Origin of the sequence: Sulfidibacter corallicola (assembly GCF_017498545.1) — a bacterium.
In the GTDB taxonomy this organism is placed as follows: domain Bacteria; phylum Acidobacteriota; class Holophagae; order Acanthopleuribacterales; family Acanthopleuribacteraceae; genus Sulfidibacter; species Sulfidibacter corallicola.
Genome location: NZ_CP071793.1, coordinates 4747058 through 4804728 on the forward strand (window position 1 = coordinate 4747058; position 57671 = coordinate 4804728).

The following is a 57671-nucleotide window of genomic DNA, read 5'->3' on the forward strand; positions in this document are numbered from 1 at the left end:
GTTCGCCGCCGCTGAGCTGGGTCGGTCGGTGTGATGCGCGGTGTTCCATGCCCATCCGCGCAAGCAAGTCATGTGCCTTGGACTCAAGAGCTTGTTTATCGCGGCTGCGCAGCATGCCGGGCAACATGACGTTCTCCAGCGCGGTGAATTCCGGCAGCAATTGGTTGAATTGGAAGACGAAACCCATGTCAGATTGTCGTACTTCGACCCAATCCTCGTCATCCAAACCGATCAGCTCGCGTCCCTCCAAAAGGATGCTGCCGCCGTCGGCCCGATCCAGCCCGGCGATCAGGTTGAGCAGGGTCGTCTTGCCCGAGCCCGAGCGCCCCACGATCGCCAACAGCTCGGCGTGCTTCAGGGTCAGGTCGAAATCTTCCAATACGGTCAATTTCTGCTGGCCGGACGGAAAACGTTTGCACAGATTGCGGATTTCCAGAAAGGCTCCGGAAGAGGACGGCTCTGTCGTCACGCGAACTCCCTATTCGTAGGCAAGTGCTTCGACCGGATCCATGGCCGCGGCCTGGCGCGCGGGATAGATGGAGGTCAGGAACGAGATCACCAGCGAACCCACGGCCACCAGGACGACCTCGGCGGGATTGACTTTGAACGGCAGGTAGCTCAACACCTCGTAGACGTTGTTGTCGAGCGAGATCAGTCGGGTGCGGTCGGCCAAGATGGCCAGGCCCACCCCCAGTACCGTGCCCAGCACCGTGCCGTAGAACGAGAGCGTCATGCCCTGGCGCAAGAAGACGCGCAGGATCATGGCGCGCGGCGTGCCGAACGCCTTCATGATGCCGATGTCGCGGTGCTTCTCCATGACCAGCATGGTCAGGGCCGACACCATGTTGAGCGCCACGATCAAGATGAAGAGGCTGATCACCGAGGTGGTCGCCAGTTTCTCGAGCCCGAGCGCGCGCAACAGGCCCTGATTCAAATCGCGCAGGTCCATCACCGAAGCCGACGGCAGCAGCTCCGGATCGGCGAGCAGATCGGCCTTGCCGGCCTCCATCGCGTCGAGATCGTCGAAACTGACCAAAATCGTCTGGATCTCGGTGGTGTTGAGCAGCATCAACAGGTCGTCCAAAAGCAGGTAGGCGTCGGTCTCGTCGAACTGCGAGTTGCCGGTCTTGAAGCGGCCGACCACTTCCACCTTCATCTCTTTCAAGCGCAGGCCGCCGCGCTGCACGCCCAGGCCGGGGCTGCTCAGGCGCGGCACCATCAGGCGCAGCTCGTCGCCCACCCGGACCCCCAGATTCTCGGCCAGGTCCTTGCCCAGCACCACGCCCGGACGCTGGTTCTCGCCGCGCCCTTCGAGCAACGACAGGGAACCCGATTCCAACTTGCGCAGGCTCGGCGCCGCCCGGAGATGGCTTTCCGGCAAAATCCCGTAGAGCTTGCAATAGGTCAGGCGGCGCCGCTTCGAAACCAACACGCCCGGTTCCTGGCGCATCATGGAGACCGCGCGCACGCCCGGTACCTCGGCGATGACCTCGTTGAGTTCGCGCACTTCGTCGGGGCGCCAGCCGTAGTCCACCAGCGAGTTGGCCAGCACGTAGAGGTTGCCGGTGTCGCCGATCAGACTGGTCACGAAGGCCTGGCGCATCCCGTTGTGGATCGAGAGGGCGATGTTGAGCGCCGCCACCCCCAACGTGATGCCGATCAGGGTGATCAAGGAGATCACCCCGATGAAGGACTGCTTTCGCTTGGCTCGCAGGTAGCGGTTGGCGACGAAGGCATCGAACCGCATATCAATCCTGGTGCGGACGCATCAAGGGAAACAGGATGACGTCGCGGATGGAGGGCGCGTTGGTGAGCAGCATGACCAGGCGATCGATGCCCAGACCCTGACCGCCGGTGGGCGGCATGCCGTGCTCCATGGCCCAGAGGAAATCCTCGTCCAGGCGCTGGGCCTCGTCGTTGCCGGCCTCGATCTGGCGCATCTGGTCCATGAAGCGCTCGCGTTGATCGACGGGATCGTTGAGCTCGGTGTAGGCGTTGGCCACTTCCATGCCGCCGATGAACAGCTCGAACCGCTCCACGAAGCCCTCTTTGCCGGGGATCTTCTTGGTGAGCGGCGAAATCGAGATGGGGTATTCGGTGATGAAGGTCGGCTGAATCAGGTGCGCCTCGGCGACGGCCTCGAAGACCTCCGCGAGCAGGTCGCCGTATTCCATCTTCTCGCCGTCCTCGATGTGCAGCTTCTTGGCGACGTCCTGAAGCGAGGCCAGCTCGTCCAATTGGCTCGCCTCGTAATCGCCGAACTTGCAGATCGCTTCCTTCATGGTGTAGCTCGCGAACGGCTTGCCGAAATCGATCTCGTGTTCGCCGTAGGTCACGTTGGTGTGGCCCAATGCCTTCTCGACCACTCCGCGAATCATCGACTCCACCATTTCCTGCATCACCGCGAGGTTGGCGTAGGCCTCGTACCACTCCATCATCGTGAACTCGGGGTTGTGCTGGGTGGAGATGCCCTCGTTGCGGAAGTTGCGGTTGATCTCGAAGACGCGATCCATGCCGCCGATGATCAGCCGCTTCAGATGCAGCTCCGGCGCGATGCGCATGTAGAGTTCCATGTCCAGGGTGTTGTGGTGGGTCACGAACGGACGCGCCGTGGCACCGCCGGGGATGGGATGCATCATCGGCGTTTCCACTTCCAAATAGTCGCGCGCGCGCATGAACTCGCGAATTCCGGCGATGATCTGGCTGCGCTTGACGAAGCGGTCCTTGACTTCGGGATTGGTCAACAGGTCCAGGGAGCGATGGCGATAGCGCAACTCCTGGTCCTTGAGACCGGCGTGCTTGTCGGGCAGGGGACGGTAGGCCTTGGAGAGGTACTGATATTTCGAAACCTTGATGGTGAGCTCACCGGTCTTGGTGCGGAACAACTCACCACTGGCGCTGATGAAATCGCCGAGGTCCGTCTTTTTATATAGTTGGAACTCGGTTTCGCTGACCGAGTCCTTGCGCAGGTAGAACTGAAGGCGGCCGGTACCGTCCTGGATCGTGGCGAAGGCCGCCTTACCCATCGGCCGGTTGAGCATGACACGACCGGCAACACAGACCGCCACCGGTTCGGCTTCCAAGGTTTCCTTATCCTTCTCGCCGTGGGCCGCCAACACCGATTCAATCGTTTGCTCGCGTTGTACGACGCCCGGGAAGGGGTCGACCGCGAGTGTTTCGATCTCCTGACGGTGCTTGTGGCGCTGGGCCGTGTATTCGTTGTCGAATTCGTGTCGCTGTTCCATGGTTCAGCCTCCGCGAGACGTGTGATGCAAGATTAGCAGGCCGTTATAAACTCTAGCGACGCAGGCTGTCAAGCACAACCCGGACCTGAGCCCCAAAGTGGATTCACTGGCGCACCGGACCCGTCGGCAACCGTCCGGTCCGGCTTTTGTGGCATAATGGCTCGGCGCGGATCCGCTCCGCGACACGCGAAAACGGGGGTAACACGGGGGAACCATGAGTCGAGATCCCGATTTCTCCGAACTGATGGCCGCCATCGGTGTACGACCGATCGACGAGCGGGCGAAACCGGCCAAGGAAGAATCCACCGCCACGCCGTCCTACGAGACCTACGCGCCAGTGCAACGTTTACAAGAGGAACCCGACCTCACCGAAGAAGATTCCGCCCTTTTTCTGGATGCCATGGCCAATTTGGGAGACGCGGTACCGCGCAAGGACGAAGCGATCCCGGAGCCCGCCGGTCGGGATTTTCGGCGCATCAAACATCGCAAGGACCGCAAACCGGAGCCCGACGAGGTGCTGGACCTCCACGGCATGCGCCTGGACCCCGCGCTCGCCCGGCTCCAGGCGTTCGTGACCCAAGCTTTTACCCACAACCGGAAGAGCGTCATGGTCATCACCGGGAAGGGCCTGCACTCCAAAGGCGGCATCGGCATCCTGAAACGCGAAGTGGAGCAGTGGATCATTCAGGCCGGACGCCGCTTCGTACGCGCCTACGCGGAAGCACCACGGGCCTACGGCGGTCGCGGCGCCTTCATTCTGTACCTGCGCGAGGCGTGATCCGCCCGCGATGACGGGTTATGCAATGAATTTGATGCACTGAAAAGCAACACTTTCATTGCACGCTGAATGCGGCACTCAAATACTTTATTTTAAACATGCTTATCGTCATCATCCGTCGGCGATTCATATCTGCAACGCATTCCTAGCGTGCATTTCCCAGGTCTTGCCCATGGCTCCGATGGAGGATCGGGCCGTGCCGACAAGGCGACCCTCGGTTTCCGGCCGAGATGGGGACGACCCGGAAAAAACCCTGGGGCAGGCGGGGTGCACCGGCGCACAAAGCCTGGTAAGATTCGCAGTATTACGAAAAACCCCATCATGGAGTAAGGATTTGACTGAGGAAGAAACCAAGCGACCCCAACTCGAGGAATCCTGGCTCGAAGCGCTCGGCGACGAGTTTCAGAAACCCTACATGGCCCAACTCAAGGCATTTCTCGTCGAAGAGAAAAAACGCTATCGCGTTTATCCGCCCGGACCTTTGATGTTCAACGCGCTCAACACCACGCCTTTTCACGAAGTCAAGGTCGTGCTTTTGGGCCAGGACCCCTATCACGGACCCAACCAGGCCCACGGGCTCTGTTTTTCGGTCAATCGCGGCATCCCCGTGCCGCCCTCGCTGCGCAACATGTACGCCGAACTGGAGCAAAGCCTGGGCATTCCGCCCGCGGCGCACGGCGACCTGAGTCACTGGGCCAAGCAAGGGGTCCTGATGTTGAACACCACCTTGAGCGTGCGCGCCGGCCAAGCCAAATCGCACGCCGGACGCGGCTGGGAAACGTTCACCGACCGGATCATCGACGTGCTGAACGAGAATCGCGAAGGACTGGTCTTCGTATTGTGGGGCCGCCATGCCGGCAGCAAGGCCGGCCGTATCGATAGCGACAAACACCTCATCCTGGGCGCGCCGCACCCCTCACCGCTTTCCGCCCACTCCGGCTTTTTCGGGTGCGGCCACTTCGCCGCCATCAATCACCATCTGGAACGGCGCGGCGACACACCCATCGACTGGCAATTGCCGGCCTGATCGCGGCCCGGACCCGAGTTGGACGGCAACCAGGGTTTCAGGGGGAGGTCCCTTTGAAACCGTCGCTTCGGCGGCACGCCGCATCCACATTTCGGCTTCGATTCGTTCTCGATTGTCGCGCTCTTCTTTTCGTTGATTCGGCGTGGCGACGCTTCGGTTTTAGAACCGGATACGACGCCTCTTTCCTGGCACCGCGAGCCGCTCCGCTTGACCACAACTTAGCTTGGATAAATGCTATGCTATCTGCTTTAATGTCGCGCTAACCCCATTTTCGGAGCGGATCATTCCCACTCCGATCCCAGGCTAGCGGCTTAACGAAGGAGCAGATCGATGGCGAAAAACGAAAGCGCGGTCATCAGCGCGGGCGCAAGAATCACGACGGACCCTTTACCGGCATCCACCAAGACCTATGTGGCCGGTCGCATTCATTCGGATGTCCGCGTACCGATGCGCGAAATCGCTTTGACCAACGGTGAAACCTTCAAGGTCTACGATACTTCCGGGCCTTATACGGATCAGGCGGTCAAAATCGATCCCACCAAGGGGCTGGCTCCCCTGCGCACCCCCTGGATCGAAGCCCGTGGCGACAGCGAAACCTATCAGGGCCGCAATTTGCGTCCGGAAGACAACGGGTATACCAAAACCGCCAGGCACGTAGCCACCGAAGACGGCCTGGTCCGCCAACCACGCCGCGCCAAGCCCGGCCAGAACGTGACCCAGATGCACTACGCCCGCAAGGGCATCGTCACGCCGGAAATGGAATTCATCGCCATTCGCGAGAACATGAAGCGCCGCGAAGCCAAGGACCTGGCGAGCAAGGAACGCGAACATCGCCTGCGCGGCAACGCTTTCGGCGCTCAGATCGCCGACGAGATCACCCCCGAATTCGTGCGGCAGGAAATTGCCGCCGGGCGTGCCATCATTCCGGCCAACATCAACCATCCCGAAATCGAGCCCATGATCATCGGTCGCAATTTCCTGGTCAAGGTCAACGCCAACATCGGCAATTCGGCCGTCACCAGCTCGATCGAAGAAGAAGTGGAGAAAATGGTGTGGGCCACCCGCTGGGGTGCCGACACGGTGATGGACCTTTCCACCGGCAAGAACATCCACACCACCCGCGACTACATTTTGCGCAACTCGCCCGTCCCGATCGGGACGGTCCCCATCTACCAGGCCTTGGAAAAAGTGGGCGGGGTTCCCGAAGAACTGACCTGGGAACTGTATCGCGACACGCTGATCGAGCAGGCGGAGCAAGGGGTCGACTACTTCACGATCCACGCGGGCGTGCTGCTGCGCTACATTCCGCTGACCCAGCACCGCGTGACCGGCATCGTGTCGCGCGGCGGATCGATTCTCGCCAAATGGTGCATGTCGCACCACCGTGAAAATTTCCTCTACACCCATTTCGAAGAGATCTGCGAGATCATGAAGGCTTACGACGTCAGCTTTTCGCTGGGTGACGGCCTGCGCCCGGGCTCCCTGGCGGACGCCAACGACGGCGCCCAGTTCGGCGAGCTGGAAACCCTGGGCGAGCTGACCAAAATCGCCTGGAACCACGATGTCCAGGTCATGATCGAGGGTCCCGGCCACGTGCCGATGCACCTGATCAAGGTCAATATGGAAAAGGAACTGGAAGATTGCCACGAGGCACCCTTCTACACGCTCGGCCCCCTGACGACGGACATCGCACCGGGCTACGACCACATCACCTCCGGCATCGGCGCGGCCATGATCGGCTGGTTCGGCACGGCCATGCTGTGCTACGTGACCCCCAAGGAACACCTGGGACTGCCCAACCGCGACGACGTCAAGACCGGCATCGTGACGTACAAGATCGCGGCCCACGCCGCCGACGTCGCCAAGGGCCATCCCGGCGCACGGGCCTGGGACGACGAGCTGTCGAAAGCGCGATTCGAGTTCCGCTGGGAAGATCAGTTCAACCTGGCGCTCGATCCGGAAACGGCGCGGTCGTTCCACGACGAAACCCTGCCCAAGGAATCCTCCAAGGTGGCTCATTTCTGCTCCATGTGCGGGCCGAAATTCTGCTCCATGAAAATCACCCAGGATGTACGCGACTTCGCGAAATCACGTGAGGTCGATGTCGACCACGCCCTCGAGCAGGGCATGCAGGAAAAGGCCGACGAGTTCCGCGCCAAGGGCTCCGAGGTCTACGTCCCGGTCGACTGAATCGGGCGTATGAAGGAAACGGGAGTCCGCTTGAAACGAACGGTAGGCATTGCCGGCGCGGGATTGATGGGCCGTCTCCTGGCTTGGCGACTGGCGCGAGCCGGTCACCGCGTGACTCTGGTCGATCGCGATACCCTGTCCGGTCGAGACAGTTGTTCGTATGTCGGAGCCGGCATGGTGACGCCCTTTGCCGAGCAGGAAAAAGCCGAGCCGGTTGTGGCCCGCATGGGTTCGGCCTCGCTGGAACTCTGGGGCCACTGGTTGCCGCAACTGCCGAAACCTGTGTTTTTCCAGATGACGGGTAGCCTGGTCACGGCTCACCGCCAAGATCTCCACGACTTGGAGGCCTTTCGCGGGCGCGTTCAGCGAAAACTGGACGATCCGGCTCAGATGGAGTCATTGGACGCAGCCGCCCTGGCCGATCGCGAACCCACCCTCGCCCGGCGGTTCGGTCGCGCGCTCTTTTTCCCCAACGAGGGCCAGTTGGAACCGCGCGAACTGTTACCCGCCCTGGCCGAGGCCCTGCGTCACCTCGATGTCACCTGGCTGTCGGAAACCGAAGTCCATGGCGTCGAACCCGGCGTTCTGGACACCTCGCGCGGCATCCACCGCTTCGACACGGTCGTCGATTGTCGCGGCCTGGGTGCACGTGGGCGGATGCCGTCCCTGCGCGGCGTGCGCGGCGAGCTTCTGCGCCTGTACGCACCCGAGGTGGACCTGCACCGCCCCGTCAGGCTGATGCACCCTCGTTACCCGATCTACATCGCTCCCCGACCCGACCACCACTTCATCGTGGGGGCCACCCAAATCGAGAGCGAGGACATGGGCGCCCTGACCGTACGGTCCGCCTTGGAACTGCTGTCGGCGGTCTACAGCCTGGATCCCGCGTTCGGCGAAGCCAACGTGCTGGAGAGTGCCGTGCACTGCCGGCCCGCCCTGCCCGACAACGATCCGAAGGTGCTGCACCAGGAAGGCCTCGCGGAGATCAACGGCCTTTACCGCCACGGTTATCTGGTAGCCCCGATTTTGGCCGAAATCGCGGTAGACTTGATCGAAGACCGATCGCCTCGATTCGAAGAGGTGGTCCAAACGACGGCGACACCGGACCCTGCGTCCGACAGCGACGGATCCAGTGGCGAAACCGCGCCATCTAATAACGCCCAAGCCGCACCCATTGGAGGAGTTACCCATGATTGAGCTGACGGTCAACGGGACACCCAAACCATTGCCGGCGCCCTGCGTGCTGCGCAAGGCTCTGGACGAACTTGGATTCCAGGGGCGTCATTTCGCGGTGGCGATCAACGGTCGATTCGTACCGCGTCACCAATACGAGGCATTTCATATCGAAGGCGGCGAGGCATTGGAAGTGCTGTCGCCGATGCAGGGAGGCTGAACATGTGGCACGTGGGCGGCGCGGCACTGGACAGCCGCATGTTCATCGGCACCGCGCTCTATCCATCACCCGAGATCATGCGTCGGTCGATCGAGGCCTCGGGCGCCGGGGTCATCACCGTTTCACTTCGCCGCCAGGCGCCGGACAGCGACGGCGGTCGCGCCTTTTGGGACTACGTGCGCGACCTGGGCCTGCACATTCTGCCCAACACCGCGGGTTGCCATTCGGTCAAGGAAGCCGTGACGACCGCACAAATGGCGCGCGAGCTGTTCGACACGCGTTGGATCAAGCTGGAAGTGATCGGCGATACCTACAATCTCCAGCCGGACCCGATCGGTCTGGTGGAAGCCACGCGCGAATTGATCAGCCAGGACTTCGAGGTGTTTCCCTACACCACCGACGACCTGGTGTTGTGCACCAGGCTGGCCGAGGCCGGCTGCAGCACCGTCATGCCCTGGGCCTCGCCGATCGGCTCCGGTCAGGGCCTGTTGAACCCCTTCAACCTGGACATGATTCGCAAGCGCCTGCCCGACATCAACCTGATCATCGATGCGGGCATCGGACGCCCCAGTGATGCGGCCCGCGCCCTGGAAATGGGCTACGACGGGATCTTGATCAACAGCGCCGTGGCCCTGGCACAGGACCCGGTGGTCATGGCCCGCGCCTTTGCGCTCGCGGTCGAGTCGGGTCGCATGGCCTACGAGTCCGGCATCATGCCCAAACGCGATTTCGCCAATCCCAGTACGCCGACCGTGGGCACACCCTTCTGGCACGGAGAGCCTTCATGACCGAACCTTCCGAGGACGCCTCCTCGCACTCGGGCGCCTCGCTCCCATCCCTGCCCGTGTGCTGGACCATCGCCGGTTCCGACTCCGGCGGCGGGGCCGGCATTCAGGCCGACCTGAAAACCTTTTTCGCACTCGGCGTGCACGGCTGCAGTGTCATCACGGCACTCACCGCACAAAATACGCGCGGCGTGGCCGCGGTGGCCCTGACCGAGCCGTCGATGTTGGATTACCAATGGCAGGCGCTCGTCGAAGATCTTCCGGCGGCGGCGATCAAGCTGGGCATGTTGGGCGATGCCGCCGTCATTCGGGCGGTGGCCGAACGATTGAACCAGACGGACGCCTTCGTGGTACTGGATCCGGTCATGGTGGCGACCAGCGGCAGCTCGTTGATGGCGCCGGAGGCCCGTTCGGTCATGGTCGAAACCCTGTTCCCGCGAGCGGACCTGATCACCCCCAACCTGCCGGAAGCCGAAGCCCTGCTGGGTCGCCGGCTGCGAACCCCGGCCCAGGTGGAACACGCGGCCGTGCAACTGCGGGCGCTGGGGGCTCGCGCCGTCCTGATCAAGGGCGGACACGGCGACGCGCCGTTCAGCCAGGATCATTTCAGCGACGGAACCGCCTCGTTCTGGCTGACCGGGCCGAGGATCGAAACACCCCATACCCATGGTTCGGGATGTACGCTATCCGCAGCCATCGCCGCGGCCGTCGCATTGGGTTACGAACTCGCCGACGCCCTGGTGATCGGCAAAGCCTTCATCACCGCCGCCATCCGCGATGCGCGACCCCAGGGCTCGGGTCCAGGGCCCGTGCTGCAAGGCGCCTGGCCGGAACGAGAAGCGGATCTCCCCTGGATGACCAGCGATGCGGAAAGCGGGCGCAACCGCTTGCGATTCCCCGATTGTGGGCCGCGTCAACTGGGCTTCTATCCCATCGTCGACCGCGTCGCATGGATGAAACGGTTGTTGCCCCTCGGGGTGAGCACGATCCAGTTGCGCATCAAGGACCTGACGGGTGCCGCCCTGGAAAACGAAATCCACCGGGCGGTAGAGCTTTCCAAACACTACAATTGCCGCCTCTTCGTCAACGACTACTGGGAGTTGGCCCTGCGGTTCGACGCCTATGGTGTCCACCTCGGCCAAGAGGATCTACCGCACGCCGATTTGGCCCGCCTGTGCAAGGCCGGCCTCCGTCTGGGAGTCAGCACCCACTGCTATTACGAGGTGGCCCGGGCCCTCGCCGTTCATCCTTCCTACATGGCCATCGGGCCCGTATTCTCCACCCAGACCAAGGTCATGCGCTTCGCCCCCCAGGGCCTGGCCGCATTGGCACGCTGGCGCCGCAGCCTCGGTTTCCCGCTCGTGGCGATCGGGGGCATCAAACTGAACCACGTCGATCGGGTTTTGGCCGCCGGCGCCGACAGCATCGCGGTCATTACCGCCATCACCGAAGCCGAGGACCCCGAAGGCGCCGCTCGCCAATGGTTGCAATGCTTCGAATGATTCCGTTCACCAGGGAGACTGGACCCGATCCTTGCCCGGACCGAGAATCTCGCCGTCGGCATTGATCTCGATGCCGTTGCGTACCGGTTCCATGCGGTAGCCGCGCGAACAACTGTTGTCCACACAGATGTAATCGAGACCCATGTCGTACAGTTCGCGAATGCGCAGGTAGCGCAACTCCGGGTCGCCGTGATCCTGGAATCGCGTGTGTCCACACACGACGCGCCGCAAACCGCTGGCATCGATGAATTCGCGGTACAGTTGCGCGATGGCCTGATTGCCGCGAACGGAGGTGCGCAGGAACTCGAAATCCGCCCACAGGAAGCCGCCGAACTCCGTGAAGCCTCGTCGGCCGCCGCGCCATTGGCCGATGGCATCGATGATCTCGGTGCCGCACATCCCGGTGAAACTCAGGTCATTGAGTGCATTGTCCATGACTTGGCGCGCGAGACGGTTACAGCGCTGAACCGTTCGTTTCAAACCAAAGCGCCGTTCGTCCGCTTCTTTGAGGAACAGCCCGCGCGACAACGAATACAGCGCACCGAATCCCTGGCTGTCGACCATCGTTTGCGGCGAAATGCCGCCGTGGGCATAGAGGTTGTTGCCGTCCAGATGCAGGACCTTCATCCGGCGGAAAAAAGAACCGTAGTGCTTGCGCCAGACCAGCGAGATCACGCGCCAGTCGACCAATAGCACGTCCACGAAGGGTAGCGGCTTGCCGCCCCGTTCCACATCTCTGCGCCAAATATTGAAGTAGCGGAGTTTGGGATCGTAACCGCCGAAGGCGTTTTCGGTGAGTTCCTCCGAGAGGCGCGGTGCGATGTCCCACCAGTTCCAGGCAGTCTGGCCGCCCTCGTACAACGCCAACCGGTCGGTGAAGGCGTTGATCCCCTCCATCCAATTGATGTGCGGCTGCCAGGAGAACCCGAAGGCTTCCGCGGCGCGCTTCAGGTATGTCCACAGATCCTCGAGGGTTTCGCCGCGGTAATCGGCCAACAGCGACAAATCCCGTTGGTAGGAGAGCACCAGGGAACCATAGGGCAACGGCCATTCGAGCCGGCCCGTCCGGTAGAAATCGCGCTGAACCGTTTCGATTTCGTCGCGATGCAGGTCGAAAAAACTGTCGAGGCTCTGGGGCAGCCCCATCCGCCCGATGAAATCCATCACCTCTTCGAGCGCATGTTCGCTCTCGCTGTACAACTGGTAGGCGGCGTAGGGGTTCACGAAAAACTGAAGATTGTGGAGGTCGTGATTCCCCAACAGCACGATCAGGTCGATTCCGAATCGATGCCAGCGCACCTTTTTCAAAAACTGAACGGCGTGATAGCCGTGATGGTAGCGATCCACCAAATCGCCCAGAAACACCAGTTGGCAGCGCGGTTCCTGGCGAATCACCATCGTCTCCAGGTCCTCCAGGTGATCCTCGGTCAATCCCTCCTTCAACACCTGAATCACCCCGGCCACGTCACCGTCGTAATGCAACAACTTCTTTTCGCTCAAGCTCTGCAGCATGATGTCCAGATCACCGTGAATATCACCGATGACGATCGTCCGGTGATAGGCACTGCGATGTTCGGGAAGGGTGACGGTGGGTTGATCCATGGTTGACTCCCGGTCGGAAAGGAGAAGGTAGCGGTCTCGACATGACGGTTGGCCCTCTCGAATTCCACCGTGTCATCGGGTACTGGAAGTGATGCGGGCGTTCCCATCATGAATCAGACGACGGCGAGAATCAACGAGGTTTTTCAAGGAGCGACTACGAAGAGACCGCGGTTCGAGGTCTTGTTGACGTATCGGGAAAACAGGACCCAAGATGGCGGCAACACGAGCCGATCGCCGAGAAGGCCAAGCGAGACACACCAGGGCCCGAAACGGGAGAAAGTTGGGTATTTCGAGCTCATCGGGGTTTCGCAGTGGTTATCATTATTTTTTTCAAGAACACAAACGATCTTTCGCAAAGCCTATGTCGTTCGTTTTTTAAAAAATTAACTCCAAAGTGCAATAAATTTAAATCCAAAAAGAAGTCATACGTCAATTTTGAGACTTAAAAAAAACACAACAAAGCGCTATTATGTTCTTCACGATCTGTAACTGCAAGACAACCCGGATTCCATCGAGCATTCTTCGCACTTGGCCTTCAGCCATCGCCTGATGGTCATGTGATACATGGGTCGTCTTGATTTTGACCTAGACGCCACGCACCATTCTGCCACGATCCACCGTACCGTTCCCATTCATCCAGGCACCATCTCCATTCATCGTTCTTGTCCGCCAATCATCGTGGAGCACCCCGCTTCCATTCCGGCATCCTCACCCAAGGAGGGCGCGCCATGGCAGCAGGTCCGATCAAATTGCTTTTGATTGAACCGAGCCCCGAAGAGAGCAAGGCGTTTCATCGATTCGTGATGGACGAAATGCCTTCGGCTCTGGTCAGCGAGGTGCCCGGCTTCGAAGAGGTCGAAGCCGAGGTGATCGGTGGCAGCTTCGACGTGGTCGTCGTCCCCCTTGCCATGGTATCGGACCATCTGCCGCGCTTTGGCGGGCGCCCACCATGGGCCCACATCATTTTTTTGGCGGAGCCCGGAGCGGAGGCCTCGTTGTACCCGGTCGTTCGGGATCGGTTGGGCACGGGGCTGGTCAAGGACGGCGAGGGCCACTACCGGCAACAGGTCCTCAACCACCTGAAGGCCTGGGAGCCGGCCCAAACCCAATTCGGGGAGGGCCGCGACACGCGCATGCAGCTAGCGCTCGAGGCCGGTGACGCCGGCTATTTCGAGGTCGCGACGGACGGATCGCGCGGCTACCTGAGCCCCCGCTCGGCAAATCTCGCGGGTTTTCAACCGGACGATTTGCCACCTTTCGACCAGCTCTGGAGCTGGGCTCGAGAGCGGGTCCATCCCAAGGATCTGGAAGGCCTGCTCAAAGCCTGCCGAGCCTTTGTCGAAGGTACCGAGCACGACTTGGATGCCTCGTTCCGATTTCTGCACAAAAGCGGTGAATACCGCTGGCTGAACGTGGGCGCGCGGTCTTTTTTTCGCGATGGGCAAGGCCGTCCCCGCGGTGCCGCCGGCATGATTCAGGACATCCACCAGCGCAAGCAAACCGAAGAGATGGTGTTTCATCAGGCCAATTTCGATCCGTTGACCGACCTTCCCAACCGCATCCTGTTTCACGACCGCCTGATTCAGGCCATGAAAACGGTCGCGCGGTACGGCGGTCAATTGGCGATCCTGTTCATCGATCTCGATCGCTTCAAGTGGGTCAACGATTTCCTGGGTCACAGTTCCGGCGATCGCCTGCTCCAACTCACCGCGGCCCGCCTACAGGATTGCGTACGCAAGTCCGACACGGTGGCGCGACTCGGCGGCGACGAGTTCATCATCATCCTGACCGAGCTCAACGACTCGGGTGGTGCGGAAAGCGTCGCGCGCAAGATCCTCAAGCGGTTGGCCGAGCCCTTCGAGATCGAGGGCGAGGCGATCCGCATTTCGGGCAGCATCGGGATTTCCATGTACCCCGACGACGGCGAAGACGTGGACGAACTGCTGAAGCACGCGGACACGGCCATGTACGAGGCAAAGGAATCGGGCAAAAACGCCCTGCGGTTCTACACCAGCAACATGAACCGCTGCCTCATGGAACGCATCCGCCTGGAAAAGGAGATGAATCAGGCGTTGGAACGGGACGAGTTCGTGCTTCACTACCAGCCGGTGATCGATCCGGAAACCAATCGCATCGTCAGCGTGGAAGCCCTGCTGCGGTGGCGCCACCCCACGCGCGGCCTACTCGGGCCGCTTCAGTTCCTGCCCCTGGCCGAATCCAACGGGCTGATTTCGAAAATCGGGGTCTGGGTGTTGAAGACCGCCTGTGCCCAGGCCAAGCAGTGGCAGGACAGCGGCCTGCCACCGATCGTGCTGAGCATCAATCTCTCCAATCGCCAGTGCCTCGAGATGAAACTGAAAGACCACGTCCAGAGCGTGCTCAGTGAATCGGGTCTCTCGCCCAACCAGTTGGCTCTGGAAATCAACACCCGCTTCATGATGGACGGCGACCCTCGCTACGAGGTCCTGCGCGAGCTTTCGAGCATGGATGTCAACCTGATCCTCGACAATTTCGGCAGTGATCCGGCCTCGCTCACCTGGCTGACCCACCTGCCGATTCGCTCGCTCAAGCTGGACCGCACCTTCCTGCGCCGCCTTCCGGAACAGGCCCAGAACGCCCTTCTGGCCGAGGCCATCATCACCATGGCCCACAAACTCGACATCGAAGTGGTCGGTGAAGGGGTCGAGTCCTTGGAGCAGTTGGGTTTCCTCGCGAGTTGCGAATGCGACCTGGTACAGGGATACCTGTTCAGCCATCCGCTCCCCAACCACGAGTTCGAACGCTTTTTCCGCACCCAGACAGGTATCTCGGCCACGGCATAATCCGGAATCGAGGCCCCGCCGGGCATCGACGTAAGGAATCAGGAGCGCCGTAACGGCGGTACTGCGGCCAATCGCGGAAATGCGGTTCGAAACTCAAGCATTTCACCAACTTCGCGACATAAATAGATAACGAGACCTTGTCCCCCGTCCCCGCTTCGCGACGGACATGCCACGGGTCGAGGTACAGGTGGTCCTTCTTGAAGATCCTCATTGCCGACGACGACCGCATCACCCGCCAGGTGTTGGAACACAATTTGAGCCGTTGGGGATACGATGTCATCTCCGCGATGGACGGTGCCGAGGCCTGGGATGCCTTCGTCAAGCATTCCGATCTGAACCTGGTGGTCACCGACTGGATGATGCCGCGCATGAACGGCCTGGAATTGTGCCACCGCGTGCGCGGGGTCAAGCGCGACCAGCACATTCACATCATCATGCTCTCCGCGCGCGACGAGAAGAAGGACCTGCTCAAGGGCATGGAGGCGGGAGCCGATGCGTTTCTGACCAAACCTCTGAGTTTGATGGAGCTCCAGGCTCAGCTCCGAGTCGCCGAGCGCATCGCCAGGCTGGAACAGAACCTGTCGGAGCGCCTGTCCGACCTGACCACCGCCAACGAACGCATGAAGCGCGATCTCGAGGCCGCCGGTCGCATCCAACGCTCGTTGCTGCCCGAACGTGCACCCAACATCCGCGGCGTCCGTCCGGCCTGGGCCTTTCAATCCTGCGACGCCGTCGCCGGGGACATGCTCAACGTGTTCTACCTCGACGAACACCGCATGGGCATGTACATCCTCGACGTGTCGGGCCACGGGGTGCAGGCGGCCCTGCTGTCCGTGACCCTGAGTCGGGTGCTGACACCCTTCGGCCAATACGGCGGTATTCTCAAACGTCCGCTGAAGGTGCCGCCCTACTACGAGGTCCCCAGCGTGGTGGATGTCGCCCGGGAATTGAACCAGCGGTTCCCGGTCATGGAGCAGTCGGGCCAGTTCTTTACGTTCCTGTACGGCATTCTGGAAATCGCCACCGGTACCTTTCGCTTCGTGCGCGCCGGGCATCCCGGACCGATCCACATTTCCGGCCAGAATGTGGCACTATTCGAGGAGAAGGGCGGACCGCCCATCGGCATTTTCAAAGATGCGGTCTACCAGGAGGAATCCTTTGAGTTGGTGCCGGGAGATTACGTGCTCACCTACACCGACGGCGTGATCGAAGTGACGAACCCCGAAGGACGCATGTTCGGCCTGAACAAGTTGCGCCAGTTGTTGGAGTATTGCCCCTGTCGCGACGCCGAATCGGCCATCGACGAAATCCTGCGCCACCTGGGACGATTCGCCGACGGCACCACCCCCAACGACGACTTGAGCATGTTGGGTTTCACCCTGGGTCGCCGGAGCTGAGGCGACGACGCCGCGCTACCGCTTGGGACTGACGCTCTTGGCCGCGTTGATGATTTCATTCATGGCACGCGGTTGCTTTTGGTAACGGCACATCATCAATTGGTAGGCCTTGCCGCCTTCCACCTGCTTCTTGATGTTGATGATCTGAAGATCGATGAGCTGCTGGCTCCCGGAACCGATCGTCACCAGGCTCTGATAGAGCTTGGTGCCCAATTTGAATCCGACATCGCTGGTGTTGAGGATGGAGATGCCGCCCTCACCGATGTCCCAGATTGGTAATTCCACACCCTTCTCGCCCCGGTTGGTGGTGAGCAGCACCCTGATCTTCCCCTCGGGAAAAACGTGGTAGCGTTTGCGGGCAGCGGCCGATCCAGCCTTGAATTTGGCGGGAATCTTACAGTAAAAGATGGGCAGGCCCACTTGATCGGTGCCGGTCTTGATGACCGTCGTCTGAAAGGTGGCCATATTGGCGAGAATGCGCACTTCCAGTTCTTTTTTTCGGAGCTGGCCTGAAAATCCGGAAATGACGATCGAGTCCCGATACACCCGGCGCAATTGGGAGATGGTGAAATTTTCCTCACCGGCGTAGCGAACCTCCAACTCCGGCGCCGTTTTTACCAGGTGTTTGAGTTCCTTTTCGATCTTGGAACCGAAAAAAATTTCCAACATGTTGGCCTCCCTGGATGTCTGGTGGGCGGCGAGCGATGAAATCGAGGGATTCGGGGACCGCGCTGTGGAGCCCTTCGAAAAGGGAAGGAGCAAAGACCTGACTCGAGCGAGTGGCCACCGGGTTTCGGTGACGAGGAACGATCCATAAGGGCCTGAGCCTGCATCGCCGCCACCGCCGGGGTGATCGAACGCGACAATGGCGCCTCCGTCTCGTGCGACCGTTGCAAGGGGCAAAAGCCCGATCGCGCATCTCGAGTTGATATACCTATCGGATGAAACGCGGCAAAGGTGAGGCCATCGCGAGAGAAAACCTTTGTTGAGTGGGGGTTGATGATCGAATTTCGGCAATTCGCCCCAAATTCCGACCTTTTTCCGGGAGGGAACCACCGTGGCGACAGCGACTCGTGACAAGGGCACACTTGCGATCTTTTTCGATTCTCGGTAAATTGGAAGAAGCGCCTTTTTTGAGATGTACTTCCAATCAGGTATGCCAACTGCCGCGAGCGGCAGGCGCCCGGACAACCCAGAGGAGGTCACCATGAGCCTGGGAATCGACGGAACCAACACCACCGCCAATTTGCTTACCAACCTCAACACGGGTAACCAGAACCAGGATACCCAGGAAAGCAACCGGATCGACCAAAGCGACGATGGGTTGAATTCAGGCCAGGACGAGGTTGAAATCAGCAACGAGGCGCTCAACCTCAGCGATGAAGTGCTGACCAGTCCCCAGGTCGCCGGCGCCATTACCGCCGCAGAGTTCAACGGCTCGATTCTCAACACGATTTCTTCCGGCACCTCGAGTGACACGTCCTCCGACCTGACGTCGCTGATCGCGGCCGACGTCTTTGCCGAGTCCAACAATGCCGAGGCCCTGAACGCACTGAATACCGAGAGCGACGATACCGAGGCCGTCGCGGAAGATGACGCCGAAGGTCAGGCAGTCGCGGCCACCGACGAGGCCGAGGACACCGAAGCCGCCGAAACGGAATCGGAAGCGGCCGACAGCACCGATAACGAAGGCCCCAACGAGGAAGTCACGACTTCGATCGACACCCTGGCCTGACCTAACCTCTCAGTTTGGCGGCGCGTTCGGCGAGATCCTCGATGGCGGCCCGACCGCGCGCTCCCAACCCACGCGTGAACGCGTTGACGTAGAGCGCCACGTGGCGCTGCATGACATCCCGCTCGATTTCGGCCGCGTGCAGACGCATGAAACGCTCGACCTCCGCGTCGTGCGCGTGGGCGTAGTCGATGCTGGCGGTGAGTGCGGCATCGAAGGCGGCCGTTTCGGCGGGATCCAGATCGCGACGCGCCACGATGCCGCCCAGCGGAATGGGGTGACCTGTCTCGTGCTCCCACCATTCCCCCAGGTCCACGGCGCGGGAAAGGCCGTGGCGGTCGTAGGTGAAGCGCGACTCGTGGATGATCAGGCCGGCATCGACCTCACCGGCGGCACAGGCCGGCATGATGCGGTCGAACACCATTTCCACCGGCTGGTAGTCGCCGTCGAGATAGAGATCCAGCAGAAGCGCGGCCGTCGTGTGCCGGCCCGGAATGGCGATGCGCTTGCCGGCCAGGTCGGCTCGGCTCAGCTCGTGGCGAGCGACCACCAAGGGTCCGCAACCGAACCCCAACGCCGAACCGGCCTCCAACAAGCGGTAGCGGTCTTGGACAGCGGGATAGACGCCGAAGCTGATTTTGCAAAAATCCACGTGCCCCTCGAGGCAGAGGCGGTTCAGCTCCTCGATATCGGCAAAGGTCGTTTCCAACCGGCCCCGGTAAGCGGTTTTGCCGTGAAGCAGGCCGTAGAAGGCGAAGGTGTCGTTGGGGCAGGGAGAAATGGCGAGTTTGTGCATGAATCTCCTCGGGTGCCGAATCGGCGTGTGCCCCATTCTGCCAAAAAGAGCGAGGGCGTCAAGCCGTGATACCGAACCAACCTGCCGCTGCGCCGACCCTCGCAACATGCGGGAACTCCTCGGCGGAATCGCTTCGATTGGTTCATCCGGCGGATGAACCTACCTGGCACAGCCCACCCGATCCGCGCTAAACTATGCGGCTCATGAAGATACTCGCTCTCGGCCTTTTGGCCGCCGTCTTTTTGAATTTCTCCGTCGCTCCCTTCCAGTGGGGGGTCCTGGGCTTCGTGGCACTCATGCCCCTGCTTCACCTGCGGACCCTTTCCGCCCTTCGGCGATTCCTGATCGGGTGGTTCGCGGGATTCCTCACCCAGGCGTTCACTTATTATTGGGTGTTCTACACCATTCGCGATTTCGGCGGCCTGTCACCCTGGATCGCGGCCCTGGGCAGCACCGCCTTCTGGCTCTACCAGGGCCTGGACCTGGCGCTCTGGCTGTGGGCCTACCCACTTCTGGCCCAAAAACTCGGTTCGCGCGTCACCTCGAACTGGACCCCCGTCTGCCACGCCCTGACCGCCGCGGCCACCTGGTGGCTCTTGCAGAAGGGACTGTTTCCCTACGTGTTCCCCTGGAACTACGGCTCCATTTTCGCCTCGCTTCCGTGGCTGTTCGAATCGGTGGCCCTGTGGGGTGTTCACGGGCTCGGCTTCCTCGCCGTCTGGTTTCAGGCCGGGCTGATGGAGGGCATGCGCCGGCGCGAGGCGTCGGGCAGGTCCCGTTTCGCCCTGTCGGTGGCCGCACCGCTGGTCCTGATCCTGACTGGCCTGCCCTTTCATCGTCAGGTACCCACCGAAACCTGGCGCATCGCCGTGGTTCAACCCAACCTGATTCCCTGGGCCAAGCGCGGCCGGCTCACGCTGGAAGAGCGCGTCGGCGCCCATCTGCGGCCCACCTTGGGGCTCAAGGGCCGCGACGTGGACATGGTCGTCTGGCCCGAGACCGCGATGTCTTTCGTGCTTTCCGGCTTCGATCGCGAGCGACGCCAGCTCCAGTTCCTGTGTCGCGAGCTCGGCGCGCCCCTGGTGACCGGGACCGTCGGCAAGGCCGAAACGGGCGAGTACTACAACGAGATCTGGATGTTTACGCCCGACGGCGCCGAGCCCCAGGTCTACCGCAAGCAGAAGCTGGTTTGGTTCAGCGAGCAATTGCCCTGGGTATTTTCCTGGGCGAGGTGGTTCGATCCCAACATGGGCGGATTCGCACCGGGTCGCGAAACCAACGCCTTCCGGTGGCGCGATCGGCACTTCGTTCCCCTCGTGTGTTTCGAGGCCCTGTTGCCCGATTACGTCGATCGGTTCCGCGGTCACGCCATCCTGAACCTGACCAACGACGCCTGGTTCGGCCAAACCAAGGCCAGTGCGCTGCACCTGCAGATGATTCGCGGGCGTGCACCGGAGCACGGCATTCCCATGGTGCGCGCCACCAATTCCGGGATCAGTTGTTGGATCGACCGCCGCGGGGTCGTCCACGATCCGACCGGCCTGTACACCGCAGAAACCGCCATCTTCGAAGTCCCCGTTCCAACGACTCCGGGCACCTCGCGATTTTCCTGGGCCCAGGCCTTCCTGCTCGGGTTGACGGGGCTTTCGGTCGGCTTGACCCGCTGGGTCGGCCGTGCACGGGAACCATCGTGATCGACCGGTTCGCGCCACGGCGGCGGCCGCGACGATCCCCCCGAAGCGGTCGTCTTTCCTTCGTCGGATGGCTTGTGGTACATTGAAGCGTTGGTAACGATTCCTTTTTGGGTTTATGTCGATTCGGTTTCTCTTTTCCGACGACGTGAGGGCCGATTCACAACGGTCGCGCGCCCTGAAGCTATTCGCGCGCCCTTGGAGAGCAGGCCCGGCAGCGCCCGGACCGTGTCCGGTCATACTTGGATCGGCGACGTTTTTGATCGTCCGGGACTCACGGTCAATCTGTGTCAATTTTTTGTTCGGTGAGCGCCGGACAGGTTACACGAGGTTTTGGACTCGAGGTGAGTTTTTATGGATAACGCTTTAAAGGTGAAGATTCTGGATTTGATGATCGAGGCCCGCTGTATGGAAGAGCGCATGGTCAAGATGTCTAAATCCACCGATGGCTTCTTTTGGTTGGGGGGCATCGGCGAGGAAGCCTTCAACGTACCCTTGGGCTTGTTGGCCAAGAAGGGTCATGGATTGGACTACGACTTTTTCCATTTCCATTATCGCAACGGCCCGACCATGATCGCACTGGGCATGGACCCCGCCGACGAATTGCGCCAGATGCACAACCGCATCACCGATCCCTTCTCCGGCGGTCGGAATTTTTGCAACCATTACGTGCGCAAAGAGTGGAACGTCGTGCCGGTCACGTCCACCATCCAGACCCAATGCAGCGTCGCACCCGGAACCGCACGGGCCCAGAAACGCCACGGCGGCGACGGTGTCACCATCGTGACCTTCGGCGATGCCGGCACGGCCGAGGGCGATTTCCACGTGGGCCTCAACTGGGCGACCCTGCCCGGCTGGGAACTGCCCCTGCTGTTCATCTGCACCAACAACGCCTACGGCATCTCCACGCCTTACGACGAAGTTCACGGGCAGGAACACATCGCCAACATCGCCGCGGGTTACGGCATGAAAACCAAACTGGTGAACGGCAACGATGTGGAAGCATCCTACGCCGCGCTGGAAGAGGCCTACAACTACTGTCGCACGGAACGCAAGCCGTACTTCCTGGAAGCGTTCGTGTCACGTCTTCACGGACACTCTTCCAGTTCCGGCGCGAACCGGGTACCCGAGGGATCCGAAGAAGATCCCCTGTTCAAATGGCGCGACAAGTTGATCGAGCAAAAGATCATCGAAGCCGAGCATTTCGACAAGGTCTACAACGAACAGACCCAGCGCATGAAGGACCTGTTGGCCGAGATCCGCAAAGAGCCCGCGCCTACCGCGGCCGACGTATTCACGCACATTTACGCTGAAGCCTAAGGGAAGATTGGGGGATTTATGGCTACCATGGCACAGGCCATTCGTATGGCCCTGCACTACGGCGAGGAGCATCTGGGAGTGACCGACGTGTTCGGCGAGGACGTCGGGCCGCCGCTCGGCGGCGTCTTCACCGCCAGCCAGGGGTTGAAAACCGCCTGGAACTCGCCACTGGACGAGCGCGGCATCATCGGGACCGCGATCGGGCTGGCATTGGCCGGCGAACGTCCGGTCGCCGAAATTCAGTTCGGTGACTACATCTTCAACACCATCGACCTGCTGAAACTGGCCGGCAACTCGTGCTGGTCGTCGATGGGTCAATACAACCTGCCGATGGTGGTGATGACCATCGTCGGTGCGGGCATCCACGGTTCCATTTACCATTCGCACAGTTTCGAATCGATCGCGACCCACATCCCGGGCTGGAAAATCGTGTTGCCGTGCCGCCCGATCGACGCCTACGGGCTGATGATCTCGGCAATCAAGGAACCCAACCCGGTGCTGTTCCTCTATCCCAAGGCCCTGATCCGGGTCAAGGGCAAGGACCTGATTCCGGGCGAGCCGGAGAACGAGCGCGAGTTGAAAAAGATGATCGACGCGCCTCCGGGACCGACCCTCTACGACATCATCGAGACCCGCAAGCCCTGGAGACCCCAGTGGCCCGAGGGTTTGACCGATTACCAGGTTCCCATCGGCAAGGCCCGTATCCACCGCGAAGGCAAGGATCTTTCGATCATCACCTACGCCCGCCACGTCTTCATGGCGGAGCAGGCGGCGGCCGTGGTCGCCAAGGAAGACGGCCTCGACGTGGAAATCGTGGACATGCGGACCCTCTATCCCTGGGATCGCGAAACCGTGTTCAACTCGATTCGCAAGACGGGTCGATGCCTGGTTCTCAACGAGGACACGCCGGTGTGCAACTTCGGCGAGCACATTTTGCGCACGGTGACCGACGAATGTTTCTACGAGTTGGTGGCCAAGCCGCGTTTGCTGGCGGGAGCCGACGTTCCCGGTGTAGGCCTCCATCCGGCGTACGAAGAGGCATCGGTTCCGCAGGTGAACGACATCGTCGCGCAAATTCGCGGCATTTGCGGCGAGGCGCCCTGAGGCGTCGCCACGCGAACGAGGCCCGCTCGGGCCTCGTTTCGCCTCTATCGGAGCGATTCGCTCCATAGTTCCCGCATGCCGAGAGAGACGTCGTCGCAGTAGGTTGGCCGGCTCGGCCGACCTTTCGAAGTCACCAATGCGAGGAGTGCCCGCATCCCGAGAGGGTCGTCGTGCCAGGTAGGTCCATCGGCCCGATGGACATTTCGAAGCGACCCACCCGAGGAGTGCCCGCATGCCCAGAGCGTCGGCGCCGCAGTAAGTTGGCCGGCTCGGCCGACATTTCGAAGCGATCCAGGCAATTCTGGTGGACGATGCCAAAGAGCGGAGCGCACCCCATCGCATGATCGCGCCCAACGAAGTAGGTTCAAATGCAGTTCCTGCATTCTCGAAAGCGATGTAACGCCTTTAGGTAAGGAGACTGGCTAGGCAAGCTGATGGAATCACAGGTCTGGCGACACTTTCGAGATCCTGGCACTGCGATCAGGAAACCTGCGACGGGGATCTGCCAAACGAGCTGATGAGCTCCGCTCTTTCGATTTGGCGTAATCGGTGGCTTTTGTCGCTTCGATTGGTTCATCAGGCTGATGAACCTACAGGCCTGATTTCTCTCTTGATTTGCGGGCTCTTCGAGATTGTACCCTTCGGAGAAGGTCTGCTGAGCGGGCTTCTGGGCTCCGCTCTTTGGGAACTCCGCGGGCACCGCCCACTCGATGCGGTTCGCCCGCCGACTAATCGGTCTTCCGGACCATGCGCTCCTTCGGAAAGACGTAGTAGTGGAAATACACGAGCTGACCGTCTTCACCCAGTTCCTCGACGTGATCCCGGTCGGCCGCGAAGTGCGTCTCCACCTCGAACGCCTCGTCGCGAAAGTGGATCCGATACCCGCCTTTCTCCTTGTCGTAGGTCAGGTCCCAGACGTAGCCGCTCCGGGCGTTGAGAAGGGTGCTGCGCTCCTCTCCCAGAATCACGCTGCCGCTCCACACCAGGCTGCCATCCTTGTAGTAGCTGATGTGGAACAGGTTCAGCCAGGTGACGAGCACGTTCAGCGGACTGATGTGCTTGGTTTCCCCGTCGATGAACGCCCAGTCCGGCTTAACCTTGTAGGCGGGGCTGTTGAACGGCAGCAGCTTGAACAAGTGATCCTGCATTTCGGGCGCCCTGGCCCGGACGCTCTCGGGCAACTCGAACGTCACCAGGTCTTTACCGGTATTCGAGGACGATTTGGCGACGGGCGGACCCGAGGTCCCCACCGTGGTGCATCCGAGGTAGGCGATGAAGGTCAGGCACAACGCGGCCCTTCTGAACCAGTGGATCCCGGGGGCCCCGGTCCGGGTGTGTAACGAACGGAGTTCGAAGCGGATGAATAACGCTGAAAGATAAGAGCGGAAGGACATGGCATCTATCTCGTCGTGTGAGTCTGCGGGAGGTCGAGTCGACCCGGCGGCATACCGTCTCGAGCGGCGGACACCCGGCCTCGATGGAGGAAGGGCCCGCTGCGACTCGCGACCCCTGGCCGCATCGCGCGTTTCTGGGCACCGCGCTTTGGCTGGAAGAGTGGTATCATACCAGCCACGCGCCCAAAAAAGCGCGATGCGCCGCACGATTGGCGTGGTTTCCAGTGGATTTGGAGAAAAATGGGTACCCCTTTGAAACAGGTTCAGCGTGTGCACCGGGGCGCGGACCTGCCTCTGGCCGCCATGGTCGCCCGATTGACCGGCCAGTCCGCCGCGGATTCGAAATTGATCATCCGCATGGGCGGCGCCTACCTGGGCAAATATCGCTGCAAGCAAGCGGATCGCGCGGTGAAAAACGGCGAGCGGGTTTCGGTCTACTACCGCCTGCCCCTGGTCTACGACCCGGTTCCCTTCGACCCGATCTGGGTGCTTTTGGATCGCCGCGATTTCCTGCTGGCCAACAAGCCTCCCGGGCTCCCAACGCAGGGTCGCCGGGACGCCGATTACATGGCATTCTTCGAGGTCTTGAAAAAAGGTCTGGATGGTTACCTGGGCCTACATCATCGGTTGGATCAGGATACGTCCGGGCTGATGTTGTTCACCCGGCATCGCGACCGCAACAAGGATGTCGCCGATCTCTTCTCGGGTCGTGACGTGGTGAAAACCTACGTGGCGGTGGCTCAGGGCGACTGGCCCCACGGCGAGGATTCCCTGACGGTCGATGCGCCAATCGCCCCCTGGCGAACGAAAACCGGCACGCGTCAGCGAGTCCACGGCGACGGCAAACCGGCGAGCACGGTGTTTCGCCGCCTTTGGTCCAGCGGGGGCCTACACCTGATCGAGGCCATCCCCCACACCGGACGCACGCATCAAATTCGAGTGCACTTGGCCCACGTGGGCCTACCGCTGCTCGGGGACTCGCTCTACGGAGCGCCCACCGAAGACACACCGGCACCGCCGCCGAAACCGGCCTTCCTGCTCCACTGTGCCGGGCTGGCCTGGCCCAAGCAGGGCCGAATTCCCGGTGGCAACTACGGCGTCGCGCCGCCGGAGATCTGGTGGTCCCGCCTCCCTGCAGAAGCGCGCGAAGCCTTCCGGCAATGGTGGCGAGATCGCGGTGCCCCGGATTCGAACCATCCCGCCACGGGCCTCGTATCGCTGCCCGCCCGCGAAACCACACCCATCGGCTCCCGGGGCGAATCGTGCTGATTCTCGCGGCCACCCCGATCGGCAACCTGGGCGACGCCTCGCCGCGATTGGCGCAGGTGTTGGCCAAAGCCGACCACCTATTCGCGGAAGATACGCGTCAAACGGCCAAGTTACTGCGGCACCTGGACATCCATCGTGGCTCCTCGGCCTTTCACGAGCACTCCGGGGAACCCGTTCTCGCGATCATTCGCGGGCATCTCGCAGCCGGCGAGACGGTGGCCTACGTAAGTGATGCGGGCATGCCGGGCATCAGTGATCCGGGCTACGAGCTGGTGCGCTTGGCGTTGGAATTGGACGTGCCGATCGATGTCATTCCCGGTCCCTCGGCGGTCCTGAACGCCCTGGTCCTCTCCGGCATTTCACCCCACCAGTTCTGCTTTCTGGGTTTTTTCCCAACCAAGTTGGAAAAGCGCAAGGCCATGCTGGATCGATTGGCGATCCTCGAGATGACCGCGGTGTTCTTCGAAGCACCCAGTCGCATTCGGTTCACCTTGGAATTCCTGCGTGACAACCTGCCCGACACGCAGCTCGCGTTGTGTCGGGAGTTGACCAAACTGCACCAGCAGGTGCTGCGCGGCACGGCAGCCGACATCCTCGCGGCGATGGAAGTGATCAAGGGAGAAATGGTGCTGGTCGTGGCGCCGGTAGCCGCCGGCGAGCTGGGTTCGCGAAGCTTGGAGGAGGAGTATCGCGATCTGCTCGCACAAGGTAACTCCCCGGCCCAGAGTGTGCGCGCCCTGGCCAAAACCCACCGCATTTCGAAGCGCGAGCTCTACCAACGATTGGGCCTCAAGTAGGCGCCGCGATTCACCTCATTTCGAACCGGTAGCCGCCTTTTTCTTTCTTTTGCGCGGCGCGGCCTTGCGCGGCGCCTTCTGCTTCAAGGCCTTTTTCAGGCAGGTTTTCAGGCGCGTCACCGTCGGGAAGTCGCGAAACGAGAACCCGAACTGGGCGTAGTACGGGTTGGTCGCTATCGCTTCGGCGACCTCTTCGTCTTTTGCGAGCCGCGTGGCGACCCCCAGCACCAGGGTCGGTTCGGTTTCGCGGGCCAGCTCGCGCAGCCGATCGAGCAGGGGCGCCGCGTGCCATGGGTGGAACAATTCGAGCCAGAGGCACAGGCCCGACTCGTGTCGCAGTGCGAAATCGGGAAAGCTGTAACTACCACCCGGAAGCTGAACGAAGTCCGATCCCAATTCGATCTCCCAGCCGTCCAGCTTGTCGGCGGCGTGATCGCGAAACTGCTGCAGCTCCTCCGGCACGTAGCGGTGAAACTGAAAGGAGTAGGGTGCAATCCCCTGTTTCTGATCCACTTCCAAAGTCGCCTTGCGTTTGCCGCGAATGTCGACCTCGGCGGTCAGGCGCCAGGTGTCCTGGTGCAAAAGGGCGGGGAAGAACCGGGCTAATTGGAAGCCGTAGCGTTTGGTTTGATAGAACATGCTCAAAGGACCGTCGACCCTGAGAAGAAAACCGCTCTCTTCCTTGTGGATACGCACCATGAGCTGATGAAATTTGAGGTATTTGAAGAGCTGGCGCCAAGCCGCCGGATCGGCATCGGAAAGTTGGATCTCCACATGGGTGGTGTGCAGCAGCATCCATTGGATCAACGCCGCATTGTAGCGATGCAGCAGTAATTCGGGGGTGAGTTTGCGGAATTTGACGACCGGATTGAAGGCCGGCAAATCGTCGTACAACCGAGCGCCGAGATCGCGCGGATCCTCACCAAGGGTTTCCCGAACCACACCTTGAAACGCCTCGAAACTCTCGTAGGCACGAGCCCCGAGCAGATCGCTCACCGTTCGGAACACGGTAGCGCGAAAACGGGGGGTTTCCTCGTCGTCGGGCACCTCGAATTCGGTCCGATCCAGAAGCAGCTTCTCGAGCCCGCGCATGACCTGGGCGTCGGCCGGGCAACTGTCGATCAAGTCGGTACAGGCCTCGGCCAATTTTTGGCGGGCTTCGCCGAGGCTCTCCTCGAATACGGCGACGAGGGCGGCGGCCGCTTCGCGCAATGTCTCGTCCTTGGGATCAATCCACCGGGGCCGTATCTTGCCCTTGTAGATCCGGAACCGAATCAGGTCCTTGGTAAGCATGGTGACGTTTCCTGCGTTGATTGACGAAATATTCGCGGGTGTCCTTGGCGATCAGCTCGTACAACACGGCCGTTTTCCCCGGACGGGCCCGCAGGATCCGGCCGAGCCGCTGCACGTGCTCGCGCACACTGCCGCTGCCGGAGACGATGATGGCCACGTTGGCCTCGGGCACATCGACGCCTTCGTTGAGGACCTTGGAAGTGACCATCACGCGGTAACTCCCGTCGCGAAAGGCGTCGAGATAGGCGACCCGCTCCTTGGGCCGTGTTTGATGGGTGAGCACGGGCAACAGGAACAGGCGACCGAGCCGATAGGCCATCTCGTTGTCCTGGGTGAAGATAATGACGCGATCCTCGCGATGGCGCTGCAACAGCAGCCAGACCGCGCGATCCTTTTCGCGGGCGGCCTGGCTCAATCGCTTTTGTGTCAGGTAGGCGCGGAACGCGGCGCGACCCTCGGGCGATCGGCCCGCCTTCCAAATGAAATTCTGCCAGCCGCGCGGGCCACCCAGATCGATCTTGGCGTCGCGCAGAAAACCCACGTACACCGCATAGGCTTCCTCGTAGGCCTCGCGCTCCTCGGGGTCCATTTCCACTTCGATCGTCTCCACCTCGTAGGGCGCCAACGTGAATCCGGTCAAATCGTGAATGAAGGCGCGATAGACCTGCTTGCCGCACAATTCGTAGAGATCGCGCTCGCGGCCGTCGGTCCGCTCGGGGGTCGCCGTCAGGCCCAATCGGAAGGGAGCCAGGTTACCGATTGCCAGAAACTTGTATTGATCGCCGGGAAGTCGATGGCATTCGTCGAACACCACCAACCCGAATTGGTTGCCGATGCGATCCAAATGGATCAGGGCGCTGTCGTAGGTGGTCACGGTGAACGGCGCCAGCTCGCTGAAGCCGCCGCCGAAGCGCCCCACGGGCACATCCAGAAACTTGGAGAGCACGCCGTGCCACTGGTGCATGAGATCGATGGTGGGGACGTGAATCAGGGTGGGTCGAGCGGTACCGGCCATGGCCATCACGGCAAGAATGGTCTTGCCCGCGCCGGTAGGCAGAATCACCACGCCCTGGCGGCCGTTCTCCTGCCACGCCGCCAACGCCTCGGCCTGATAGGGGCGTGCCTGAAGCTCCTCGCGATAGCCCACCTCGAGTGGCTGGAAGGCGCGCGCCTCGTCGCGATAGGCGAGCCCCCGTTTGCGAATCGTCAACACGATGTCGCGGTAGAAACGGGCGGGTGCCCGATGACCGCGAACGCGCGCATCCCAACGAATGGCCGGCAGATGGGGCGCATCCGACTCCGGAACATCTCGCAGCACCAAGGTGCCCTTTTCGAATCTCAGCGTCAGGGTGGAGTCCGGCAACACGCGCTCCCGCAGGATATACAAGCGATCGACAAGGGGCTGATTATAGCACTGAGTCGCCGCTCAGGCCGATGGCCATGGTTTGGGTAACTCGGGGATCGTCAACTCCAACGTTTCGTTGTTGAACACCGTGCCGCTGAGGCTGTCGCTGATGATCGGGCCGTTGACGAAATCGTTGCCCACGCCGAGGTAGACGCGCACGTCGGGGCCGCCGCCGTTGTAGCTGAAGTTCCCCACCCGAATGGTCCGTTCGTCCACGATCACCGCGCGCCCGCTGATGCCGTCGAAGCAGGTGACCGGTATCTCCAGCATACGGACGAAACCGTCCACCGGCGAAATCGTGCTGCCGTCGCGGGTGTAGTTGGCGCCGTCGCCGACCATCAACACCCAGTTGTGGGGGTCTTCGATGGTGAGTTGGTCCCTGGACAGAGTCAGGCTCGTGCCCGAGGTGATCATTGAAAAACGCCACCATCGTAGGAAGTGGTTTCGGTGGTTGTTGTCCGTAGCGTGATTTTTGACAATTTTTATGACCTTCTTTTCCTAAAAACCTGGCTTATTTCAATAGCCGGTTGGATGGTGACGAACCATCGACCTCTGCGTGTGTCGTCCTTGCTTTCGAGCGAATCGGGCACCAGTTTCGCCGGACCGGGTCGCACATCGCTGCCAACCGCGAATTGGATGGCCTTCCTGGGTCCAACCTGCGCGATCCCTTCATCGAACAAGGATGGGTATGTGAAGTGATGTATTTTTGGTTCTTGTGATTTATTTTTTTGTCAATTGTATGTCTCTTTAATTCTGTGTGATGGCTTGTGGGTGGCTGATGTGGTGTAGTTTTTTAATTTCATGACCGGTTTTGGTGTATGAAGTTTGGGTTATTGCCCTAGGAGAAGTTCGGATACGGAGGTCCTTGTTGTGGTGTTCTGCATGTTGATGGTCCCGATCGGGTTGGCCCAGAAAGATCACGGTTTTTTTCCAAGTAACCAGACTCGGGAGAAATCGGGAAAAAGATTGGTTGCCGATCCAAAAGTCGAAGCGGTGTTTCATTCAGATGACCACAAGCTCTCGTTTTCCGATGAACACATCTACATTGCGGGAGGTACTTCCTCGGGCGGAATGCCTCAGGGGGAAACAACGCTCCACGGGTATGCGGCAGATGCCGATATCTATGTCGCGAAGTTTTCGCCCGATGGTTCTCGATTGTTGTGGTCCATTTGCTTCGGTGGCACCCTGTTCGAAACCGCTACCGGGTTGGAGCTTTTGCCGGATGGCGCGATCGCCTTGACCGGTCGCACCAACTCTTCGGAATTACCCACCACCGAAGACGCCTACGATCGATCTCTTAATGGCGACGATGATGCGTTTCTCTTGAAGCTGTCACCCTCCTGGCAAGCCATGGGATACGGTGTTCATTTGTTTTAGTGTTTCTTTGTGCCCTTGCAATAGTTGATTTTATATTGTACGACACTGTTTAACCTGTCGAAATCCAGAAATTTCCATAGTGTCATTTTCTGTCGACAGAATACTAACATAATTAAGGATTTCTAATGAAAAAAGCAATGATTGCTCTCCTTTTAGTATCAGGTTTCGGTGCCACTGCATTCTCCGGCCCTTGTCGCGATGTCTACGATTATTGCCGTTCTGCCGGCGGTTCCATTACTACTTGCTCAAAAGCAATGGCAAATTGCATGAGAGATAAGTACGACCTGGAAGCATAATTTATAACTGGAGTAATGTTCCACTTTTCCAGTCCATGCTTTCGGATTTTTATGGATCAATAATTTCAACTAAACTTTTCTCGTTTGTAACCCCGTAAAGAAAGGGTTTAGAACGACCCTTTCTCCGGTTCGGACGAGGCTAAAATCGGCCTGCATGAAACCGGCAGGCCGATTATTTAGAATTTGAACCGGCTGTCGATTTGTAAGGAATCATTGATGCTCCTGTTTTTACTTTTTACTTTCCTGCCCGCGTCTAACGGGATCTCGTTCGACGACCCCCAGTTAATTATCAAGCGTGAAGCGAATCTTTCCCAGAGTGGAAACGGTTTGGAGTCCCCCATTGACATTTCCTTGACGCCAAGTGGTTTTGCCTATGTTTTAGATGCAAGATTGCGATTGATACACAAATACAGTTTGGAAGGGAAAAAGATACTTTCGTTTGGCGGTAAGGGAGAGGGTCCGGGAGAGTTTTTGAAACCGTGCGCCCTCATATCGGTTGGCTCGGATATCTGGGTTTTGGACAGGGATCTGGCTCGAGTTACTATTTTTAAGAAAGATAAATACTATCGAAGCTTTAAAGTGATCGGCATTTTTAGTCCAGAGAGTATGGTCCTAAGAGGTGATTCGGTATTTATCTTTGGTACCTCTATTTTCAAAAAAGCCCAATATCATATTTACAATACGGCCGGCGAGTTGCTGAAGAGAAGGGCATGGCCGACAGATTTTACCCTAAAAAACGGACCTCAAAGTGGTATATGGAACAGCATTGAGGTTGAACCTTTAGTCGATAAGGGGTTCCTTGTGGGCTACACGTTCTACAATGCCGTCGGTATGATCGACGATTCCGGAAATGCCGTTAGAATGAAAAACATGGAAGACTATTATGACCGCTATGAAGGAAAAGGCGTCGAGAAAGGGTTTCCCGACGGTTTTTCGGCTAGCGCCTTTGCCCAAGGCCCCGACGGGACGGTTTTTGTAGCGACCTGCTCCCAAAAGGAACATACATGCGGTGAACTGTTCCAATTAACGCAAGACCTCGGCGGTATTGTTTCTAAAAATACTTTTGGTGGATCCGTGCGCAAGATTCGCTATTTTCCCCATTTTAATTTCCTGATCGTCATCGTGGGCGGCAGTAACGAGGTCCTTTTTTACATTTACCCAGAAAGTTAGCGGCGCCCGAAATGTGCCCCCGTTTGCTAAGGGACATCGTGAATTTCCCCGGTCATTTCACGAAACACGCTCTCACGACAGTCCGGTCGAGAAGCGATCTGCCGGAACTTTTTCGCGATGACCCATTTGGGCACCTGGCACACCCGAGCCATTCAAGAGAACCAAACGCCAATGGAATTCCTGGAGCGTCTGCTGGAAACGGAAGCCCAAGCGCGCGTCAACCAAAATGATCCACGTCTTCGTTTAGACTGGCGCCCTCGTCGAGCAGTGCCTGAAAGACTTGGCTGGTTTTCCACACTGGAAAATTGGCGGTCTCGCCTCTGGTCTCACAACCCGAAACGAGCAGACCTGAAGAGCCCACATGCGCGCAACATACGTAAACTATTCGGATTAAGTGACTTGTCTTACAAGCCCTACTCAGCCAATCGAAGCGCCTTAGCAAAGTTGGAAATCGATCATCGAGAGATCTGGAGGCTCGGCTTTTCCGCTTCGCTCTGTTGCCACTCAATTTTGGGCGGCCTGGATCACTTCGAAGAGTCGGCCCAGCGGGCATACCGCCCGTGACCAACCCGTAGCGCCGACCCTCAAAGCGTTCGGGAACTCCTCGCATTGTTCGCTTCGAATGGTTCATCCGGCGGATGAACCTACCGGGCACGCCATCTCTCTCGGCATTCGGGCACCCCAAAGCAGGCCTCTGGGCTTTGCCGCTACATGCCCCACATGACGATGTTTTTGCCGTGGTAGGACTCCGTCTTCGAAAAGTACCGGTCGTCCATGATCCGGCCCGGCACCGCATCGAACAGGATCAAATGCCCCTCGTCGGAGTTGCAAAGCTCCATGAAACCGGCCGTTTCCGCCAGACCTTCGCGAATGGCGTCGATCGGCGAGCCATTGAGGATCTTCATTTGCAACACGATCGTCTGGACCTGGTCGCGGGCTTGCCAGAACACGAACAACATGACCCGGCCCTTGTTGTGGCCGTAATCCCGTTCGATCCGTCCTTGGGACGTCACGATTCGCGAGACGAAGGCTTGCAGCAGCAACAGCGGTCCCGCCTGGCGGTAGGTCAATTCCCCCAGCAATCGATCGCCACGGACCCGAAACCGCTCCTGGCATTGCCGCAGCAGTTCTTCCATGCGCAGGGTCCCGTGGCTTTCGTTGACGAGCATTTTGGTGTCGCATTCGAAGGTGTAGAAATCACCCTCGGTCAACGCCCGCGGCACCCATTCCTGTAAAATGCGGTTGGCGATGCGGATCTCGGATCCCACCGTGACGAGTCCCAGGGCCTCGCAGAATCGAAGCGATTCGCCCGGCAGGCAGGCCGGGTACTGGGTGCCGCCCAACAGGGGTTCCACCACCTGGCGAACGGGCTCCAGATGGAGCAGCCTCGCCAAGCGCGCCATTTGCGGATCGCGACGCACCAACAGGCGTTCGCGGGCCTCCGCGACCTGTTCCCCGGTGATCAAGGGCATGGATGCGCCGGTACCCTCCACGTGTTCCGCGGCCTCGACGGCGAGGGAGTTCACCAGCCAGGGATGACCTTGCGTCAAATCCCAGATCAGGTCCACCGCTTCCTCGGTGAACTTGCGCCCCCCGGTCTTGGTATGCCCCGCCAGCAGCTTCTTGACCTGGGACAGGGAAAAGGGCGGTAACTGCAAACTGGCGCCCTGCACGGCGGCGCGTGCGGCCAGAACCGAATCCAACCGATCGGGCTCCAAGAGAGGCGGCTCGGCGAACACTCCCGAAAAGACCACCGCCAGGGTGTAGGGCTCGGTACCATGACCCAGACCCGCACGCAACTGGGCCATCATACAGATGTATGTCTCGGGCGACAGGAGATCCACGCCGTCCAGCAACAGGACCAGCGGTTGACCTCGATGGCGTGCCCAGGCTTGGAGCAATGCCCGAAGACCGGCCCGGGGCCCGCAACGAGAAAGCAGGAGCGGGCCCTGTTCGGCAGGAAAGGGGTCGCCCAAAACCGTTTCGGCCCGGAGCGCCAACTCGGTCAGCAGAGCATAGAAGGCATCCTCGAGAAGGGTGTCGGCACCACCCGCGACCGCGAGGTTCACGTACACGGCCAGCGCATTGGGATAATCGGACAGGACGTGGCCGCCCGGCTGATTGAGGTGCTCGGCCAATGCGAGCAGCAAGGTCGTCTTCCCGCTGTGGGGCGGCCCCTGAACGCTGCAGTTCTGGCCGCGATTCAACAGTTTGAGAACCTGGTGCAAATCGACGCGCTCCAAGGGCGGAACCAAAAAATGGCGCGGGGGGAACACGGGTCCGGAAGTATTGAAAAACGTCATACCACTTCCTCTTCGGCGGGGAAACCAATCACGGATTGGAACCGAGCTTCATCCTCGAACCAGACTGAAACGGACGAAAACCCCAACGGTATCGGGTGCGGCCAAGACCTGCTCGCCGTACGTTGACCGGCCGAGACCACGAAAACGAGAGTTCGGTCGGAGCCGAGATCCCGGCTTTTTCCAAACAACCTGAAACGATGAAGGATGGTGAGGCCCATCCTATCACGTTTCCCTTGCGGCGCGGGCTGCAGGCTCCTCCGTCGACCGGTTTGCCGGGCGGCCGCGAGGGGTCTTTGGGGCGAGCTGGATTTTTTTCGTTTTTTTTTTCGGTCGATTTGTGAGATCGACGAAACGCGCGCATTGTATAGAGGTAAAAGGGGCCATCCGGCGTCCTGGTCTTGCCGCCACCAAAACCAGCCCATTGGAATGAACACGACATGACCCATCACGTCAGTTCGGATCATACGAAACGATTGCGGGACAAAAACGGCAACCTGGTCTCGTTCGAGCAGGTGTACGACCGTTATTTCCAGAACATTTTTCAATACATTCTGCATCGGGTGGCCCATGTCGCCGATGCCGAGGACCTGACGGCCCAAACCTTCTTCAAGGCCCTGCGAAGCCTTTGGAAATTTCGCTGGATGGGCGTGCCCATCTCGGCTTGGCTGTACCGCATCGCCACCAACGAGGTCAACGCCTACCTGCGCAAGTCGGGCCGCCACGTCGACAGCGGCGATCTGGACGACAAACGCGCCTCCGAAGCGGACATGCCCGATCGCGAATTGGAAGAAGCCGAACGGGAAATGGCGAGGCACGGTGTGTTCCTGGAGTTGAACCAGTGTTTGCGTCAAATGAAACCCCTGGACCAAACCGTCATTACCTTGCGGTTCCTCGAAGAGAAGAGTTTCAACGAGATCGCGGAGATCACGGGGAAACGGGTGGGCACTGTCACCATGCGCACGCACCGCGCCTTGGAAAAGCTGAGAACCCTACTGGAAAGCAGAGGCATCGATCATGAAAGACTTAGCGGAAGCTTTGAAAAAAACACCCAAACCCGATTTGCGGGTCGACCAATTCAAGCAGAGCTTACGCCGTGAGTTGATGGCGGCCTCGCGGCTCGAACGGGCCGGCAGAAGCTACAAGTGGGCCTTTCTGGGAGCCACGTTCACCACCGGCGTGCTGGTCGCCGTGCTGGCGCTCATGATCTTGAACCCCAACGTGGCCGACAGCCTGAACCGGCGCTTGGTGTCCGGATCCGATCAAGAGCGTTCGACGCCCGAAGGCCGCGTCGCCAACCAGGAGAAGCGGACGACGCGCGATGCCCGGGTTCCCGTAGGCCGCCAAACGGGCTATTTCGAGCCCGGTCGCAACGCGACATCCTATCCGGCCCGCATGGGCGGCGAGCGAACCAACGCCTGGACGTCCGGCCGATTGCAGCCCTACATCAACCCGGACGCGGACAAAGACTACATCGAAAAACTCTACAACCAGGATTTCTCCAAATCACCGGGCGAGATTCGCCCGACCCAGAAAGAGAAGTTGATGGTGCTGCGCGAGTACGAGCTGGAAAACGGCGAGCGTGTGTGGATCTACACCGAGATCCCCAAAGTCCCAGACGAAGACACGCTGGACACCTTTTAGATCTCGTGCCGGCACCATGCGCCTCAGTGAGCCCCACCCTCTCAGGGGCCCACCGAGGCACCCTCCCCAAAAAAGTTGAATCATCCCAAAAAAACGGAAGGAGTTTGCACATGGTCCATCTCACCCGACACCCGGAGTTCAAGGCGACGCGGACGCCGTTGGCGAAAGCGATCACGCTGCTGGCCGCATTCGCGCTGTTGTGCGGTGCGGCACCGCTCATGGCCGATGAAGGCAAAGGCTATCTCGGCGTCAACATCGAGCGCATCGAAATTCGCAGCGACAATCCCGGCGAAAGCAAGTCGGAGGTTCGCATTCGCAAGGTATTGCCCGAATCACCGGCGGCGAAAGCCGGCCTGGAAAAAGGCGACATCATCCTGCGCGTGGGCGGTGAAGAGGTCAACAGCGCCCGGAACCTGGTGCATTTGATTCGCGAGCGAGAACCGGGCGAAATCGTCAACGTGGACATCGTTCGCGACGGCGAAGACATGACGATGGCCATTACCCTGGACGAACACAGCCCCCACGGCCTCCACGAAGTGCACGCCCGTAAAATGGCCTACGTCATGCCCCACGCCAACCAGCCCTACATCGGCATCACCATGGATAAGCTGGGGCCGCAACTGGCCGATTTCTTCAAGGTGGATCACGGCGTTTTGGTCAAGTCCGTGGTCGAAGCGAGTCCGGCCGAAGCGGCAGGCCTGGCGGCCGGCGACATCATCCTCTCCATGAATGGCGAAACCATCAAAGAGAATCACGACATCATCAAGATGCTGAGAGATTACCAGGAGGGCGACGAGGTGGCGCTGGAAGTGCGCCGTCGCGACGACATCCGCACCGTCACCGTGACCTTGGGTAAAACCAAGGATACCGCCAACTATCAATTTTTCCGCTGGAACGACGACGACCACAAACAGGAGTGGGTCATCCAAGGTCAACCGATGCTGAAAAAGATGCTGAACTTCCACCACCCCCACAGCGAGAGCTTGGACAAGGAAATGAAGGCCCTGCGGGAACAGGTGGAAAAGCTGCAAAAACAGCTCGAGGAACTGCGCGCTGAAAAAGACAAATAAGTCGTGGCCCGAAGGGGACGAAATCCCGGTGGCACCGATTTCGTCCCCCGCAATAGCTCTCTGAAACCAAAGACTTTCTTCCTTACCGTCATCCTTTTGTGACCTTTCTAACCTCATTGCGGCCGATGCGCTTTCAAGCGGATCGGCCGTATTTTTTTGTACAGTCGTCATCTGCATCACGGGCAAAGGCGCGTGACTCACTCAAGTTTTACTCATGGACATTCGAGTATTGAGTAGAATGGGTTAAGCAAACTGCGAGTCCATACTTACAATGAGCGTCGGTGTCGGAAACTTCGTTCGCAAAGCGCTCGAAACCATCCGCCAACCAGACCGAAACGGCCCCGCACGGGTCGACCCAGAACGACCCCGTTCGCATCGAGGACTCACAATACCAGCACAAAGAGGTCCGGTTTTTATGGAAGAGGCCACAGGCTCAGCGCTCGCACCAGGTTCCCCACCGATTCAGGGACCCGCGCCGCAGAACGACTTCAATATTCTCGAATACCTGAGCATTGTCCGCAAACACCTCAAAAACATCGTCATCGCAGGGTTTTTGGGCACGTTGGCGGGCTTACTCATTTGGTGGTGGAAACCGCCGCTCTACAAGGCCACCGCCGTATTGAAGATGGACCAGCAATCCATGGACATCCTGAATTACGGTGAGCACTACAACCCCTACACCCGGTTTTTTCGCGAAGAGTACCTGAAGACCGAGTTCGAAATCATTCGCAGCAACACGGTCGTGGCGCGGGTCATGGAGCAGTTCGAAGAGGGCTACCTCGAGCAGCATTTCGTTCCTGCCAACAAGCCCACCTCCCTGTTCAGCATGATTCGCACGATGGTACGACCACCGGTGGAGCTCACCCCCGAACAGCAGAAACTGCGCACCCAGGAAGTGATTCACCAACGGTTGCGCGCGGGGATCGACGTCAAGGAAGTCAACTCCACCAACTTGGTGGAATTGAGCTACCAGGCCCTCGACCCCGAGGTGGCCCAGCGCGTGGTCAACGCCTGGATCCAAGCCTACATTTCCCACGGACTGGAAGAGAAATACCAAAGCAACAAGCAGGCGTTCAACTTCGTGGCCAAGGAATCGGTCCGGCTGCGTCGCGAAATCGACGAGTTGATCGAACAAAAAACGCAGACGGAGAAACAATCCAACGCGTTCAAGCTGACCAACAACACCAGCGTCGAAGAACAGGCGCTGCTGGATTTGAACCGCGATCTCTCCGAGGCCCAAACGCGCCTGGTACGCCAGCGAGCCAAGCTGAAGAAATTGGAGAACTCGAGCCCGAGCACGTCGATCGAAGTGAGCAAGGTCCCGATCGTCAACACCATGATCCAGAACCTGGCCAACATTCGCGGGGAGTACAACGCCAAGCTCAAGATCTACAAGCCGCAAGCCGCCAGCATGCAGGCGCTCAAGGAGAAAATCGGCGCCCAGGAGAGCCAGCTCGAAACCGAGCAACGGCGCATCTATCGCGAAATGCTGAACGACGCCCGCGCCGAGGTCCGCGCCCAGGAAGAAACCGTGGCGGCGTTCAAGTCGAACGTCAACAAGATGAAGGCCAACAGCGCTTCCACCAAGCGCGAGCTGGAGAGTTCGATCGTGGACCTGGAAGACCAAATCGAAGGTCACCGCACCACGCTTGAACAGCTCGACAAAACCAAGGCATCACTGGGCCTGGCCCTGGGCCTCAAGGAAATCGGCCGTACCGACAAAGTCATCGTGGAAGAAGCCCAGGTTCCCAAATTTCCCTTTGCACCCTCCCTCAAGCGCCACCTGGTCGTCGGCTGCTTCCTGGCGATCCTGCTGGCCATGGCCATCGTGTTCGTGATCGAGCTGATGGACCGGTCGATCCACACGGCCGACATGCTGCAATCCATTACCGGACTGCCCATCCTGACCATGGTTCCCACCATCCGCGAACGCTTGCTGAAGCGGGCCGCCGAGGATTTCAAGACCAGGGCGTTCGTGGAGATACACGGCAAGACCAAAAAGCTCCTGGAGGTCTTGGACGTCCCGGAACTGCGCCAGATCCAGGCCATCGCCGAACGCGAAAAGGACGTGGATCACAGCGAAAAGCACGGCAAGGATTTGACCCGATTCTCCATGCTGCACTCCAAGCACCTGGAAAACATCGCGGCCCTGGTGCATCGCATCTCCGACCACGAGAAAAACGCCGACCTGCGCGAGATCTTCCGCATCGCCAACTATGCCAAGACGCTCGGCGTCGGCGAGATGGAATCGGAGAACGGCGGCGAAGAAGAGAAGAAACGGCCGCGTCGCAGACGCAAACCGGAAAAAGTGAGCCTGATCCCGACGGGCGCCTTCGATCCCGAGGACGATGAAGAAAGCCCGTACGCCTATCGCTCTTCGGAGAAGGAGAGCCAAATCGGCGTCCGCAAGGTGATCGGCTGCATGACCCACATCAAACCGGCCCACGTCTTTTCGGAAGCCTACCGGCACCTGCGGACCAACATCCTTTATTCGAAAGCAGACTCCGAAAAGAACCGCATCTTCCTGCTCACCAGCTCCATGCCCAGCGAAGGCAAGACGGTCTCGTCCATCAACCTGGGCATCGCCTTCTCCCAATTGGACAAAAAGCGGGTGCTGTTGATCGACGGCGATTTGCGGCGCGCCAAACTCGACAAGGTTTTCAACCTTTCCATCGAAACCGGTCTGGTGGATTACCTGGTTCAGGCGGCACCGCTGAAAGACTGCATCCTGCCGACCTTCGTGCCCAACCTGTACCTGCTGGGAGCGGGGACCATTCCCCCCAACCCCAGTGAACTGTTGGCCTCGCGCCGCATGGTGCAGTTGGTCGAGGAGCTGCGGGAGCACTTCGACTACGTCATCTTCGACTCGTCGCCCGTGCTGCTGGTCACCGATGCCTGCATCATCGGCAACCTGGTGGATGCCACGATCTTCGTGAGTAAGGCCGGCCACACCCATCGCGACGAGGCCGCCCGCTCGATGCAGATCCTGCGGTCCAACGGCATCAACCCGATCGGCACCCTGCTCAACGACATGGACTACACCCGCAAGATGGGTTACCGGAAATACGGCTATGGCTACGGTTACGGCTATGGCTACGGCTATGGTTACGGATACGGCTACAACCGACCGCGAAAAGCCTGATTTCCCAAAACTTGCCTGCTACCCATCATTCACGGCGATCGAGGCTGTGCCGCCTCGATCGCCGATTTTCTTTTGGGGCCGCGCCTCCCGACCGTAGGCGCGTCGATACGAGGCCGATTTCGGCCGAAAACGCGGCGAACTCCACCACCCGAAAGCCTGAGTTTCGGTTAGGATAATATGAACACGCCGATCAGGGGGGTCGGCTCTTATCCATGGGGGAACCGTACATGACCATTTATGTCCACAATACATTGAACAATCGGCGAGAGCCCTTTCAAAACGGGGAAGAGGGCCATATTCGCATGTACAGTTGTGGCGTCACGGTTTACGATGTGTGCCATATCGGCCACGGAATGCAGGCCATCATCTATGACATGATTCGCAACTATTTTGAATTCAAAGGCTTCCGAGTCACCTACGTCCGCAATTTCACCGATGTGGACGACAAGATCATCGAGCGCGCGAAGCAATTGGGCAAAACCGCGCTGGAACATTCCCAGGACATGATCGAAGCCAGCAATCGAGATATCGCGCTGTTGGGTGTCAAGCCCGCCACGCACGAACCCAAGGTCAGCGAACACATCGAAGAAATCGTCGCCATGATCGAGTCGCTGGTCGACAAGGGGTTCGCCTACGAATCGGAAGGCGACGTGTACTACAACGTGCGCACCTACACCGACTACGGTCGCCTTTCCAATCGCGATCCGGAGGAGATGCGGTGTGGCGCACGGGTGGAGATCAACACCCGCAAGCGCGATCCCCTGGACTTCGCGCTTTGGAAAAAAGCCAAGGAGGGCGAGGTCTCTTGGCCGTCACCCTGGAGCGAAGGCCGTCCCGGCTGGCACATCGAGTGTTCCGCGATGGCCAAAAAGTACCTGGGCGAAAATTTCGACATTCACGGGGGCGGCAAGGACCTGATCTTCCCCCACCACGAAAACGAGATCGCCCAGAGCTGTGCGGCCCACGACAAGGAATATGCGAATTTTTGGATTCACAACGGTTTGATTACCGTCGACGGCAAAAAGATGTCCAAATCGGCGGGTAACTTCCTGTCGATCAAGGACGCGGTCGCCAAATACCATCCGGAAACGATTCGCTACACCATTCTCAAGCACCACTACTCGGCCAACATCAACTTCGACGAGCAGAGCTATTACGACGCCTATAGCCGCCTACTCTATTTCTACAACACCCTGGCCCGCATCGAAGAGCTGAAACAGCAGTTCCCCAATCCGGAAGAAAAAATCCCGCCGGGCCTGGAGCCACCCTCCCTGCACGAGGCCTTCGTCACGGCCATGGACGATGATTTCAACACGGTCAACGCCATCGCGGAACTGGGTCGCGGCTTCAAGTTCATCAACGACGTGCTGGCCATGAAGAAACCGAAGATGAAACAGAAGGCCCACGTCCTGATTCGCACCGCGGAGACGCTACGCGAGTGTCTCGCCGTATTGGGCCTCTGCGAGGCGCCGCCCCAAGAGGCCTTGGCCGGAATCCAGGAGTACCTGATCAAGGCTCGCGATATCGACGTGGCAAGGGTGGATGCCCTGATGGCCGAACGGGAGCAGGCCCGCACCGACAAGAACTGGGCCCGCGCGGACGAGATTCGGGCCACCCTGAACGAGGAAGGGATTCAGGTGATGGATGGCGCCGACGGCACCACCTGGCAGGTCCAACCCTGATGGGCACATCGTTCGGGAATGCTGCCGCGGTATCTCCCGAACGGCCCCATGCCTCGCGTACCCTCAATCCGCGAGCGGCATCTCGCGCGACGCCGATTGGCTGATTTCCTCTGCCGGAGGCGGAATGAACACCGGATCGCCCAGAAAATGGGGCTTGGCGTGTAGCAGGTACACGTCGAGCACGGCCTTGGTCCGGGCCAATATCTCGCGAATCCGGGTCTTGCTGGACTGCGGCCAGGAAACCGCTTCGGCGTTGTAGGCCACCACGTCGAGTTCATGGGCACGGCCGATGAACAGGGCCCGATAGTTGTGATTCTCCTGGGAAATGATGGTGAAGCGCTTCTGACCGAAGACGCGATGGGCGCGAACGACGGAGTCCAGCGTCCGAAAGCCGGCGAAATCGAGGGTGATCGCTTCTTGCGGTACGCGCAAGTCCTGTAGCGCCAGGGCCATGTCGCGCGGTTCGTTGTAATTGGTGTAGCGGTTGTCGCCGCTGACCAGGACGTGATCGATCTTCCCCGCGTGAAACAATTCGGCGGCAGCCCGCATGCGGTGCACGAAAAATGGATTGGCGTCGCCGCTGCGCAATCGCCGCGAAGTCCCCAACACCAGGCCCACGTGGTTTTTGGGGACCTTGTCGATGTCCGAATAATGACGTTTCTGGGCCGCGTGAATCACCACCACGTTGGCACGCCACACGCCCAGGGACATCAGCGCCAGGCCCACCATGGCCAGCACCGCGAGATGTCGCACGCGGGCACGAAAAAACCGGAAAAGGGTTCGGGCGATATGAATGGACCGGTATCGCAACGCCAGAGATTTCAAAATGGGAACTCCATTGCAGTCACGTTTTGATTCACATACGAAATCGCGGGTCTCTCGGAACTCGGAATGAGCGATCTACCATCACTTTGACTCATTCTTTAGCATTTTCGCGGTGTTCAGTGCAAGGTATCGGCTGCGCCGGTCGGCAACATCCACCAACTCGGGCACGGCCGGCCCACCAGCGCGTTCCGCGTCGATAAAGCGATGCTTGACTGGACCCCGACCTTATCCCATGATAAGTGTTTTGTCGATGTCCAGAGCAGGAGCGTCTTACGCGTCCTGCCCCTTCTCATCCGCGATCTCCATTGGTTGCGCTTCCTCGATGTATCTGCGCCCCGAGTGCGAGATTCGCGCCCCTATCAGTTTCAAAAAGGAAGGCGGTTACTCATGAAACTAGGAACTCTCAAAAATCCCAATCGCTTGGATGGCGACTTGGTCGTGGTGAGCCGCGACAATCAGACCGCGGTACGCGCCGGTCACATCGCCCCGAGCCTGCGCGAGGCAGTGGAAACCTGGAGCGAATCGGAGCCCAAGCTTCAGGAACTTTACGAGGCCCTGAACGCCGGCACGGCCGAGAACGCGTTCCCCGTCCGTTTGGAAGATTTTCATTCGCCGATGCCCCGCTCCTTCGGCTGGATCGACGGTTCCGCATTCATTCAGCACATCAAACTGGTCCGCCAGGCCCGCAATGCGCCCCTACCGGAAGGCCTGCACACCGATCCGCTGGTTTACCAGGGCGGCAGCGATACGTTCCTGGCTCCCGACGAAGACGTTCCCCTGATCGATCCGTCACACGGCATGGATTTCGAGGGTGAGGTCGCCGTCATCACCGACAACGTGCCGATGGGCACCAAGGAAGCGGATGCCGGCCAGTACATCCGCCTGGTCATGCTGTGCAACGACGTGTCGCTGCGCGGTTTGATTCCCAACGAATTGAAGAAAGGCTTCGGCTTCTACGTTTCCAAGCCTTCCTCGGCATTCGCGCCCTTCGCGCTGACGCCCGACGAGCTGGGCGACGCATGGAAGGACGGTCGCGTGCACCTGCCCCTGTTGGTGGACTACAACGACGGCTTTTTCGGCAACGCCGATGCCGGCCACATGCACTTCTCCTTCCCCAGATTGATCGAACACTGCGCGATGACGCGCCGCCTGAGCGCCGGAACCATCGTCGGTAGCGGCACGGTGGCCAACGAGGACACCAGCCGTGGATCGAGCTGCCTGGCCGAAAAGCGCATGCTGGAAAAAATCAACACCGGTGAATTCGTCACGCCCTTCATGAAAGTGGGCGACACGATCAAGATCGAGATGAAGGACGAAGCGGGCAACAACCTGTTCGGTACCATCCAACAAAAGATCGCCGACGCATCAGACTGCAAATAATAAAATTGAAAAGCCCACCTCACGAGGTGGGCTTTTCCCTTGCGGCTCCTCGCAACGGGGAACCCGTCAACCGGCCATCGCCTTGGGCGGCACCGATAGAACGCCGCCGTAACGAACCTCCAGGCTGAGGCTGGCCAACTGCAGCACGTCGCCATGCAGGAGCTTGGTGCTGCCGGAAAACTTGCGGCCGTTTTTGGCGGTGCCGTTGCTGCTTTGTTTATCCGCGAAGTAGAATTGGGCGCCTTCCCAATGGAGTTCGCCGTGCTCGCCGCTGATGCCGCGATCGGTAAGCACCAGATCGTTCCCCACATCCTTGCCACGCCCGATGGTCACGGCGTGATCGCAGGGGAACAGCCAGGTCTCGCGCGTCTTGCCGCGCTCAACGACGCGAATGACGTGGCAGGGCAGACGGTGATCGCGATTGCCGAGGTGGGCACGCGGTCCACCTTTGCGGCTCTGGCGGTAGTACTCGATCGAGACCGAGCCCAGTAACAGGATGTCGTCTTCGGCGAGCATGTGGGGTTCGCCGTTGGCCAGCGGTTTCCCGTTGACCAGCACCGAACCGGGGAATCCGGAATGAAAACGGATCCAGAGCCCACGGGTGTCGCGCACGAGCCGGAAATGGCTCTTGTCGGCGTTCTGGCTGGCCTTGAGGACCTGATCGCCGAGGCGACTGCCCTTCAGCAACATGAACTCGAGACCGGGCTGGGTGACGACGTTGTAGGAGTCGCGCGAAAAGGGCGAGATCAGGCGCAGGAAGGCCGGCGCGGAGGGCATCGTGTGGGCGACCTGTTCGGGCTCGACGCGTGAGAGGTGGGCGTACTGGCGCATGTAGGTTTCGCGCAGGCCCTTGAAGTCGGGCTCCATGGTGGCCGCCAGCTTCAGCTCCTTGGACGCTTCTTCGGGTTTGCCGCGCACCAGGTCGATGAGCCCCTTGACCAGATAACCCATGGCGTTGGGATTGGCCTGAAAGGCCTTGCCGTGAAAGGACACGGCGCGCGGCACATCGGCGATATCCAGGTAGGCCAGCGATTTGAGGTAGAGCCCCAATTCGTGTTTGGCCAGCAACGGATGGGTGTTGAGATAGCGCAGACCGGCGCTGCTGTCGCCCATGAGAAACCAAAGCAGGCACTCCAGCACCTGGCCTATCGCAAAATCGGGGAAGCGACGATTGATCTCCTGGACTTCGGCCAACGCCGACTCGCGGTCTCCCTTGTCCAAGGTCACGAAGACATCGCGCAGCGCATCCCGTTGCGCCGGCTCCAGCTTCAGCGATCCCGCATCGAAACTCAGTGGTGAATCCGGCGGCAAGGCCACGCTCTCGATGACCGTGCGGACGATGTTCTTGCGGGTGCTGGACACCACCACCGTCTGGCCCAGGGCCACGCGCGGATCCTTCTGGAATTCGATACTGAACGGATTGCGCGTCTTGTAGCCCTTCTGGGTTTTCAGGTTGGTCAGGTGCTCGGCCGCGTCCTTGCGGATTTCGTCGAGCAACGGTTCCAGACGACGCCAATCTTCCGGGTGGGTGTAGATCAAAAAGCACTCGTGCATGTAGACGGTATCGCTGTTGATGACGACCCGATTCTCTTCGGCCGTGGTCTCACAAGCCCGCACGATATCGATTCCCTGCAACGAGAGATCGCCCGCGGCTTGCAGCACCAACGGCAACTGCACTTCGAAAAGCTCTGCAAAATAATTATTTACCGACTCCAACTTGAAGGCGTTTTTCAGGTTGGTTTTCCACGTCATCATCTACCTCGTCAACCATGGCAACGCACTCCGCGGCACTCCGCACGGATCTTCTGAGCGCGATTTTCGACCCTGTTTCCCGTTTCGTCACTCACTCGCCGTCGGCAGCGTTCAGGGGACGGACGGGCCTTTTTCTCGAATGGGATTCTGATGGGGTAGAGGCATGGGGCACCATCGGCCTTACGACGGTTTCATACTCGGTCGGCACCATTCGATGGCGCATGTATTCCAGAAACACTTCCCACACTTCGTCCAGGTTCAAGGCAATCGGCGTTTTGGGACTCATGGAACGAACCTCCCTCGAGGCACCCTCTCCCGGTGCACTTCATTCGTCAAAGCGGGCCGGCTCGCGGGAATGCGCGTGCGATGCACCCAAAAAAAGAGAGGTGCCTCTGGCGACAATCCGCGGCCGGACCATGTATGTCGGATCCGCGATCCCATTCACTGGATATCGATCGACTGGAAAAGGGGCGTCCCGTCGGTCCCGTCGCGAGACGGTTCACCGGTGCGAAGCCCCGGATCGCCTACGCCCTCGGCAGGGGCGTGAGCGCATCGAATTCAAGATGTCGCATCAATAAAAATCAAGAAAGCAACATGCTGCGGTTCTTCTGGAACCAGGTTTTCTTGACGAGGATTTCCTTCAGCTTCTTCTTACAGCGATGGACCTTGACGTCGTAATTTTGGCGGGTGATATCCAGGGCTTCGTGAGGTTTGACACCTTCGGCGAGATCACCGCCGCGTTGTTGGGTATACACCACCAGCACGCGACGACAGTCGCCCGGCATGTGTCCGATCAGGCGGCCCAACAGTTTGAGCCCCTCCATCTTGTTCTTCTCGATCAGGACTTCATCGGGCTTGGGTCCCTTTTCGTCGGGAATATCGACCGGTGCGCTCTCCTCGCCCTCGTCGGCGAATTCTCGCAACGGCTCTCCCCAATGGTTTCGCAGGGTCTTGGCACGACGACGCTCTTCCAGAAACAGGTAATATGCCGCGGTCAACCAATAGTTGAGCAACCCCGATTTCAGCACGATGGGATCGCGACCATGGGTCTCGAGGATTTTCAGAGCCGCGTTCTGCGTGTATTCCTCCGCACGCTGCCAGTCCAAATCCTTGGACTTTCGCACAAGGCTGCCGATCACGCGCTTGCGCAACTCTTCGGTCAACATTTCCGGTTCAAACGGCACTGGCGCCACGCATACCTCACTTTTCGCCGATGTGGATTTCCCAAACTTGTTCCAAATTGATGGTGAAGGGACCGCTCCCTTCGAAACTCAAGACGGACTCGCCGCTTTCGGAAATGACGCGCACTTTCAGAGCCTCCTGCAAGGGACGGCAGGGCTCCAGGTGCATCACGCCACCGGAAACGTGAAAGGTGACCGGCTGGCTCAGGGGCTCGCAGGTGACGGCCGGCAAATTCGATTTCACCACGTCGCTGGCGGCAAACAAGGGCACCGCGCGAGGGGGGGCGAGATTTTCGAGGAACCGCCGCCCCAGAGCCGCGAGATGGGTCCAGCCACTCTCGGGTTCGGGTGCTTCGAGTTCCGAATGAAATTGTTCGATTTCCCTGATTTCTTCCTGGCAAGCGCGACACAAACCCAGGTGAATCAAGTCCTCGTTGGAGGCTCGGAGACTGCCTGTCGCGATTCCCCCGAGCGTTTCGATATCGGGGCAAGCGAACCGCGTGGCGGCATAGACCTGAGCCAGCATGGAATCGACCAGAACGTGATCTCGAAAGTCACGGAGCGCTTCAGGGGACTGGCGCATGAGGTCGGCCAATTCGTTACGTGCTTCCTGGGAAATGCGGCCTTGTAACAAGGCATCCCAATCCGGGTGTGTCATGAGAACCTCCGGCATGCACTGATAGAGTGTTGACGTTTCATACCCACCTTCTGAACTATGCCGGGAACCTGAATCGCGAGGACGGGACACCACCTCGAAGACCCCTTGCGTCGCGCGAGTCTTCGCATGGAAACGATACCGTTGAAATCAGGTCGCTTATTCCTGTGCCAATTATAAGTGAAAGATCCCATGGTTCGATACCCGGCAGGTTGTTTTTCACGACCTCGTGTGGGTCGCTAGCACGGAGAGCGGGCCTTTTTTCAAATCTTACGGCAGAGTTGCCGGTGTCTCACATTTATCACCGGCACGATCACACCCCCATCTCGCCCGTGGCGCAACTACCTCGTGATCCTGTAAGAAGCCGCGATCCAACCACTCTCGACGGCAGCGAAAACGAACAATCTGTCACCCGGATGACGTCGATCCACGTGATCGAAGGTCTATCGGTGTCTTCGGAAATTCGATTCAGCGCATGTAGAGAGGTGATTCATGAAGTCCGTGGGATTCTTCTTGAGCTTGACGGTACTTGGTTTCATGCCGGTAGGGGCACTGGACGCCATTCAGGATCCGGAGCTGGAACCCGCACACTTTCACGTCCGCAGCCACTCGGCGTTCGGCCTCGAGAAAGGCGACCTGGTCATGGTCGATTCGGACCCGATCGGCGAAGTGATCGACTTCAAGCTGGACTCGGACCAGCAACTGATCATCACGTTCAAGGTCTGGCGCCAGTTCCGCCACGTACTCAAGGACAACATGCTGGTTCACGTTCGCGAAAAGAAAACGAGTTCGAAGTTGGTGTTCGTCAGCAAAAAAGGAAAGAAGCCCGGGCAACTGGTACCTCCCGGCACCATGTACTATATGGCCAGCAAACGCCACATCTGGAACCGCAAACTGCTGGGCAATCCCTCGCGCCAATTGGCCAAAGGCGTGTCGAACGGGTACCGCCAGCTTCGCGGCAACGACAAGAAAGACGAGGTCGCGGAAAGCGAGGAACCCAGACGCCGGGAATGAGGTGCCATTCCTTCCCACCCGACGGCCGATAACAGTGTGCAATGAGAACCTGCAGGTTACGAGGAACCATTTCGAAAAACCGCGGTTACCGAGCGGGCACGCGTTAGAAGTTCAGCGTGAGTTGTCCCTTGTTGAACAGCTCCAACTGGTTCGGCAACCCGATCTCGCGCTCGAGGAATTTGGCGGCTTTGACGTAGTGTTCCTCGTAGCGCGGGCTCATGAACAGATAGAATTTCCACAGCGCCTGGTGTCGGTTGTTCAACGCCTCCAACTCGGGATGCTTCAAATCGCCCAGGCTGTGAAGCGGGCCGGCATTGATGCGCACCAGCACCTTGGCCGCCTTGAGCCGCATGTGGATGTCCGGGGCGTACAGAATGATCGCCGCCTGGGGAATGCCCAGATGCCGAGCCAAACGGCGTTCCAGCCGGGACCGGGCACCTTGATGGTTCAAGTGGAAATCGTTCTGGAAACGCTTCATGGATTCCGGATCCGGATGGGATAGATCCAGCGGGTTGCGGGCCACCATGTACACCCGCTTGTACAGCTTGCGTGAAAGATAATCGTGAAGCAGATCGCGGTATTCGGAAATGCGGTCCACGCGCTGTTCCAAAAGGTACAGGAAACTGTCGTCGCGCAGCCGGTACAACTCCTCGACCTCGATCGCCTTCTCCTCGAGCAGGGCCTCCAACAAACGGGACAACATGGCCCCGGATACCATTTTGGTGTGGTGGAAATAGACGCGCTCGGTCAGGCTGTAGCGAATGCGCAACAGGTTCACCAGCTCGGACCAGGCATCCTGGCGAAAACCCCGATCGGAGTAGAGATCGAAACAGAGCTGGCCGCCCTCCAAATGCAGATAGTGGAAGATACGGTCGTCATAGGCCAGATTGAGCCCGGTAAAAAAGGCGTCGCGCTTGAGGTAGTCCAGGAGGTCGGCGCAGATGGGACCCGCCACGAGTTGATAGGGATAGGCCGGATCGGCATTTTTCCCGCGAATGAAAAACTCGGTCAGGGCCTCGCGAACGCCCAGCCGATCCAGGACCCGGCCCAGATCGCCGCCGTCGAAAAAGTAGTGAAGCCGTTCGGCGCTGTTGTCGTGGGCGGGCAGGATGCGTCGCTCGTCTTCGAAAGTATGGCCGAAGGGGATGTGGGTGATGTCGTGAAGCAGGGCGGCCATACCGATCAAGCGAGCCCGCTCCTCGCAAATCGGTGGCGTCAAACCGAACCGCTCGGCGCGCTTGTTGATTCGGGCGATCATGCGCTTGGCGATCCAAGCGGTACCCAACGAATGTTCGAAGCGGCTGTGAAGGGCGCCGGGGAACACCAGAAACGAGGTGCCGAGCTGGCGAATCCCGCGCATTCTCTGGAATTCGGGCGTATCGACGATCTGCATCTCCTCGTTGGTGAGGGTGATGTCGCCGTGTACCGTATCGCGAATGGTCTTCAAGTCGAAGTGCTCCAAAGTGGAATAAGGCTCGAGAACGGCATCGCCGGCCGGTTTCGAGCTTGCGCGAACAACGTGTTTTCTTTCAACAACTTGAATGAACCCGAACCGAGACGGGTCGGAGGTCTCGCGCAATTAGGTATTATAACCAGCGGTCATCCGGAAACGGAAATATCGGCATGCAAAGAACAGCCGCGGTTGAACACGACAAAACCTCTCACCCTACCTAACTCATTCAATATAAATGGCTTACAATAGATCACTTGTTAAACGTCGTTTTGGTTTACTCTCTTTTTACGGTTCTTTGACTTAAAAATCCAGAAACTTCCAAATAGGATAATATCAATTCATTTATCTCGACCAAGTTGTCTTCAAAGCACTTGTTTCTCCTGCGCCTGAAATTTCAGTGCTTCAGACACAACCGCTCCACTTGGAGCATCCGATTTTTAAAATAATTCTCTCGATTATTTCATCAACACGTCGCAAGAAGCACCCCCTGCTTCGTCGCAACAGCCGAAGTTATGACTTGCAATCCAACTACCTTTGCAGGGAAGAGGTATCAAAATCCAACCAGTGACACTGCTTGAAGCCTCCTCTCAAACCCAAAACCATCTTTAGGGTACGTCGTCGTCCTTTACTGACATTCAATTGTTTTTCATCAAGTGCCTTACCGAGCCTCCCGGCCTATTCCGGAAGGATCCGCCAGGGGCCGCGATGATGGTTACATCGACCGCCTGGGTTCGATAAAGCATTGAATGAAAGGCATTTGTTCAATAAAGGCGAGGTCCAACGGCGTGCGGCGCTTCGCGAGCATCGAATAGATTCCGATCCGATTGGTTCACCCCTCCCACCGATCGTACGACCGTTCGTTCGCACCCTGTCTTCAGGGCGAAGATCGCGACCACGGTTCGATCGGGGTGTGCCTCGCGCAGTTCCTGCGGTTCGAGAATCGCAAGCCCTCGGTGCAGTTCCAGATTCAGTGACCCCGTTTTTCCCTCGAACGAGATACCCGTTTTTTCTCCATGGGAAATGTCGTGGCAGTGAACCGCTCACTCACTACCACGATAATTCACCCCATTCGCATTTTGCATTTGGATCCATAGTGGATCATCCGCTTTCGCTCATATAACACTGCTGTTTTTTCAACTGGGAGACTTACTATGACAATCGTACCCTCCGATGGAAATGGTGTGTCCACACCTGCCTATGATTCGGTGTTCCTTCATGCGCTCGGCGAAACCAGAACGGACCACACCGCCATGAAAAAGGCCGTGCTCGGCGCCTTGTTGTTGGCGCTCGCGGTGATCTGGGCGCCGCTTCCCACTTCGGGAACACCGGTGATCGCGGTGCCGGAACAAACCAGGGACCTTCCCCCCAACATCACCGTCAAACCGCCGCCAGAGCAGCCGAACCAGGCGGTGGAATTGATCCAGGAAAAGGGCAAACTCCTTCCGGTCCCCGATCCCACACCCATGGAACCGGAAATCATGCTGGAACCGATGGAAGTCTACGAGCCGGACGTCATCTACAGCGACAACCCCTTTACCTTCGATCCTGGCGCCGGCCCGCCCGAGCGGAACAGCGGACCGATGGAGCTGACGGCGGCCGGGTTGGAGCCGCCGGTGATCACCCGTCGCGTGCTTCCCAACTACCCGATGCGCGGCCTCAAAGCGCGCATGCAGGGATACGTGATTTTGGAAGCCGTCCTGCGCGGTGACGGCAGCATCGATTCCATTCGGGTGCTGCGCCAACTGGGCAAGGGCCGCTTCAATTTCGAAGACGAGGCCATCAAATCGGTCGAAGAGTGGGAGTTCATTCCCGGAAAGCTGAACGGCAAGACGGTCGACGTGCGCATGACCCTGAAAATCGACTTTCAACTGGGTCGCTGACCCAGGGCCGCGATCACGTATCGCGGCGGAAAAAAGAGTGCTTGTGACCTGGACGTTTGGCAACGCCGGTCTTTGGATGGGGCACCGCGCCCCATCCCCTTTTCGATCCCATGACCGCCGTGTTCCTCTCGTGGAGGTTACCGATCGTCGCCCGCCGGAGCGGGGGGCGGGACCAATAGGAACCCGTTCGTTTCATCGCCCATCAATCACGGTAAGGCCCGGGTGGTGAAAACGAGGGTCGGTAACCTCGGCGGGACGAGCCCGTCGATCTCGTGTACCCCGGGCGTTCGCTTGTGTGCGATGAGGCGCGGATACTTTTGTATGGACCACAAAAGCATCCCATCTCACACAAGTGCCCGGGCCTTTTTTGTTCAGCGAATCGCTTCGTCAATCAGATGACCGTGAAGCAGGTCGCCATGTTTTCGAATCGGCATCACTTCCAAGCCAGTTCGATGAAGCCTTTGTGGGTTTCCAATTGGACCATGGCGTCGCCGGTTCCTTCGCGGTGATTGATCGAATAACCGTTGCGTTGCACGATGTGCCGCACGTCGCGACCGACGATGGCCAGATCGCCCTTGTGGGTATTGCCGCGAATGCGGAAATTGTCGCCCGAAAGAACCTGAACCTTGACGTATCCCTTGTGGGTGGAAATGTCGAGATCGGCCAATTCGGTGACTTCGATGTCGAAATCGCCCTTGTGGGTTTCGAACCGCAAGTCACTGTGTACCCCGCGAATCTGGCCTCTGCCCTTGTGGGCTTCGAGGGTCAGACGACCGTCCGGAGCCACGATGTCGATGTCCGACTTGTGGCTGTCGACGCGCAGTTCGGTTCGTTGGGGCACGGTAATGTCGAAATCGACGGCCGGAAGGATGCGATGACCGTTGTTCCAATTGTTCCAAAAGCGGGTTTCCTGATAATCCACATCGACATAAACGCGATCGCCCACCTGACGAAAGCGAACGTCGACCAGATCCAGTTCCTCGGTTCCTTCTTCGGCGCGGATCCGGGCCTTCACCACGATTTCATCGCCCTCGACGGGCCGGATCTTCAGTTCGCCTTTGTGGGTGTCCAGGTTCAGGACCGGGGAGGCACCCACTTGAAAGGTCCGATCGATGTTGATGTCTCCCGCCGCGGAAACGGGGAGGTGCGAAAGAAGCAGAACGCTGGCCGCGCAAAGGATGGTGCGGGCAAAACCGGCATGAACGATCATTGTCTCTCTCCCGACGAAATGATTGGTGCCTCACGGCGCGGGGCACCCGGCTCGAATCACGAACCGGCCCCACCGGGAAGGCGAGGGAGAAGCCCATGCAAACGGGGCCCTCCCTGCTTGGTATGTCGGAAGCGATGTGGAATTGGTTGGCCCGGTTCGGAAAAAATCGAAAAAAGCCGCGATTCGTCCCACCGACCCCGGCTCAGCCGTTCAGGACCTCGGCGATCCGATCGATGTGGGCCTCTTCGAGGAAGGGGTTCATCGGCAGGCTGAAAATGCGGCGCGAGGCGGATTCGGAAACGGGATAATCGCCGGTCTGATAACCCAGTTTGGCGAAGGCCGGTTGCAGGTGGAGCGGCTTGGGATAGTAGATGGTGTGCGGAATCCCCGCTTCTTTGAGGCGATCCAACACGTTTTGCCGCTGATCCACCAATACCGAGTACTGGGCCCAGGCACTGCGGTAGCCTTCCGGAACCACGGGAGTCGTGACCGTCTTCAGCTTGGCGCCGTACCAATCGGCCACGCGCTGGCGGGCCTCCAGTTCCTCGGGGAAATCCTCGAGCTTGGTCAGCAGCACCGCGGCCTGTAGCGAATCCAGCCGCCCGTTGATGCCGATGCGCACGTTTTCGTAGCGATGGTGACCCAGGCCGTGCTCGCGAACGGATTTCAGGATCTGGTACAGGTTTTCGTCATCGGTGAAGACCGCGCCGCCATCGCCGTAACCGCCAAGCGGTTTGGCGGGATAGAAACTGGTGGCCGCGGCGCGTCCCATGGAGCCGGCCCGCTTGCCCTTGTACTCGGCACCCATCGATTGGGCGGCATCCTGGAGAACGATCAGGCCGCGCTTCGCGGCTACCGCTTCGATCGCGTCGTAATCGGCACACAGGCCGAACAAATCGACGGGAATCACGGCCTTGGGATTGAGCTCACCCTCGCGCACGACGGTTTCGATCTCGCGTTCGAGCGCCTTGGGGCAGATATTGAAGGTGTCGGGTTCGATATCCACGAAGACGGGGGTCGCGCCCAACAAAGCGATGACTTCAGCGGTCGCGATGAAGGTGAACGGTGTGGTGAACACGGCGTCGCCCGGCTTGATATCCCAAGCCATCAGGGGCATCAGCAGGGCATCGGTCCCGCTGGAACAGGCCACGGAAAAACGGGTGCCCGCGAACTCGGCCAACTTTTCTTCCAATTCGGTGACTTCGGGACCGTTGATGTAGCGACCGTGATCCAGTACCGCATCGATGCGGGCACGCAGGCGATCTTCCATACGGCGGTACTGAGTTTTCAAGTCGATAAAGGGGATGTTCATGTCGCTCATGGAGAACCTCGAAGGTTGGAATTCCGCGCCGGAAACGCGATTCGACGGATGAAGCGCTGGAGACGTGGCCGCATGCGGTGATCCACCCCTTCGATGGAAGCCGAGCTCCACCCCCCGAAGCTTCGCTCCCATCATAGGTACATTCACCCGGGAACGAAAGCGAAACAAGGGGCCGAAGGAGAGATCGAGACCCGGTCCCCGGTCGGGGCCGAAAAAACCGATGAATCAGGAGCCGTGCTCCAAGGGTTTGGCGGTTTTGCGACGCGATCCCGGGCGGAAAAGCGGTCGCAGGGCGTACTGCCAGACCAGTCTCGGCGGGCGCAGCACATAATAGGCGGGAAAGAGGAAGTCGGGCAACGATAAAGATTCCCAGTCGCGGCGATTGGGAACGAGCAGGAACTTCAGGGTCAGGGCGAAGCGCTTGGAGAAGGCCGGCGTCAGGTCGAAGGTCCATCGGGCCATCGAGAAGGCCGGCAGGTGAACCGGCAGTTCGGCCTGGGGTCCCGTCTGGGCGAAAAGAACCCGAAAAATGCGTTCGGCCATCCCAGCCACCATCGGTTCGTCGGCCAAGGCCTCGGCAAAGGGGCGCGGCAGCGGTACTTCGAAACAGTGATGAGCCAGGGCGAAGCCCACCAGCAGGGCGCGTTGCTCACCCATTTCCACCGCCCGATCCAGTACGGCGCCCCAATCCAAATCGGGCCACCTCCGGATCAGCACCGCGAGGTCGTTGAGCCAGAACAATCGCTGCCAATGGTGGCGTGCGCCATGACAGGCGAGATACACCACCAGGTCGCAGGTTCCCAGGTAGGGATAGGTCTCGCCGGCCATCTCGACCTCTTGCCGGCGGCTGTGAAAGGTCTCCCAATCGCTGAATTGGGTTCGATCGAATTTGGAGGCCCGCCAGTGCAGGTCGAGCACCAGGCCGGCCCGCGAATGACCGAGCGTCGCTTCGTGGGTATGGTGCAGCAGGTGTTTGCGCCGGCGCGGCGAGAGCCGGTCCAGCCGGTGGGCGTCCATATCGAAACCCAACCGCTCGCGCAGCAGGTCGATGGCCCGTGCGCGATCGCGCTCGGCCACCAGCAGGTCGAGATCGCTCGAAGGACGCAGCGCCATGCTCCCGTAGGCCATGCGACCCAGGATGGGACCTTTCAGGAAGACCACGGGAATCCCGCCGGCATCGAACGCCGCGCGAATCTCCTTGAGATGGGTGACGAGGCCCATCACGTTGAGGGCGTCTCCCTTGGCCTGCACCGTCAGCCGCTCGCGGAACGAAGTGGGCACCCCCTCGACGCCGAGTCGGTTCAACCAATGGTGCAGCAAGGGCGTGAGCCGGTGTTCCCGCGCCGCGCGCAACAGGAAGTCCCAATCCAAATCGCCGGCGCAAAGCGCTGCCAGGCGGCCGGTATCCGGAGGATGATCGGGATCGCGCGCAGCCAGAAGCAGGAGTTGATATTCGGGTGCGAGCGAGGATGGCTCGGGAAGTCGTATGGACACGAGGGTACTCTGATGGGGAGCGCGAGTGAGGGGTTCGCGGGCTTGAAAATCGAATCCATGATCAGCCCGAGTTGATTCGCGAGAGGATCCTCATCGTAACAGGGCCGCGAAACCCGGTCAACGCAACGATAGGGGACGAGCCGGTGAAAAGTGGCACTGCCGCCTTGACGAACGGTTGAAAAAGAGGTGAACTGGAAGTGATCCATACCGACCAATCTCCGCTTCCCTTCGACCCATCGTTTGGGCTTCGACGATCGCCTGCCGCGTCGCATCACCGCTCGGGCTCAACGAAACCGTACGGGCAGCAAGGAAGGACCATGTCCCAAACCAATCCCGGTTACCTGATTACCCTTTGTGAGCAAAACGCTTACGTGGGCGGTGTCATGATCACCGATCATCACGGCATCCCCGTGGATTTCAAATATACCGATCCGGTCAACCCCACCAAGGTTCAGCGCATCATCTACGGATCGGTCCTGGAACAGTACATTCGCAACCACGTCATCATCGGCGCCCTTCTCAAGGAGATCACGGTCTCGCCCGCCTTTTACGTGGTCTCTCAGCACCAGCTCTTCGACATCGAGGAAGCCAACAAGCTGACCCTTGTCGCCATTCAACGTACCCAGTTCGCGGCCTTGGGAGAGCGGGGCACGGTCACCCGCGCCAAGGAGAACGAAGTGTTGCTGCAAGGGGGCAGCGATCCCCATCCCCTGCGCGTCGTATTCGGCCAGATCCCCGCGGACCAACAAGAAGCACTGCTCAAGGACATCATTCAGCTATCGAAGCACATGGATCTGGTGGAGCCGATAGAGCGATTGGAAAAGGCACTCAAAACGCTATGCTTGGAAAAGGCACAGGATTAAACGCCAAACTTCGCCAACTCTTGGCCAAGATACAGCGGGAATTCGATTATCCCCGGGTGTATGCGGTGCGATGTATCCTCGAAACCGCGACCACCACCTACGTGGACCAGCCGGAATGTCCGATTCACACCATGCCGCGGCCTACCACGGCGGTGGACTCGAAGCACAGTGTGTTGACGGCACAGGTTTCCGAGGGCAAGCTGCCGGATGTCGAAGTCACCCAATGCCAACCGCTTTCGGATTTGGAAACGACGGTTCAAACCGTCACCTGTTGGCAGAGCGAAGCCTTTTTCATTCAAAGCCCGGAGCTGGTCGCCCCGGAAATCACCGTTCAGGATCATCCCGTCGCCATGGATCCGGTCGCGGTGCGACGGCGCCGCTACCGGTTCCCGCCGAAACACGCCAAATCCGCATCGCTTC

The 57671-nt window shown here is 59.5% G+C and carries 46 protein-coding genes (2 of these 46 running past the window's edge); 27 read left to right on the forward strand and 19 right to left on the reverse strand.

The features are described from left to right. The 3 genes in view from J3U87_RS13965 to lysS are tightly spaced (at most 9 nt apart) and all read right to left on the reverse strand, a layout consistent with a single transcriptional unit that may run on beyond the window. On the reverse strand, nt 1-469 hold the 5' portion of the coding sequence (locus J3U87_RS13965; protein WP_237383664.1) for an ABC transporter ATP-binding protein. Its footprint begins 224 nt before the window's first position; 469 of the gene's 693 nt are visible here — the first part of the coding sequence; the start codon lies at nt 467-469; its stop codon lies beyond the left edge, outside the window. Nucleotides 470-478: 9 nt separating this feature from the next. Further along, nucleotides 479-1747, reverse strand: coding sequence for an ABC transporter permease (locus tag J3U87_RS13970; protein WP_237383665.1), 1269 nt, complete (start codon nt 1745-1747; stop codon nt 479-481). A gap of 1 nt (nt 1748) precedes the next feature. After that, nucleotides 1749-3245, reverse strand: a complete 1497-nt coding sequence (lysS, locus tag J3U87_RS13975; protein ID WP_237383666.1) for a lysine--tRNA ligase — start codon at nt 3243-3245, stop codon at nt 1749-1751. Between the two features lie 214 nt (nt 3246-3459). Here lysS and J3U87_RS13980 point away from each other — a divergent pair, with 214 nt between their 5' ends. The 7 genes from J3U87_RS13980 to thiD all read left to right on the forward strand — a co-directional run bounded on the left by J3U87_RS13980 (nt 3460) and on the right by thiD (nt 10920). Beyond that, complete coding sequence (locus tag J3U87_RS13980; RefSeq protein ID WP_237383667.1) at nt 3460-4023, forward strand: Smr/MutS family protein; 564 nt, start codon at nt 3460-3462, stop codon at nt 4021-4023. 334 nt (nt 4024-4357) lie between these two features. Further along, nucleotides 4358-5050: a uracil-DNA glycosylase gene (ung, locus tag J3U87_RS13985; RefSeq protein ID WP_237383668.1), complete on the forward strand. Its 693-nt coding sequence runs from the start codon at nt 4358-4360 to the stop codon at nt 5048-5050. Between the two features lie 330 nt (nt 5051-5380). Then, nucleotides 5381-7240, forward strand: coding sequence for a phosphomethylpyrimidine synthase ThiC (gene thiC / locus J3U87_RS13990; RefSeq protein WP_237383669.1), 1860 nt, complete (start codon nt 5381-5383; stop codon nt 7238-7240). Between the two features lie 30 nt (nt 7241-7270). Beyond that, the gene (gene thiO / locus J3U87_RS13995; protein WP_237383670.1) at nt 7271-8437 is read left to right on the forward strand and encodes a glycine oxidase ThiO; all 1167 of its coding nucleotides are present in this window, start codon (nt 7271-7273) and stop codon (nt 8435-8437) included. Next, the gene (gene thiS, locus J3U87_RS14000) at nt 8430-8633 is read left to right on the forward strand and encodes a sulfur carrier protein ThiS (protein ID WP_237383671.1); all 204 of its coding nucleotides are present in this window, start codon (nt 8430-8432) and stop codon (nt 8631-8633) included. The genes thiO and thiS overlap by 8 nt, the downstream gene beginning before the upstream one ends. Nucleotides 8634-8635: 2 nt before the next feature. Further along, nucleotides 8636-9421, forward strand: a complete 786-nt coding sequence (locus J3U87_RS14005; RefSeq protein WP_237383672.1) for a thiazole synthase — start codon at nt 8636-8638, stop codon at nt 9419-9421. Beyond that, nucleotides 9418-10920 (forward strand): bifunctional hydroxymethylpyrimidine kinase/phosphomethylpyrimidine kinase, encoded by a 1503-nt coding sequence (gene thiD, locus J3U87_RS14010; RefSeq protein WP_237383673.1) that lies wholly within the window; start codon nt 9418-9420, stop codon nt 10918-10920. Before J3U87_RS14005 ends, thiD begins: the two co-directional genes overlap by 4 nt. A 6-nt stretch (nt 10921-10926) precedes the next feature. Here thiD and J3U87_RS14015 read toward each other — a convergent pair whose 3' ends face one another. After that, entirely contained in the window at nt 10927-12522 is a 1596-nt protein-coding gene (locus J3U87_RS14015) for a metallophosphoesterase (protein ID WP_237383674.1), read from the reverse strand. 728 nt (nt 12523-13250) lie between these two features. On the opposite strand from J3U87_RS14015, the gene J3U87_RS14020 reads away from it, so the two are divergent. Together J3U87_RS14020 and J3U87_RS14025 are read left to right on the forward strand one after the other, a co-directional pair. Beyond that, a complete protein-coding gene (locus J3U87_RS14020; RefSeq protein WP_237383675.1) occupies nt 13251-15344 on the forward strand; it encodes a putative bifunctional diguanylate cyclase/phosphodiesterase in 2094 nt (697 codons plus the stop codon). 197 nt (nt 15345-15541) lie between these two features. Further along, nucleotides 15542-16741 (forward strand): PP2C family protein-serine/threonine phosphatase, encoded by a 1200-nt coding sequence (locus J3U87_RS14025; RefSeq protein ID WP_237383676.1) that lies wholly within the window; start codon nt 15542-15544, stop codon nt 16739-16741. Nucleotides 16742-16756: 15 nt separating this feature from the next. Here the strand turns inward: J3U87_RS14025 and J3U87_RS14030 are convergent, their stop codons facing one another. Next, nucleotides 16757-17410, reverse strand: a complete 654-nt coding sequence (locus tag J3U87_RS14030; protein ID WP_237383677.1) for a hypothetical protein — start codon at nt 17408-17410, stop codon at nt 16757-16759. A gap of 538 nt (nt 17411-17948) precedes the next feature. Between J3U87_RS14030 and J3U87_RS14035 the strand changes: the two genes are divergently transcribed. After that, entirely contained in the window at nt 17949-18476 is a 528-nt protein-coding gene (locus J3U87_RS14035; protein ID WP_237383678.1) for a hypothetical protein, read from the forward strand. A gap of 1 nt (nt 18477) precedes the next feature. Here J3U87_RS14035 and J3U87_RS14040 read toward each other — a convergent pair whose 3' ends face one another. Continuing rightward, a complete protein-coding gene (locus J3U87_RS14040) occupies nt 18478-19269 on the reverse strand; it encodes a 1,4-dihydroxy-6-naphtoate synthase (protein ID WP_237383679.1) in 792 nt (263 codons plus the stop codon). A 203-nt stretch (nt 19270-19472) separates the two neighbouring features. Here J3U87_RS14040 and lnt point away from each other — a divergent pair, with 203 nt between their 5' ends. The 3 genes from lnt to J3U87_RS14055 all read left to right on the forward strand — a co-directional run bounded on the left by lnt (nt 19473) and on the right by J3U87_RS14055 (nt 23384). Next, nucleotides 19473-20963 (forward strand): apolipoprotein N-acyltransferase, encoded by a 1491-nt coding sequence (gene lnt, locus J3U87_RS14045; RefSeq protein WP_237383680.1) that lies wholly within the window; start codon nt 19473-19475, stop codon nt 20961-20963. Nucleotides 20964-21314: 351 nt separating this feature from the next. Beyond that, nucleotides 21315-22280, forward strand: a complete 966-nt coding sequence (locus J3U87_RS14050) for a thiamine pyrophosphate-dependent dehydrogenase E1 component subunit alpha (RefSeq protein ID WP_237383681.1) — start codon at nt 21315-21317, stop codon at nt 22278-22280. Between the two features lie 18 nt (nt 22281-22298). Further along, nucleotides 22299-23384 (forward strand): alpha-ketoacid dehydrogenase subunit beta, encoded by a 1086-nt coding sequence (locus J3U87_RS14055; protein WP_237383682.1) that lies wholly within the window; start codon nt 22299-22301, stop codon nt 23382-23384. Nucleotides 23385-24112: 728 nt separating this feature from the next. Here J3U87_RS14055 and J3U87_RS14060 read toward each other — a convergent pair. Beyond that, nucleotides 24113-24673, reverse strand: coding sequence for a hypothetical protein (locus tag J3U87_RS14060; RefSeq protein WP_237383683.1), 561 nt, complete (start codon nt 24671-24673; stop codon nt 24113-24115). A 345-nt stretch (nt 24674-25018) separates the two neighbouring features. Between J3U87_RS14060 and J3U87_RS14065 the strand changes: the two genes are divergently transcribed. Then, nucleotides 25019-26047, forward strand: coding sequence for an RluA family pseudouridine synthase (locus J3U87_RS14065; RefSeq protein ID WP_237383684.1), 1029 nt, complete (start codon nt 25019-25021; stop codon nt 26045-26047). Beyond that, nucleotides 26041-26844 carry a 16S rRNA (cytidine(1402)-2'-O)-methyltransferase gene (gene rsmI / locus J3U87_RS14070; protein WP_237383685.1) on the forward strand — a complete coding sequence of 268 codons (804 nt, stop codon included), beginning with the start codon at nt 26041-26043 and terminating at the stop codon, nt 26842-26844. Before J3U87_RS14065 ends, rsmI begins: the two co-directional genes overlap by 7 nt. 15 nt (nt 26845-26859) lie before the next feature. Here rsmI and J3U87_RS14075 read toward each other — a convergent pair whose 3' ends face one another. The 3 genes from J3U87_RS14075 to J3U87_RS14085 form a co-directional block, all read right to left on the reverse strand. After that, on the reverse strand, nt 26860-28137 hold the full coding sequence (locus tag J3U87_RS14075; RefSeq protein WP_237383686.1) for a DUF790 family protein: 1278 nt from the start codon (nt 28135-28137) through the stop codon (nt 26860-26862). Then, a complete protein-coding gene (locus tag J3U87_RS14080) occupies nt 28073-29500 on the reverse strand; it encodes a DEAD/DEAH box helicase (protein WP_237383687.1) in 1428 nt (475 codons plus the stop codon). The genes J3U87_RS14075 and J3U87_RS14080 overlap by 65 nt, the downstream gene beginning before the upstream one ends. Nucleotides 29501-29563: 63 nt before the next feature. Continuing rightward, the gene (locus J3U87_RS14085) at nt 29564-29956 is read right to left on the reverse strand and encodes a DM13 domain-containing protein (protein WP_237383688.1); all 393 of its coding nucleotides are present in this window, start codon (nt 29954-29956) and stop codon (nt 29564-29566) included. Nucleotides 29957-30424: 468 nt separating this feature from the next. Between J3U87_RS14085 and J3U87_RS14090 the strand changes: the two genes are divergently transcribed. Both J3U87_RS14090 and J3U87_RS14095 read left to right on the forward strand, forming a co-directional pair. After that, on the forward strand, nt 30425-30919 hold the full coding sequence (locus J3U87_RS14090) for a hypothetical protein (RefSeq protein ID WP_237383689.1): 495 nt from the start codon (nt 30425-30427) through the stop codon (nt 30917-30919). A gap of 512 nt (nt 30920-31431) precedes the next feature. Continuing rightward, nucleotides 31432-32385, forward strand: coding sequence for an NHL repeat-containing protein (locus J3U87_RS14095; RefSeq protein WP_237383690.1), 954 nt, complete (start codon nt 31432-31434; stop codon nt 32383-32385). A gap of 707 nt (nt 32386-33092) precedes the next feature. Here the strand turns inward: J3U87_RS14095 and J3U87_RS14100 are convergent. Then, a complete protein-coding gene (locus J3U87_RS14100; protein ID WP_237383691.1) occupies nt 33093-34688 on the reverse strand; it encodes an ATP-binding protein in 1596 nt (531 codons plus the stop codon). Between the two features lie 437 nt (nt 34689-35125). Here J3U87_RS14100 and J3U87_RS14105 point away from each other — a divergent pair, with 437 nt between their 5' ends. From J3U87_RS14105 to cysS, 5 genes are all read left to right on the forward strand, one after another. Continuing rightward, a complete protein-coding gene (locus J3U87_RS14105; RefSeq protein ID WP_237383692.1) occupies nt 35126-35785 on the forward strand; it encodes an RNA polymerase sigma factor in 660 nt (219 codons plus the stop codon). Continuing rightward, a complete protein-coding gene (locus J3U87_RS14110) occupies nt 35703-36329 on the forward strand; it encodes a hypothetical protein (protein WP_237383693.1) in 627 nt (208 codons plus the stop codon). Before J3U87_RS14105 ends, J3U87_RS14110 begins: the two co-directional genes overlap by 83 nt. 110 nt (nt 36330-36439) lie before the next feature. Next, nucleotides 36440-37399, forward strand: a complete 960-nt coding sequence (locus tag J3U87_RS14115; RefSeq protein ID WP_237383694.1) for a PDZ domain-containing protein — start codon at nt 36440-36442, stop codon at nt 37397-37399. 415 nt (nt 37400-37814) lie between these two features. Beyond that, complete coding sequence (locus tag J3U87_RS14120; protein WP_237383695.1) at nt 37815-40541, forward strand: polysaccharide biosynthesis tyrosine autokinase; 2727 nt, start codon at nt 37815-37817, stop codon at nt 40539-40541. Nucleotides 40542-40768: 227 nt separating this feature from the next. Further along, a complete protein-coding gene (gene cysS, locus J3U87_RS14125) occupies nt 40769-42223 on the forward strand; it encodes a cysteine--tRNA ligase (RefSeq protein WP_237383696.1) in 1455 nt (484 codons plus the stop codon). A gap of 63 nt (nt 42224-42286) precedes the next feature. Here the strand turns inward: cysS and J3U87_RS14130 are convergent, their stop codons facing one another. Further along, entirely contained in the window at nt 42287-43048 is a 762-nt protein-coding gene (locus tag J3U87_RS14130; RefSeq protein ID WP_237383697.1) for a SanA/YdcF family protein, read from the reverse strand. A gap of 387 nt (nt 43049-43435) precedes the next feature. On the opposite strand from J3U87_RS14130, the gene J3U87_RS14135 reads away from it, so the two are divergent. Further along, nucleotides 43436-44428 carry a fumarylacetoacetate hydrolase family protein gene (locus J3U87_RS14135; RefSeq protein ID WP_237383698.1) on the forward strand — a complete coding sequence of 331 codons (993 nt, stop codon included), beginning with the start codon at nt 43436-43438 and terminating at the stop codon, nt 44426-44428. 66 nt (nt 44429-44494) lie between these two features. On the opposite strand, the gene J3U87_RS14140 is transcribed toward J3U87_RS14135, so the two are convergent. The 3 genes from J3U87_RS14140 to J3U87_RS14150 form a co-directional block, all read right to left on the reverse strand. Continuing rightward, entirely contained in the window at nt 44495-46180 is a 1686-nt protein-coding gene (locus J3U87_RS14140) for an FhaA domain-containing protein (RefSeq protein WP_237383699.1), read from the reverse strand. A 581-nt stretch (nt 46181-46761) separates the two neighbouring features. After that, nucleotides 46762-47364 carry an RNA polymerase sigma factor gene (locus J3U87_RS14145; protein WP_237383700.1) on the reverse strand — a complete coding sequence of 201 codons (603 nt, stop codon included), beginning with the start codon at nt 47362-47364 and terminating at the stop codon, nt 46762-46764. Nucleotides 47365-47380: 16 nt separating this feature from the next. Beyond that, a complete protein-coding gene (locus J3U87_RS14150) occupies nt 47381-48019 on the reverse strand; it encodes a hypothetical protein (RefSeq protein ID WP_237383701.1) in 639 nt (212 codons plus the stop codon). Nucleotides 48020-48508: 489 nt separating this feature from the next. Between J3U87_RS14150 and J3U87_RS14155 the strand changes: the two genes are divergently transcribed. After that, complete coding sequence (locus tag J3U87_RS14155) at nt 48509-49030, forward strand: MCE family protein (protein WP_237383702.1); 522 nt, start codon at nt 48509-48511, stop codon at nt 49028-49030. Between the two features lie 103 nt (nt 49031-49133). On the opposite strand, the gene J3U87_RS14160 is transcribed toward J3U87_RS14155, so the two are convergent. After that, entirely contained in the window at nt 49134-50477 is a 1344-nt protein-coding gene (locus J3U87_RS14160; RefSeq protein ID WP_237383703.1) for an HD domain-containing protein, read from the reverse strand. A 1157-nt stretch (nt 50478-51634) separates the two neighbouring features. Here J3U87_RS14160 and J3U87_RS14165 point away from each other — a divergent pair. After that, nucleotides 51635-52363 (forward strand): energy transducer TonB, encoded by a 729-nt coding sequence (locus J3U87_RS14165; protein WP_237383704.1) that lies wholly within the window; start codon nt 51635-51637, stop codon nt 52361-52363. A 433-nt stretch (nt 52364-52796) separates the two neighbouring features. On the opposite strand, the gene J3U87_RS14170 is transcribed toward J3U87_RS14165, so the two are convergent. From J3U87_RS14170 to J3U87_RS14180, 3 genes are all read right to left on the reverse strand, one after another. Continuing rightward, the gene (locus J3U87_RS14170; RefSeq protein WP_237383705.1) at nt 52797-53573 is read right to left on the reverse strand and encodes a DUF4097 family beta strand repeat-containing protein; all 777 of its coding nucleotides are present in this window, start codon (nt 53571-53573) and stop codon (nt 52797-52799) included. Between the two features lie 202 nt (nt 53574-53775). Further along, a complete protein-coding gene (locus J3U87_RS14175; protein ID WP_237384498.1) occupies nt 53776-54885 on the reverse strand; it encodes a DegT/DnrJ/EryC1/StrS family aminotransferase in 1110 nt (369 codons plus the stop codon). Nucleotides 54886-55119: 234 nt separating this feature from the next. After that, nucleotides 55120-56388: a nucleotidyltransferase domain-containing protein gene (locus tag J3U87_RS14180; RefSeq protein ID WP_237383706.1), complete on the reverse strand. Its 1269-nt coding sequence runs from the start codon at nt 56386-56388 to the stop codon at nt 55120-55122. A gap of 317 nt (nt 56389-56705) precedes the next feature. Between J3U87_RS14180 and J3U87_RS14185 the strand changes: the two genes are divergently transcribed. Then, nucleotides 56706-57251, forward strand: coding sequence for a hypothetical protein (locus J3U87_RS14185; protein ID WP_237383707.1), 546 nt, complete (start codon nt 56706-56708; stop codon nt 57249-57251). 65 nt (nt 57252-57316) lie between these two features. After that, a protein-coding gene (locus J3U87_RS14190) for a hypothetical protein (RefSeq protein ID WP_237383708.1) crosses the window boundary here: on the forward strand, nt 57317-57671 show its 5' portion. 353 nt of this gene lie beyond the right edge of the window; the window shows 355 of its 708 coding nt (coding positions 1-355); its start codon is at nt 57317-57319; its stop codon lies off the right edge, out of view.

Coding starts and splice junctions, on each gene's coding strand:
- J3U87_RS14085 (WP_237383688.1), bottom strand. CDS start 29,956: ATGATCACCTCGGGCACGAGCCTGACTCTGTCCAGGGACCAACTCACC.
- J3U87_RS14095 (WP_237383690.1), top strand. CDS start 31,432: ATGCTCCTGTTTTTACTTTTTACTTTCCTGCCCGCGTCTAACGGGATC.
- J3U87_RS14120 (WP_237383695.1), top strand. CDS start 37,815: ATGGAAGAGGCCACAGGCTCAGCGCTCGCACCAGGTTCCCCACCGATT.
- thiD (WP_237383673.1), top strand. CDS start 9,418: ATGACCGAACCTTCCGAGGACGCCTCCTCGCACTCGGGCGCCTCGCTC.
- J3U87_RS14055 (WP_237383682.1), top strand. CDS start 22,299: ATGGCTACCATGGCACAGGCCATTCGTATGGCCCTGCACTACGGCGAG.
- J3U87_RS14030 (WP_237383677.1), bottom strand. CDS start 17,410: ATGTTGGAAATTTTTTTCGGTTCCAAGATCGAAAAGGAACTCAAACAC.
- J3U87_RS14050 (WP_237383681.1), top strand. CDS start 21,315: ATGGATAACGCTTTAAAGGTGAAGATTCTGGATTTGATGATCGAGGCC.
- J3U87_RS14155 (WP_237383702.1), top strand. CDS start 48,509: ATGAAGTCCGTGGGATTCTTCTTGAGCTTGACGGTACTTGGTTTCATG.
- J3U87_RS14165 (WP_237383704.1), top strand. CDS start 51,635: ATGACAATCGTACCCTCCGATGGAAATGGTGTGTCCACACCTGCCTAT.
- J3U87_RS14150 (WP_237383701.1), bottom strand. CDS start 48,019: ATGACACACCCGGATTGGGATGCCTTGTTACAAGGCCGCATTTCCCAG.
- J3U87_RS14100 (WP_237383691.1), bottom strand. CDS start 34,688: ATGACGTTTTTCAATACTTCCGGACCCGTGTTCCCCCCGCGCCATTTT.
- J3U87_RS14065 (WP_237383684.1), top strand. CDS start 25,019: ATGGGTACCCCTTTGAAACAGGTTCAGCGTGTGCACCGGGGCGCGGAC.
- J3U87_RS14140 (WP_237383699.1), bottom strand. CDS start 46,180: ATGACGTGGAAAACCAACCTGAAAAACGCCTTCAAGTTGGAGTCGGTA.
- lysS (WP_237383666.1), bottom strand. CDS start 3,245: ATGGAACAGCGACACGAATTCGACAACGAATACACGGCCCAGCGCCAC.
- J3U87_RS14090 (WP_237383689.1), top strand. CDS start 30,425: ATGTTGATGGTCCCGATCGGGTTGGCCCAGAAAGATCACGGTTTTTTT.
- J3U87_RS14170 (WP_237383705.1), bottom strand. CDS start 53,573: ATGATCGTTCATGCCGGTTTTGCCCGCACCATCCTTTGCGCGGCCAGC.
- J3U87_RS14175 (WP_237384498.1), bottom strand. CDS start 54,885: ATGAACATCCCCTTTATCGACTTGAAAACTCAGTACCGCCGTATGGAA.
- J3U87_RS14020 (WP_237383675.1), top strand. CDS start 13,251: ATGGCAGCAGGTCCGATCAAATTGCTTTTGATTGAACCGAGCCCCGAA.
- J3U87_RS14110 (WP_237383693.1), top strand. CDS start 35,703: ATGAAAGACTTAGCGGAAGCTTTGAAAAAAACACCCAAACCCGATTTG.
- cysS (WP_237383696.1), top strand. CDS start 40,769: ATGACCATTTATGTCCACAATACATTGAACAATCGGCGAGAGCCCTTT.
- lnt (WP_237383680.1), top strand. CDS start 19,473: ATGAAGATACTCGCTCTCGGCCTTTTGGCCGCCGTCTTTTTGAATTTC.
- thiC (WP_237383669.1), top strand. CDS start 5,381: ATGGCGAAAAACGAAAGCGCGGTCATCAGCGCGGGCGCAAGAATCACG.
- J3U87_RS14040 (WP_237383679.1), bottom strand. CDS start 19,269: ATGCACAAACTCGCCATTTCTCCCTGCCCCAACGACACCTTCGCCTTC.
- J3U87_RS14115 (WP_237383694.1), top strand. CDS start 36,440: ATGGTCCATCTCACCCGACACCCGGAGTTCAAGGCGACGCGGACGCCG.
- J3U87_RS14015 (WP_237383674.1), bottom strand. CDS start 12,522: ATGGATCAACCCACCGTCACCCTTCCCGAACATCGCAGTGCCTATCAC.
- J3U87_RS14135 (WP_237383698.1), top strand. CDS start 43,436: ATGAAACTAGGAACTCTCAAAAATCCCAATCGCTTGGATGGCGACTTG.
- J3U87_RS14105 (WP_237383692.1), top strand. CDS start 35,126: ATGACCCATCACGTCAGTTCGGATCATACGAAACGATTGCGGGACAAA.
- J3U87_RS14005 (WP_237383672.1), top strand. CDS start 8,636: ATGTGGCACGTGGGCGGCGCGGCACTGGACAGCCGCATGTTCATCGGC.
- J3U87_RS14075 (WP_237383686.1), bottom strand. CDS start 28,137: ATGCTTACCAAGGACCTGATTCGGTTCCGGATCTACAAGGGCAAGATA.
- J3U87_RS13980 (WP_237383667.1), top strand. CDS start 3,460: ATGAGTCGAGATCCCGATTTCTCCGAACTGATGGCCGCCATCGGTGTA.
- thiS (WP_237383671.1), top strand. CDS start 8,430: ATGATTGAGCTGACGGTCAACGGGACACCCAAACCATTGCCGGCGCCC.
- J3U87_RS14185 (WP_237383707.1), top strand. CDS start 56,706: ATGTCCCAAACCAATCCCGGTTACCTGATTACCCTTTGTGAGCAAAAC.
- J3U87_RS13970 (WP_237383665.1), bottom strand. CDS start 1,747: ATGCGGTTCGATGCCTTCGTCGCCAACCGCTACCTGCGAGCCAAGCGA.
- J3U87_RS14035 (WP_237383678.1), top strand. CDS start 17,949: ATGAGCCTGGGAATCGACGGAACCAACACCACCGCCAATTTGCTTACC.